The organism is Pseudomonas sp. FP2294 (assembly GCF_030687625.1).
GTDB classification, from domain to species: Bacteria; Pseudomonadota; Gammaproteobacteria; order Pseudomonadales; family Pseudomonadaceae; genus Aquipseudomonas; species Aquipseudomonas shahriarae.
In genome coordinates this window covers 5,650,267-5,705,112 of record NZ_CP117441.1, presented here as the reverse complement: position 1 = coordinate 5,705,112, position 54,846 = coordinate 5,650,267, and the positions used below count along the sequence as shown (strand labels likewise).

Here is a 54,846-nt window from a genome sequence, read left to right as displayed (position 1 = left end):
CTGGCGATCAAGGCCACGGCCGATATCGACCAATACCTGTGGATGGCGCAGATGCTGCGCAACTGCACGGCCAACCGTTATGCCGTGAACAAAGAGCGCATGGTGCGCCTGTCCGAGTACAGCCGCGACTGCCTCGATGAGCTGCGCGCCGAAACCGGCATTGCCTACGAAGGGCGCAGCCTGGGGACTACCCAATTGTTCCGCACCCAGGCGCAACTGGATGGCGCGGCCAAGGATATCGCCGTGCTGAAAGAGTCCGGCGTGCCGTTCGAGCTGCTTGACCGCGCCGGCATTGCCCGCGTCGAGCCGGCCCTGGCCAGCGTCACGGATATCCTCGCCGGTGCCTTGCGCCTGCCCAATGACCAGACCGGCGACTGCCAGATGTTCACCACCCGCCTGGCCGACATGTGCAAGCAGTTGGGGGTGGAATTCCGTTTTGAGCAGGACATTCAACGCCTGGACCACGCCGGTGATCGCATCAACGGCGTGTGGATCGACGGCAAGCTGGAAACCGCCGACCGCTACGTGCTGGCCCTGGGCAGTTACTCGCCGCAGTTGCTCAAGCCACTGGGGATCAAGGCGCCGGTGTATCCGCTCAAGGGTTACTCCCTGACCGTGCCGATCACCAACCCGGCGATGGCCCCGACTTCGACTATTCTCGACGAAACCTACAAGGTTGCGATCACCCGTTTCGACAACCGCATCCGCGTCGGTGGCATGGCTGAAATAGCCGGTTTTGACCTGTCGCTGAACCCGCGCCGGCGCGAAACCCTGGAGATGATCGTCAACGACCTTTATCCTCAGGGCGGTGATTTGAGCGAAGCGACGTTCTGGACCGGCCTGCGCCCGACCACCCCGGACGGTACGCCGATCGTCGGCGCCACGCCTTTCAAAAACCTGTTCTTGAATACTGGCCACGGCACCCTCGGCTGGACCATGGCCTGTGGCTCTGGTCGCCTGCTGGCGGACCTGATGGCGAAGAAAACCCCGCAGATCAGTGCCGCTGGCCTTGATATTTCCCGTTACGGCAACCCTCAGGAGTCCACAAAACATGTCAATCCAGCGCCAGCTCACCAATGAGCGCATGAGCCAGATCGTTGTCCACAGCGGTACCGTGTATCTGGCAGGGCAAGTCGGCGACGACATGAGTGCCGGGATTGAACAGCAGACTCGTGAAACCCTGGCCAATATCGAGCGTTTGCTGGATTTGGCCGGTACCGATAAAACCAAGTTGCTGTCGGTGACGATCTACCTCAAAGACATCGACGCCGACTTTGCCGGCATGAACGCGGTTTGGGACAAGTGGCTGCCAAAAGGCGCGGCCCCGGCCCGTGCCACGGTCGAGTCGAAACTGTGTGAGCCAGAAATCCTGGTCGAGCTGTCTGTCGTGGCCGCTCTGCCTTAAACGATCCCTCTTGCGGTGCCGGCGCTATTGGCCGGTACCGGTTTTTTCTTCCCACCGCCGCCTAGAAGCCTGCCGCCATGCGTCCTGCCCGTGCCCTGATCGACCTACAAGCCCTGCGCCACAACTACCAATTGGCCCGCGAACTGACCGGGGCCAAGGCCCTTGCCGTGATCAAGGCCGACGCCTATGGCCATGGTGCCGTGCGCGTGGCCCAGGCCCTGGAAGACCAGGCCGACGGTTTTGCCGTGGCCTGTATCGAGGAGGCGCTGGAGCTGCGCGCCGCCGCAATTCGTGGGCCGGTGTTGTTGCTCGAAGGGTTCTTCGAGGCCGACGAACTGCCGCTGATCATTGAGCATGACTTGTGGTGCGTGGTGCATTCGCTGTGGCAACTGGAGGCGATTGAACAGGCGCGCCTGAGCAAGCCGCTGACGGTGTGGTTGAAGCTGGATTCGGGCATGCACCGGGTTGGTTTGCATCCCAAGGATTATCACGACGCCTACCAGCGCCTGCTGGCCAGTGGCAAAGTGGCCAAGATCGTGTTGATGAGCCACTTCGCTCGCGCCGATGAACTGGACTGCACAAGCAGCGATGAGCAGGTCGCGGTATTCGATGCGGCGCGCCAGGGCCTGGCGGCCCAGGTCAGCCTGCGCAACTCGCCGTCGGTAATGGGTTGGCCGGGCGTCTCCAGTGATTGGGTGCGGCCCGGCATCATGCTCTACGGCGCAACGCCCTTTGGCGAAGACCAGGCGGTTGCCGCGCGTTTGCAGCCGGTGATGACCCTGGAATCGAAAGTCATCTGCGTGCGCGAACTGCCGGCGGGCGAGCCCGTGGGTTATGGCGCACGGTTCGTGACGCCCAAGCCGATGCGTATCGGCGTGGTTGCCATGGGCTATGCCGATGGTTATCCGCGCCACGCGCCGACCGGTACGCCGGTGCTGGTCGCCGGCCAGCGCAGCCAGTTGCTGGGGCGGGTGTCGATGGACATGCTGTGTGTCGACCTGACCGATGTGCCCGAGGCCGGCCTGGGCTCGACCGTCGAGTTGTGGGGCAAAAACATCCTCGCCAGCGATGTGGCGACCGCCGCTGACACCATTCCCTACCAGATTTTTTGCAACCTGCGCCGAGTGCCACGGCTCTATTCCGGCGCCTAGCTGCCGGACGCCGAAGACGTCCAGCGGGATTCAGACCAAAGTGTTGTAAATACTGAACGCTGTCGCCATGATAACGCTCAATTACAACAAAGCCTGAATCCTAGGAGGCTCCTGCATTGGACGTCGGCGAACGACTGCAATCCATCCGTAAACTGAAAGGTCTTTCCCAGCGTGAACTCGCCAAACGTGCGGGCGTCACCAACAGCACCATTTCGATGATCGAGAAAAACAGTGTCAGCCCTTCCATCAGCTCCTTGCGCAAGGTGCTGGGCGGCATCCCCATGTCGATGGTCGAATTCTTTTCCGAGGAGATCCTCCAGGAAAAACCGACCCAGATCGTCTATAAAGCCAATGAGCTGATCGACATTTCCGATGGTGCGGTGACCATGAAGCTGGTGGGCCGTGCGCATCCCAGCCGGGCGATTGCGTTTCTCAACGAAATCTACCCGCCAGGCGCCGATACGGGCGAGGAAATGCTGACCCATGATGGCGAGGAAACCGGGATTCTGTTGGAAGGTCGTCTGGAATTGGTCGTGGGCGTCGAAACTTTTGTGCTCGAAGCCGGCGATAGCTACTACTTTGAAAGCACCAAGCCGCACCGTTTTCGCAATCCGTTCGATGTGCCGGCGCGACTAATCAGCGCAGCCACACCCGCGAACTTTTAACCGAAGAGGCGCCCTGCCTACCTTGCAGAGGTGCCCGTAGTTGTATTTCGCCATACTGAATCCCCCCTTGGATAATAGGGTTGTTTCAGTGAGGCGGCCTAACCGTTATACTTTCGCCGCCTGCGAAACCGTGGCCGCAGGCGTGAATAGCCACCATGAGGGTGAACGCGTGAACCTAATTATGAAAATGCTGGCTGTACCAGCAACCGTACTGGCCCTTTGGGCTGCCAGCGCTCAAGCTGCGACCAATGATGATATTGCCAAGCGTCTTGAACCCGTCGGGAAGGTCTGTATTCAGGGCGAAGAATGCAAGGGGATGGAAGTCGCTGTGACAGCAGGCGGCGGCGCGAAAACGCCGGACGAGATCATCGCCAAACACTGTACTGCTTGCCACAGCACTGGCCTGTTGGGCGCACCGAAAATCGGTGACACTGCTGCCTGGAAAGAGCGCGCCGACCACCAGGGCGGCCTTGATGGCATCCTGGCCAAGGCCATCACCGGTATCAACGCCATGCCGCCTAAAGGAACCTGCGCCGATTGCTCGGATGCTGACCTCAAGGGTGCGATCGAGAAGATGTCTGGTTTGAAATAAACCGATCTTCGCCAAAAAGCCGCTGACCAGCGGCTTTTTTGTGGGCGCAATTTGGCGGCCAAGGCTGTTCATTGCAGCAAAGACCCGGCAAGCTCGGTCCAACCCCTAATCATGGAATGTCAGGAGGGTCGGATGGTGCAGTTGTGTTCAATCGAGCAAGCGGTCGATGACGTACTGGAGCGCTTGCCTGCGCATATCCACATGGGTATGCCGCTGGGCCTGGGCAAGGCGAATCTGTTTGCCAATGCCTTGTACCGGCGCATCGCCAAGCTGCCTGAGCGGGCGCTGACGATTTACACCGCGCTGAGCCTGGGTCGCCCGCCGTTGGGCGATGGCTTGCAGAAGCGTTTTCTGGAGCCGTTTATCGAGCGGGTGTTCGGCGATTATCCTGAGCTGGACTTCCTCGCCGCCCTGCGCAAGGACAGCCTGCCGGCCAATATTCACGTGCAGCAGTTTTTTATGCAGCCCGGCAGCCTGCTGCATAGCACCTCGGCCCAGCAGGATTACGTCAGCAGCAACTACAGCCATGCCGCCCGCGATATCAACGCTGCCGGCCTGAACCTGATCGCGCAGTTGGTGGCCAGCAGCAGTGAGCACCCGGATCGCCTGAGCCTGAGCTGCAACCCCGATATCACCCTCGACCTGTTACCGATGATCGCCAAGCGCCGCGCGGCAGGCGAGACCATCCTGGTGGTGGGCCAGGTGCATGATGATTTGCCCTACATGCCCGGTGATGCCGAGCTGGGCATGGATCAGTTCGACTTCCTGATCGACGAAAAAGACCGCACCACGCTGTTTTCCACGCCGAACATGCCAGTGGGTTTGCAGGACCACTTCATTGGTTTGCACGCCAGTACCCTGGTACGCGATGGCGGCACCCTGCAGATCGGTATCGGTTCGATGGGCGACGCCCTGACTGCCGCATTGCTGGCGCGTCAGGCCGATAACGAAGGCTACCGGCAGTTGCTCACCGACCTGGATGTGTACCAATGGGCGCCGCTGATCAGCCGCGAGGGCGGGGTCGAGCCGTTTGCCCGGGGCCTCTATGGCTGCAGCGAAATGTTCGTCAATGGCCTGCTGGTGCTGGCCGACGCCGGCATTGTGCGGCGCAAGGTGTACCCCGATGTGGCGACGCAGCAGCAGGCCAATGCGGGTCTGCTGGACGACGCGGCACAACCGGATGGCGTGTCGATCCACGGTGGCTTCTTCCTCGGCCCCCGCAGTTTTTACCAGCGCTTGCAGGAAATGACCCACGCCAAGCGCCTGGAATTCAACATGACCCGCATCAGCTATATCAACGAGCTGTACGGGCAGGAAGAACTCAAGCGTTTACAGCGCCTGGATGCGCGGTTTATCAACAGCGCCATCATGGTCACGTTGCTGGGCGCCGGTGTTGCCGACCAACTGGAAGACGGCCGCGTGCTCAGTGGCGTGGGTGGGCAATACAACTTTGTGGCCCAGGGCCATGCGCTGGAGGGCGCGCGCTCGATCCTGATCCTGCGCAGCTGGCGTGAAGCGGGCGGTGATGTCAGCTCCAATATCGTCTGGGAATATGGCCATTGCACGATTCCCCGGCACCTGCGCGATATTGTCATCACTGAATACGGCATCGCCGACCTGCGTGGCCAGACCGACGCCAAGGTGATCGAGGCGCTGCTCAATATCACCGACTCACGCTTCCAGGCGGGCTTGATCGAGCAGGCGCAAAAAGCCGGCAAGTTGCCCAAGGACTTTCAGCTCGACCCGCGCTTCGCCGACAACACGCCGGAGCGTTTGCAGGCGGTGCAGGCACGGCATTCAAGGCTGTTCCCGGAGTACCCGCTGGGCAGTGACTTCACCGATGAAGAACGGGATTTGTTGCGCGCGTTGAACTGGCTCAAGAGCAAATTCAAGCTGACGGAGATTCTGGAGTTGGGCAAAGCGGCGCTGGATGCGCCTGAGCCTGAGGCGTTTCCCGAGCACTTGGTGCGGATGCGCCTGGATAACCCGGAGGGGTTTAAAGAGGATTTGTATCAGCGCCTATTGCTTGCTGGCCTTAAGGCCACCGCACACTAACGGCCACCACAAACCAAATGTGGGAGCGGGCGTGCTCGCGATAGCAATGGATCAGCCACTCGTGAGTTGACTGACAGACCGCTATCGCGAGCAAGCCCGCTCCCACATTTTTAAGCGTGCCCGCTCAGGATTAATCGATGAAGGTCACGACGCCACCGGCCAGGGACTTGACCCGCGCCAGCGACTCAACCCGGTAACCCTGGGCATCCAGCTCAGCACGCCCACCCTGGAACGACTTCTCGATCACAATCCCCAGGCCCGCCACGGTGGCGCCGGCCTGTTTGATGATCGAAATCAGCGCCTGGGACGCCTTGCCGTTGGCCAGGAAGTCGTCGATCACCAGCACGCGGTCGCTGCTGGTCAGGTGGCGTGGGGAGATTGCCACGGTGCTTTCGACTTTCTTGGTGAAGGAATACACCGTCGCCGACAGCAGGTTTTCCGTCAGGGTCAGGGACTGCTGCTTGCGGGCGAAGATCACCGGTACGCCCAGGTTCAGGCCGGTCATGATCGCTGGCGCGATGCCTGAGGCTTCGATGGTGACGATCTTGGTGATCCCCGAATCCTTGAACAGCGCGGCGAATTCGTCGCCGATCAGTTTCATCAGCGCCGGGTCGATCTGATGGTTCAGAAAGGCGTCGACCTTGAGTACCTGGTCGGAAAGCACGATGCCTTCTTCGCGAATTTTCTTGTGCAGTGCTTCCACAAAAGCTTCCTCTGGTGGCGCAAGGGGCGCCGAAAGTAGATTAAAAAGTAGTCGATTCTAGCGCTTTAGCATCGCGCGTATATCCGCCAGGGCGGTGTTGCCGCGTACCGCCTTGACTTCAGTTGGGGTGTCGTCGTTGCCTTCCCAGGCCAGGTCGTCCGGTGGTAGCTCATCGAGGAACCGGCTTGGGGCGCAGTCGATGATTTCGCCGTATTGCTTGCGCTTGGCCGCAAAGGTGAAGGCCAGGGTCTGACGTGCGCGGGTAATGCCCACGTAGGCCAGGCGCCGTTCTTCCTCGATGGTGTCGGCTTCGATACTGGAGCGGTGTGGGAGGATTTCCTCTTCCATGCCCATGATGAACACGTAGGGGAATTCCAGGCCCTTGGACGCATGCAAGGTCATCATTTGCACACCTTCGGCGCCGTCTTCCTCTTCCTGCTGGCGCTCGAGCATGTCGCGCAGCACCAGCTTGCCGATGGCGTCTTCGACGGTCATTTCGCCGTCTTCGTCTTTTTCCAGGGTGTTCTTCAGCGCCTCGATCAGAAACCAGACGTTGCCCATGCGGTAGTCCGCGGCCTTGTCGCTGGAGCTGTTGGTGCGCAGCCAGTTTTCATAGTCGATATCCATGACCATGCTGCGCAGGGCGCTGATCGGGTCTTCGCCGGCGCATTGCTCGCGCACCCTGTCCATAAAACGCTTGAAGCGCGACAGGCGATCGGTGAAGCGCGTGTCCAGGTGTTCGCCCAGGCCGATTTCGTCGGTGGCGGCGTACATCGAGATCTTGCGTTCGGTGGCGTAGTTACCGAGTTTTTCCAGGGTGGTGGAGCCGATTTCCCGGCGCGGCACGTTGATCACGCGCAGGAAGGCGTTGTCGTCATCCGGGTTCACGATCAGCCGGAAGTAGGCCATCAGATCCTTTACTTCCTGGCGTCCGAAAAAGCTGTTGCCGCCGGACAGACGATACGGCACCTGATGGTGCTGCAACTTCAGCTCGATCAGCTTGGCCTGGTAGTTGCCGCGATAGAGGATCGCAAAGTCGCTGTAGGGCCGGTCGGTGCGCAGGTGCAGGCTGAGGATTTCCACGGCCACGCGTTCGGCTTCGGCGTCTTCGTTGCGGCAGCGGATCACGCGAATCTCATCGCCGTGGCCCATCTCGCTCCACAGCTGTTTTTCGAATTCGTGGGGGTTGTTCGAGATCAGCACGTTGGCGCAACGCAGGATGCGGCTGGTGGAGCGGTAGTTCTGCTCCAGCATCACCACTTTCAGGGACGGGTAGTCGTCCTTGAGCAGCATCAGGTTTTCCGGGCGCGCACCGCGCCAGGCGTAGATCGACTGGTCATCGTCGCCGACCACGGTGAACTGGTTGCGCGTGCCGATCAGCAGTTTCACCAGCAGGTATTGGCTGGCGTTGGTGTCCTGGTATTCGTCCACCAGCAGGTAGCGCACCTTGTTCTGCCACTTTTCGAGGATATCGGCGTGTTCCTGGAACAGCTTCACTGGCAGCAGGATCAGGTCGTCGAAGTCCACCGCGTTGAACGCCTTGAGCGTGCGTTGGTAGTGGGTGTAGACGATGGCGGCAGTCTGTTCCTTGGGGTTGCGCGCGTTTTCCAGGGCCTCGGGCGGCAGGATCAGGTCGTTTTTCCACGAGCCGATCATGTTCTTGATCTCGTCGACCCCGTCGTCGCCCGCGTATTCCTTCTGCATGATGTCGGTCATCAGGGCCTTGACGTCGGTCTCGTCGAAGATCGAGAAGCCCGGCTTGTAGCCCAGCCGCACATGCTCCTTGCGGATGATGTTCAGCCCCAGGTTGTGGAAGGTACACACAGTGAGGCCACGGCCTTCGCCACCCTTGAGCAGGGTGCCGACGCGCTCTTTCATTTCCCGCGCCGCCTTGTTGGTAAAGGTCATGGCGACGATGTACTGGGCACGGATGCCGCAGTTCTGGATCAGGTGCGCGATCTTGCGGGTGATCACGCTGGTCTTGCCGGAGCCAGCACCGGCGAGCACCAATAGAGGGCCGCCGACGTAGTTCACGGCTTCTTGCTGCCGGGGATTGAGTCGGGACATACAGGGTTTTGGGAGTCTTTGAGCGAAAAGGGCGGGCATTTTAACAGGCTGGCAAGATTCTGCCGCCTCTGAACGACAGTGTGACGTACCACTCGATCTAAATTTGCCGGTTTTGTTACTTTGCCGCAGGATGTGCGGTGTTTTTGGGTCTATTGTTCGATCTAGACCTGCACTGCGCGTATTTGATAACCAATATCATTGGTCATTATCAGGCTGCGCGTCATAATGCCCGCCGCCAACGAATTTTTGCAAAGTCTAGGGAGCTAGCTTGTCTACGCCTGTCGAACCCTTGCGTTTGCTGCTACTGGCCGATGAGCCAGCGTGGGCAGCGTTGTTGCGCGAGTGCCTGGCGCCGATGGGCGATGGGGCTGTGCTGGTCAGTGCGCCAAGCTGGGAGTCGGTGAGCAGCCTGTTCGACGACGACCGCACGGCTGTCTTGCTCACCACCCCGGGTCTGCAACCTGGCCCTGGCCGTTGTAACCTGCCCACCGTAATGCTGCTGGAGCAGGAACCGCTGGTTGCACCGTTGGGCGCCAGCGATTGGTTGATCCGTGGCGCGTTTGATGTGGATACGCTGCGCCGCTGCCTGCGCCATGTGCGCGAACGCGGCTTGCTGGAAAACACCCTGCAACGCCTGGCCGCACAAGACCCCTTGACCGGCATCGCCAACCGCCAGGGTTTCCAGACCCTGCTGGCCGCGCGCCTGGCGGAAAACGACGGGCGTGGCCTGGCCCTCGGCCACCTGGACCTGGACAACTTCCGCCATGCCAACGATGCCCTCGGCCATCAGGCGGGCGACCGGCTGATCCTGCAAGTGGTCTCGCGGCTCAAGAGCCAACTGGAGGTCGGCGACCAACTGGCGCGCCTGGGCAGTGATGAATTTGCCTTGTTGATCGACACCCGCCGTGCGCCGCAACGCGCCGAGTGGATGGCCGAGCGCATCACCGAGGCCATGGCCGAACCTTACTGGGTCGATGGCGAGAGCCTGCTGATCGGTTGCAGCCTCGGTGTGGCCCATGCCCGCGCCAAGGCCGGCGCCGACCCGTTGATGTGGCACGCGCATATCGCCATGCAACAGGCCAAGAGCACCCAGGGCTGCACCTTTCATATCTTCAATGAACGCATCAACCGCAATGCCCGTAGCCTCGCCGACCTGGAAAGCGAACTGCGCCGGGCGCTGCGCCGTGACGAACTGGAACTGCATTACCAGCCGCGGCTGGACCTGGACGATGGGCATATCGTCGGCCTCGAAGCCCTGGTGCGCTGGCGCCACGGTGAACGTGGCTTGCTGCCGCCGAGCGAGTTCGTGCCGCTGGCCGAGCAGAGCGGCCTGATCGTGCCGTTGGGCTACTGGGTGATTTCCCGGGCCCTGCGCGATATGCAGGACCTGCGCGAGCGCGGCCTGCCGCCGTTGCACATGGCGGTCAACCTGTCGTTCCGTCAGTTTCAGGACAGCCAGTTGCTCTCGACCCTGAGCCGTTTGATTGCCGAGCGTGGGGTGGAGGCGCAATGGCTCGAATTCGAGCTTACTGAAACCGCCGTGATGCGCCGCAGCGACCTGGTCAAGCAGACCATGGATGCCTTGGGCCGCCTGGGTGTGCGCTTCTCCCTGGATGACTTTGGCACCGGGTTCTCGTCCTTCGTACACCTCAACAGCCTGCCGATTGCCTTGCTCAAGATCGACAAGAGCTTTGTCGGCGGTATGGAAGAGCGCGAAGAAAACCGCAAGCTGGTGCACGCCATGATCAACCTGGCCCACAACCTCAACCTGGAAGTGGTGGCCGAAGGCGTGGAAACCCCGGAGCAGCTGGCGTTGTTGCGCTTGTTCGGCTGCGACCAGGCCCAGGGTTACCTGATCAGCAAGCCGTTGCCGCTGGCGGAATTGGTGGAATACCTGACGTTTGGCAGCAGCCAGCAGGCGTTGTTGGGCGATGTGATCTAGCCCTGTAAACCAATCAAAAAGGTGGGGGCTGGCAAGCCAGCTCCCACACTGACCGAGTACATCCTTCAGTTCGGCTGTGGGACCGCATCGACTTGCGGCTCCTGGGCAATCATCCGCTTCATCTTCGCCTCAAACGCCCAGGTCAGGGTAATCGCCGCACAGGCAAGCCCCAGCGCCAGACCCCACCACACGCCGGTCGGGCCCCAGTCCAAGGTAAACGCCATCAACCAGGCCGCCGGTGCGCCAATCAACCAGTAACAACCCAGGCCGACGAGGAACGTGGTCTTGGCATCCTTGAGCCCTCGGATGCAACCCATGGCGATGGTCTGCACGCCGTCGAACAGCTCGAACCACGCCGCCACGGCCAACAGGCTGACCGCCAGGCTGATCACTTGGGCGAAGGCCGGGTCGTCATGGTCGAGGAACAGGCCGATCAGCGGGTCTGAAAACAGCCAGAACACCATGGCAAACCCCAGCATCACGCTCGCGCCGAAGGCGATACCCACGCGTCCGGCCAGCCGTGCATCGAGCAGTTGCCCGCCGCCATAGTGCAAGCCGATGCGCATGGTGACGGCATAGGACATGCCCGCCGGCACCATGAACGCCACCGAGACGATTTGCAGGGCAATCTGGTGGGCCGCCAACTGCGTACTGCCCATGGTGCCCATGCACAGCGCCGCAAAGGCGAACAAGCCGACTTCCACCGCATAGGTACCGCCAATCGGCAGGCCCAGGCGCCACAGCTCGCGCAAGTAATGCAGGTTGGGCCGCAGCAGGCCCTTGCCCAGGGGGTAGGCCGCGTAGGCGCGGTTGTATTTGATGTACCACAACAGTGCCAGGGCCATGCAGTTGGCGACAATCGCCGTGACCAGGCCAATGCCCATCAGGCCCAGCTTGGGCAGGCCGAACATGCCTTCGATCAACGCATGGTTGAGCAGGTAGTTGAGCACCGTGCCGCACAGGCTGATCACCATCACCGGCGTGGCTTTGCCGATGGCGCTGGTGAAGCCGCGCAGGGCCATGAACGTCAGGTAGCCGGGCAGGGCGAACGGCAGGATCATCAGGAATTGCCCGGCCGACTGCACGTTGGTTTCGGTCTGGCCGAACATCAGCAGCACCGGCTTGAGGTTCCACAGCAGCAGGCCGGCCACCAGGGCCATCAGCCAGGCCAGCCACAGGCCGGCCTGGGTCAGGCGGGTGGCGCCCTCGATGTCGCCGGCGCCCTGGCGAATGGCGACCAGGGTGCCCACGGCGGCAATCACGCCGATGCAAAAGATCGACACAAACGAATAGCTTGCCGCACCCAGCCCGCCGCCGGCCAGGGCTTCGGGGCTGAGGCGGGCCATCATCAGGGTGTCGGTCAGCACCATCAACATGTGCGCCAACTGCGAGGCAATCAACGGCCCTGACAGCCGCAGAATGGCCCAGAGTTCGGTACGCGCCGGATGCTGCATGATCATCACGCTCAATAATTGCACAAGGGGTAGAAGGGTTGATTCTCGGCGCTCTCAGCGCTTTGCACAAAGGGATAAATGCGATCATTCGCATGATTAAAACTCATGCCAGGATGAATCTGGTAGGGTTTCGGAATCGTGCCGTCGGAGTTTTCCTCATGTCTCGTCGCCTGCCTCCGCTTTATGCCTTGCGTGCATTTGAAGCCGCCTCACGGCATAACTCCTTCACCCGTGCGGCCGAAGAACTGTCCATCACCCAAAGTGCAGTCAGCCGGCATATCCGCACCCTGGAGGAGCATTTCGCCTGCCGCCTGTTCCAGCGCAGCGGGCGCACCTTGCAGTTGACCGAGTCGGCGCGCCTGCTGCTGCCTGGGGTGCGCGAGGGCTTCGCCGCCCTGGAGCGCGCCTGCCATACCTTGAATGCCGAAGATGACATCCTGCGCATGAAGGCCCCGTCGACCCTGACCATGCGCTGGTTGCTGGCGCGCCTGAGCCGGTTCCGGCACTTGCAGCCGGGCAACGAGGTGCAGTTGACCAGCGCCTGGATGAGCATCGACGAAGTGGATTTCAATCAGGAACCGTTCGACTGCGCGGTCTTGCTGAGTGACGGGCACTTTCCGGCGGACTGGGAAGCCAGCTACCTGTTTCCCGAACTGTTGATCCCGGTGGGCGCGCCGAACCTGCTCAATGACGGCCCCTGGGATGTGGAGCGCCTGGCCAGCGCTGAACTGCTGCACCCCACGCCGGATCGGCGTGATTGGCGCCGCTGGTTGCAGCGTACGGGGCTGGCGTCCCGCGTCGCCATCAAGGGCGGGCAGGTGTTCGATACGCTGGAGCTGGGGATGATTGCCGCTGCCCGGGGCTATGGCGTGTCCATGGGCGATCTGCTGATGGTCGCCGAGGATGTGGCCCAGGGGCGCTTGAGTTTGCCATGGCCGACTGCGGTGGCCAGCGGCGAAAGCTATTACCTGGTCTGGCCCAAGACCCGCCCCGGTGGTGAGCGCCTGCGCAGGCTGTCGGACTTCCTGCAAAGTGAAGTCCGGGCCATGGCCTTGCCGGCGGTGGAACAGCTCGAGTGAAACGATGCAGCGTCCTACACACGGTGCCTTTGAGTGATGCCCCTGTAATTTGCTCAAGTATTGATTGGGGCCGCCGAAGTAGGTGTGTCGGAGTCGCCATTAGTTGCGGCTCAGCGTGCCCCCAATCCAAGAAATTTGCCGATTAGCGCTATGAGATCAGGACGATCCGGGCCTCGGCCAGGAGCTGTCATGTCTCAACCCCGCGCCCGCATCGCTTCGCAGCTGGGCATTGCCTTGGCGGTCATATTGGCTGTCGTGATCAGCGGCAGCACGGTATTTGCCCTGCGCTCCCTGGACTCGGCCAACCTGCTGACCCGTGAAGAACACCTGGCCAGCGAAGCGCGTTTGCTCGCCGACCAACTCAATACCTTCCACAGCACCCTGCGTGAGAGCACCCAGCGTTTGAGTGGGTTGTTTGAAAAGCGCTTCGGCGCCGGGTTGAGCGTACGTCCCGAGCAGATGGTGAGTGTGGCCGGGGTGCAGACCCCGGGCCTTTACCTGGGCACTGAAGTACTGAACAACAACTTCGACGAGGTCGATGAGTTCAAGCAGATGTCCGGCGGCGTGGCCACGGTGTTCGTGCGCAGCGGCGAAGACTTTGTCCGTATCAGCACCTCCCTGACCAAACAGGACGGCAACCGCGCCATCGGCACCGTGCTGGATCGCCAGGGGCCGGCCTACCAGCGCCTGCTCGCCGGGCAGAGCTACATCGGTCGCGCGGTGCTGTTCGAACGTTCCTACATGACCCAGTACAGCCCGGTACGTGATGCCAGCGGCCAGGTGATTGCGGTGTTGTTCATCGGTTTCGACTACACCGATGCGCAGAACGCCCAATTCGCCAACCTCAAGCGGTTCCGCATTGGCCAGACCGGCTCGCTGGCGCTGCTGGACGAGCAAAAACACTGGCTGGTGCCGCCTGCCGGCGTGCAGGCGTTGGAGCAGGCCGTTCCGGTGATCCTGGAGCTGGCGCAAAAGCCTGGCCAGGGGCGTTTCTGGAGTGACAAGGGCGAAGACTTCTACAGCGTTGCAGTGCCATTTGACGGCGGCCCGTGGTCGGTGGTGGCGAGCATGCCCAAGGCCGAGATCCGCGCGGTGACCTGGGCCGTGGGTATCCGCCTGGTGATCGGCAGCGTGCTGGCGATGCTGTTGGCGGTAGGCGCGGCGGTCTGGTTGCTACGCAGCAAATTGCAGCCCCTGGGCGACCTGGTGCGCCAGGCCGAAGCCCTGGGGGCCGGTGATTTGAGTGCGCGGCTGAATGTGTCCAGCCACGATGAAATCGGACAGCTGGCACGCAGCTTCAACCAGATGGGCGAGGCCTTGTCGACCATGGTCTCCCATATCCGCAAGGCGGCCGAAGAGGTCAACAGCCGCGCCCAGGCGCTGTCAGGTTTGTCGGGAGGCGCTTATGAGGGCATGGAGCAGCAATCCGGCGAGATCACCAGCATGGCCGGCGCGGTGGAAGAGTTCAGCGCCACTTCGCTGAACATTGCCGACAACATGGGCAATACCGAACGCATGGCCCAGGAAAATGCCCAGCAGACCCGCATTGGCCGCAACTCGATGCAGGAGGCGTCGTCGTCCCTGGAGCATATCGCCACGGCACTGAACAGCACGGCCAAGGTGATCAATACCCTGGGCCAACGTTCCCAGGAAATCGGCGGCATCGTCGGCGTGATTACCTCGATCGCCGAACAGACCAACCTGCTGGCACTCAACGCCGCCATCGAGGCGGCGCGGGCCGGGGAGCAGGGGCGTGGATTTGCCGTGGTCGCCGATGAGGTGCGCAACCTGGCCTCGCGTACCCGCCAGGCCACCGATGAGATTTCCGGGATGATCCAGAGCATCCAGCAGGAAACCGGCAATGCCATCAGCACCATGGAACAGGGCAATGTGCTGATGCAGGAAGGCTTGTCGCGCAACGCCGACGTGGCCTCGGCCCTGGCGCGCATCGACGAGCAAAGCCGCTCGGCGGGGCAGCAGTTTGCCGCGATTACCACAGCGACCCAGGAGCAAAGCAGCACCGCGACCTTGCTCAGCAGCAACCTGCAGAGCATTGCCCTGGCCAACAGTGAGCAGCGGGAAGTGGTCTCGAACCTGGCGATTACCGCCAGGGAGCTGGAGACGTTGGCGGCAGGGCTGCGGCAAGAGGTGGATCGGTTTCGGTAAGGCTGATCAATTCCCGAGTCCCGGATCCACCCGTTTGCCGATGTCCTTGAGCCGCGCCAGTTGATCAACCATCCCTGGCGCTTCGTCGAGGCTGCTGGCGAAGGTCCACAGGTACGTCATCACCGCATAGACATGGCCGGCCTTGACCGCTGGCGACAAGGCCAGTTGGCTGATCGCTACGATGAACAGTAGCGCTGCCAGCGCGCCGAGAAACAGGTAGGCGACGGCTTCGCGGTCCGACAGCCAGATACGCAGGCGTGACAGCAGTTGGTAATGGCGTCGCAACGTCTGGGCGCCAACCTTTTCCACCAGGCCAATCTCTTTCTCCAGGCGGTTATTCAACCGTTCGTGCAACTGCTCGTTACGGCGGGCAAAGCGCGGTAGCAGGATGATGCAAAGCAGCAGTGCCGCAAAGCAGGCCAGGCCCACCCAAGGTTCAATCACCAATAACATCGCGGCCGCGCCAACGATGGAGACCAAGGCTGTTGCGATCACCGGCACATGCTTTTCGAAGAAGTCGACAAAGTCCCGCGCCAGCACCACCCGTGCGGCGGCCTTGGACGTGCTGTGATTCTGTAGACGCTGGTTGAGAATCACAGGCACGGCAAGATCGGCGTAGATCCGCGTGAAGGTACGGGTATCCAACGCCCGGCGTGCGGCGCCGACCACCCAGAACGCCATCACCACGGCCGCATAGAACAGCGCACTGCTGGCATCGCCGCGCAGGATCGAGTCCACGGCGAAACCGGCAAACAGGGGATAGGCCAGCAGCAACGCGTTCTCCAGCGCAACCAACGACAGCGTGCAGAACAGCTTGCCGGGATAAGCCTTGGCGATTGCCTTGAGGGTTTGGCTGGCCGATTGCTGGCCGATTTTCTTGCTTTCTTCGATCAGGATCTGTGGCGTTGTGGATGGCATGGGTGCACCAAAGGAGTAATAGGCGCTACTATTGAGCGACTGCTCAAGTATCCTTGAGCAGTCGCTCAAAAAGCAAGCGCCGCTTATCTGACGGCGCCCGTAAGGAATTGCCCATGTCGCGTATCGACCGTAAAGACCAGATCATCGCCGCTGCCCTGGAGCTGTTTCGCAGCAAGGGCTTTGCCGATGTCTCCACCCGCGATCTGGCGGAGCATGCGGGCTTGTCCCGCAGCCACGTGTATCACTACTTCAGCGACTGGAAAGAACTGCGCCGCGAAGCCTTTGTTCGCTTCGCCAATGAGCAGTTGGACGAAGTGCGCGGGCCATTGGCAGATGCGCCGCCGCTTGAGGCCTTGGTGGGTTTCCTCAAGGGTTGCCTGCCGTGTACCGCCGACGCCGGCTGGGCGCTCTGGCTGGATGCCTGGGATGAGGCGATGCATGACGCGGAACTGGCTCAGGCGTATCTGCTGGTCAATGCCCAGTGGCAAGCCATGCTTGCCGATGTGATCGAGCAGGGGATCGCTGCCGGGGTATTCCGCTGTGGCTCATCCAGTCGTGCGGCCCGCCAGATCTTTGCGGTGACGATGGGTTATACCGATGACCTGTTGCTCAAGCCCTCCGTCGAGTCGGCGCAAGTGGTACTGGGTGAGGTGATGGAAGTGGCGGGGCTGCTGCTGGATTTGCCCAGGGATCGCTAAGTCACGGCGGTTGGCCGGTACTGCAACGCTTCGGCCAGATGATGGCGAGCGATGGCGTCTGCCTGTTCCAGGTCGGCCAGGGTGCGCGCGACCTTGAGTAGCCGATGAGCTGCGCGCAACGACAGGGTCAGGCGCTCACAGGCGCTTTCCAGCCAACCCTCATCGGCTTTCGATAGCTCGCAGTGGCGCCGCAAACCCGTCAGGTCGAGGAATGCATTTGCACAGCCCTGGCGTTGTTGTTGGCGATCCCTGGCGCTGGCGACGAGGGTTGAAGCGCTGGCAGTGTCATTGCCGGTTTGTTTGGCTGGGTTCAGCGCGGTGCTTTCCCGGGCAACGGTCAGGTGCAGGTCGATTCGATCCAGCAACGGCCCCGAGAGCTTGTTGCGGTAGCGCTGGATCTGTTCCGGCGTACACCGACAGCGCCCGCTGGGTTCGCCCATATAGCCGCAGGGGCAAGGGTTCATGGCTGCCACCAGTTGAAAACGTGCGGGGAAGCTCACGCGGTCGCGCGCCCGGGAAATCACGATATGCCCGGACTCAAAAGGGTAGTCTTTTCTCACACTTCTAGAAACGGGGTTTCCCGGTTGTTAAACGCCCGGAAAACGGCATGTTTTTAGATCGAGGTGGTTTGGAGTGCTGGGACTTGTACCAGTGCGAGAAATCGCCGGATAACGCGGTGTGTGCGTCCGCTCGGAAGACGTTCGGTGAACCATCGGTGCTAATCTGGACATAAGGAACAGCACGATAAGGGTGAGCGAAAAATGGATGGGCAATTCATTAGCTATAAAAATCTTGAAAGTATTAGCAAGAAAATGGACGAGTACATTGATGGCAATCATCCTGATCTTGAAAAATTCTGCCAACGCCAACATCAAAAAAAATGTGAAACGCCGTTTTTAACGGCTCAGCTCTATTACGTTATAGGGACCGGATATTCGTCTGTCTATTTCGCATCGGTACAAAAGGATTGGTATTCGCCCAGCATTAGCAATGCAGTTTACTTTTTAAGAAAAGCATTGAATGAGCTGAAAAATGAAAAAGATGAGTATCACACCGTAAAAATTGGGAATAAAAAACTGATTTTGAGTTTGTCAGAGCTATTTTCCCGGATTAACATAAATCTGGCGAACTACCTAACCGAGCAGCACAGGCATATTGAGGCTGTTGAATTTTACGATAGAGCTATCGCTGTTAAAAACGCATTCGGTCTTGTGACAAAAGCCCGATGCCTAATAGAATTTAGAAAATACGTTTATGATGAAAACTCAAAATTCTTTTTTTCAAAAGAAATATACAAGCTAACAAAAAAATCATTATCGCCGGATAGTGTCACAATAGAAGGTGACGAAGAGCAATTTGAAAATTTAAAGAAGCGACAAGCGTCTTTCATTGAGTATTTTGAAGATGCTTATCCCGACTATATAGAAAATGACCATTCCGATACACACAAAGAGAACTTCAAAAACCGAAAACATAAAAAATATTTAGATTGGGTTGGGGGAAATAAGCTCTTTCTTAACCTGACTAACATTGTTATTACCAAAGAATACGCCTATGAGGATTGCTTGGGACTTCCTTCGTTTTCCGGCAAGTTAAACCCTCTGTTATTGGTAAGCGAAGAATTAGCATCTCATGCCCATTTTGATGAGCTGAAAGATACCTATTGTTATGCTAGACATGTTTTCTATTCAGCATTACAAATGCCCGAAGAAGCTGAGCATTTGTATAACTCTACGTACAAACAGGTTGATAGCCTAGATTACTCTATCAATAGCATTAAAACCAATAGCTACAAAACGGCACTAAGGTGCCTATATTCGCTATTAGATAAAATAGCGTTTTTTACTTACAAGTTTTACGGAGTTAGCTCCGATGAACTGGAAGAGCATGACGTAAATATCAAGCGGATTTTTGTATCAGGAAAAAAACCATTAGATTGGTTAGAGCAGGTAAAAAATCCCTTCTTGTCGGCTTTGTATTTTTTAAGCAAAGACATAAACGACGTAAGGCATCCGCCTAAAAAAAATAAAAAGCCAAATACAGACGAAGTACTGTATCTGTCCGAAACAACATTCCCCGCCGCGAACCAAATCAACCAAATACGTAATGCAGTTGAACATAAATCTTTGAAAATAGTGGACGGGTTTGGTTACGAGCTTTCTCAAAAGCACTATGACCCTAAAAATACACTGGATGAAGCAATAAAAGCACGAGAAAACTTAGATGAGTTGTCTAGTGAATACCACACACTAAACGAAAATATCGAAGAAAAACTTCGATTAAAGTCGTTCCATTTGGCTGTTTCTGTTGAGCGTATAGAACAGCAGATTTTGGAGCTTATTAAGTTATCCAGAAACGCATTGATGTATCTAGCGTTATCCGTTCAGTACCACGAGAGCAGAAAACCAGACGATGGTGTATCCATCCGATTGGAGCGAGACGTGCCTTACAAGTAAACAGAGCGGCCTTGATTACTGATATGGCGTGCAGTGGCCCGCCTTCTCTGGTGGTCGCTTCGCTTTTTAAAAGAAAGTTAAAAGGCGAAATAAACTGCCAAGGTATCAAGGTTATTCCGCTTATGGATAAAACGGAAAATTGACACAATAAACGAAAAAAGCCCTTTATCGGGCCTTTTTTTTGACTGGCTTTAATATTTAAGCATGTCCACCAAGTCTCTATAATGCTTGATTTTATCATTAAATACGGCCATAAATTCAACGCCGCCGAGTTCAAAGCATGGGTGAAAAAGTGATTGTCTTGTTGCTTTCTTTTCTTGGCTTTCTACTTCTTGATAATCGTAAGCCTTACTACCAGCGGTCAAAGTGAAGTAGCCAATGTTGCATTTTATTTTCTTGAAAACTCGACCGTTTTTCACAAGCGATATTCTTACAACGTATTCTCTTCTAACTTCTTGATATTTGAAAAAGTCAGTTTCAGGCTTATCTAAAAATACCTCCCACACTGCCGGGTCAAAATTGATTTTATTGGTGGCGTTCTTCTCAACATCTGATGCAAGATAATCAGTATATTTTTTTGTTTGAGAGAGCGAAGAAACTGGCTTATATGCTTTTGCAACGCAAAGTTTTATCGCCGCAAAATCGTAATCATATTCGTCAAGGTCAATAATATGAATTTTTTTTGCTCTCGCCTCTGTGTATTCATCCGACTTAAAATAGTCCTTAAATACAGCATTGGCGACATTTATGCCCGTTGAGTAATTACTGATAATGAGATATTTATTTAGTCTATGATTAGAATAGGTTTTGTCTTTACTTAAAACAGCAGCAGAACGGAACGCATCATAAGCTAATTGTCTAACGTCAAATTTTTTTGGTTTAGTGATAATTGTTTTTAACATAAGTCTCCTTTTTTAATTTCTTACTTTTATTAAATCATATTAAAAGACCTTGTCAAATTAAACCGCCAAACTTTTTAGTGTGAAAGATGTTATTGTCAAACCCTATTTTAAAATAAAGTTCGACCATAAATATATTTTCAACATGCTATTGACACGCAGTTAAAGGCTTAATCAAGCCATTAAATGACCGTTGCAAAAATGCAAAAACTCAAAAATATCAAAATTTTCTAAAAATAAATTAGACAAAACTTTGTATAAATTATTTTCACGGAATAAACCGCCAAGGAATTGAAGACATAAAAAAGCCCCGGTGAAGGGGCTTCAAGGTGTCGCTAGTTTTTAGATTTTTTCGGCTTTCAACTTGTCGATCAAATCTTCAAACGTATCAACCTCGTTTTTCTTCATCAAGTCAGCCAAAAACAAAGAATAGGTTTTGAAACCTTTGTCTTTCATAGCTTGACTAGCAATGCCTTGCTTCGACTTCTTCAAGATGAACTCAACGCCATCTATCTCAACTTTATACTTCGTCGTAGGCTCCTTGGGTGCCTTTGGTGCGTTTTCGCTCACGCTCTTGCCGGTTTTAGCTGGGGTTTCTACTTTGTAGTAGGAAAGCACCACACCAACAAAATCAGCCTCGTTATAGCCGTGTTTTTCACGCAAAGCATCCAGCTCTTCAACCAGATCAAGAACCTTAGCTTCGTTGGCGTCAGCTTTTAGGCTTTCAATCTGTGCTTCCAATGATTTTTGCTGTGCGAGTAGGTCAAGCAATTTAGACATTTTCAACGATCCTTGATGGTGTTCGCCGGATCATAATTTCAAAAAAAAATCTTGTCAAAATAAACCGCCAAGGTTTAAGCAATTAAGGTTTTGATTTTAGATCCACCAGATGAGCTTTTGACCTTCGCCTACATCTTCTTAATACATTTACGAAGTAAATACCTTTTCTTTTCCTGAAACGTTCAAATAAAACCGCAAGAATAAGGAAATCTTGAAAATCTCGGTTAACGCTCCTTATAAAAATAAGGGTTTATGGTTAACGCTCCTTATAAATCCACATACAAAAATGCTTTAAAAGCTGAATAAAAATTCAGCACAATAATATAGTTAACGCAAATTATAAAAATTTTCCTGTTCTCTCTTGAAATTATCTTTTTTTATGATTTCATATAAGTATTAACAGGCGAAAAAATAACCATGAAATATTCATTAAAAACAAAAGAGAGAAAAGTTTTTGCATTAAATACGTTTGTATCAGTGCCAAAAGCGTTTCTAGCGTTGCCGCTGTTTAACATAGCAAATCAGTCGGAAGAGTTAGCCGATAAGATAACAATACCAAAATATCAAAACATGCGTGATATTGTCATGAATTCATCATCATTAACTATCTTCAATGATTTTGAGTTCTTTCTTTTTATTCTACGCAAAGTAATAAACAGCAATAGCACTGAAATCGAGTTCGCAACAAAAGAATTGATGGACGATCTAAAAATTGCCAACAACCAACGTCCCAATTATTTGAAAATCTTTCAAGCGTCCATGATTAAGCTTGGACAAATAAACGTATCTTATAAAGAAAAACGCGATGATAAAATTGTTGCTGTTGTATTTTCTTTTATTGAGGGCGAGCTAGAAAAAGACAAATGCACAATCTCTGTTTCAAAAAGATTTATTGAGTTTTTTGGAAGTCTAAAAGAACTTTACGAAATAGATCCTAGAATACTCGGCAAACTAACAAATGAATATCAAAGAATGCTTTATGTTTTGTATGTGTGTAACAGACGTAATGACGTGAATTATTTCAGTGTTGAAATGTTGAAGCAGCGTTTCAGGATCAACAGTGAAAAGATGCCCGATAAAAGGTTCGTATTGAAAATAAGAAAAGCAAATATAGCTCTTCAAGCAATGGGCTTTATAGATGGTTTCACAGAGACAAAAAAAGAACCTGAAAAATTGCGTAGTCAAACAATTAGATTTGATGTGAGTTACAGCTATAAAACTCTTTACAAAAAAAACGATAAAAAGAAGAATGCGGAAGGGTCGAATTCAAACGATTTTGATCGTGAGTTGAGTGAAGATTTTTACGAAGAAATTGAAGAGCCAAAAGCACCTAATAAATTAACAGATGATGGAGACGAAGAATGGATATAAAAGAAATCAAAGAAATAGATTTAAAGCACGTCAGCATTGCCGCTCAGGCGTTGATTACGCACATTGAAAGCATATTGCCAACGATCCCTAGTGATCGAGTGCGTCAGCTCGTAGCGATGAAGCTAGGCACTGCTATCAGTGAAGGCGGAAACGAAGCCATGCTTCGTCAAATTCTGTTGTTGGCTGTTACAGCAATCGAAAGTAGCGAATTGATCGAACATAAAATGACTACTGGCGATCTTGAATACAACCCTTGGACGGGGGAAATACTCAGTGAAATAAATTGTATTCCCGCCGCAATTCCAGTCATAAAAATACTGAAAGAAAATAATGAAAATAAAGCAGCAAAAGCAAAAGCAAAACAAAATGAACAAAACCCGCCAAGTTCAGCGGTTTAACGATCAGGAGAATGATGAACGAAACATTATCAAACTATGAACTTGTGAAATGTATAGCCTGTTTACTTGGGCTTATGGGTTTCATAATAATGTTCAAAATTATAGTTTTAAAAGAAAAGAAATCTGTAATAACGGAACTCTCTGAATTTAGCTTGATATTAGTCTTATTTCTATGCCCTGTTGCTGTTGAATTATATTTTAATGATCCTTGTAAGATTGACGCTTTTAATGATGATGAAAAAGCTTATGAATGTTTTGATTATGAGCTAATTCAGGTTATCCATGAAAATATGAAACATCGATCAGGAGCAAGATGAATGTAAGAAATGTAATCACTTTTTTAACGCTGCTTTTCCTTCCTATCGTCGCATTCGCTGACGGTGATGCAACCGCCGCCCGTGTTGAATTGATTTCATCAAATATCGGACTGATCAAGCTCGTAGTTTTCTTGATCGGATTTGTCTTATTTGTTAACGGTGCATACAAGCTCAAATTGCTTACCGATGAGGGCGGAAAAATGGGTAAAAGTGTTCCGCTTATTTACATCATCATCGGGGCTGTACTCATGAACGTCACGCTAGCCATCGGCGTGTTCGGGAATACCTATTTTAAGGCTGGAGATTTCTGTTTTGTTGTCTCAGATGGTGCAATAAATAACGCCTGCATGAATACCGAAGTTTCGGGGCTTACAGGTGAATTGAAAGCCAGAATTGAAAAGCTTTCGAGCGGAGGCACAGCCGAAAAGTTTTTGGAAAATATCCAAATAATTATTGGGATTTTTCAAATTGTCGGATTGATTTATTTTTCGGTTGGAGCCTATGGAATTGCACAAGTATCAAATGGTTCATCAAAAGAAAGCGGCTACGGTAAACCCATTATAACGATGTTTGCATCGGCGTTGATTGTCGATATACCGCATACCGCTCAAATGGCAATCAATACGTTGCACGATATAGGAATTAACTTTTAAATAAACACAGGGAGAAATTATGAAAAATACGATGTTGCTTTTAACGTTTTTATTCTCAGTCAATGCTTTTGCTGATGACCCTGCGTGGTGGAGCGATAGCAAATGCAGGGAGCAAAGAAATAAGGAATACGCCTCACTAATGTTACACGGTTTTAAATCTCATGATGCTATTAAGAAGATAGATGAACAGTTTAAAGTTTGTATCTGTTCGTCAGGTGATGAAGCAAGGATTGCAGCTCAGTCATTAGCTGAAAATAATGAAATTGAAATGATGAGCAGTAATCGAATTATAACTGTCCCAGTGCAATACGGTCGAGACTTCGGAATGATGTCGTTTAAGGGTAAATGTTATCTTGATGCGGGAAAGCCAGAAATATGTAAAAACGCTGCTTTTATGAGCGAAGCTAGGCAATCATTTGATGTTTATCATACATACGACGAAAAAAACAATGTGTGTGTTTTTGATTTCGACAAACAAAATAAATCAACAGGGGGATAATATGAACGAAGAAAATTGCCAAGCAATGCTTGAACATTTCAGCATTAGAATTTACTCATTACAAAAAGAGTTCGACGCTTACAAGAATGACCAGATGATACCAAGCGATGAAAGAAAAGCCGCAATGTTCGACCGCTATCACCGCATTAGGGCGTTAAAATTAGAGTTGCTTTACTTGAAATTGATTTGAAATAAAGAAGCCCAAAAAAGGGCTTTTTGTTCGTATTTGATTTTTTAATATTATTATATATAATAATATTAACAACATTTTTTAATGAAATGAAAACATCGCAAATAGTAATTTTAATTTTAGGTATAGCAGTAGCCGCATTTTTTACTTCGATTTATTTTGCAGTAGCGGCAAATTTCTACAACATTCAATTTTTCTTATTGATCGCCATTCAGGGCCTTGGCATTTACGCATTGCTAGGTTTGAAAGGTGAAGCACAAAGGAGAGAAAACAAAACAAACAACAATAACGGGGTATCACAATGATCAAGTTTTCACTATTAACAATCGCATTATTTGCTTCAATGTCAGCTAATGCGTCTTTCACTTACATGACAACAATTGACGCGAATATCGTTTTCGTCAAACCACAAACTGACGAAAGTATGTGTCAGGCTTCATCAAGATATATCAAAGATTATGCCCAAGGGTTGGGCGTGAATATTGATGTGGGTGCGGGGTATTCGGATAATGTGTGCAACGTAGATATTTACAATATTAGTTCTTTTGCAAACGTCAGTCAGCTAGCGAACGTTGGAAACTACGTTAAATCCTTAAAAGCTGAAAACTACACAATGTCGAGTATTGTCTACGGTCTTAATGATGGAACCGGCCAACCGCTCCTATGGGATGACAAAGTCTACGCAGATATGCTATGGACTTTGAGATAAAAGAAAACGCCGTGAAGGCGTTTTTTATTGCGGCATAAGTTTAATGCCCACAGGCTTTCTTTTTTTCTCTTCTTTTCGTTCGCTTTCGTCTATCAAATCCTTCATCATATTCAAAGCGGCAAGCTGGTCTGTCGCACTTCCATCACTCATATCAGTAAGCTTATTTAAAGCACCTTCAAGCACGCCAGCAGCAACATCTACAACTTTCCCTGCGGCGGCCATTCCAACAGTTTTAACACCGTCCGCAACTTCGGCTCCGGTTGGTTTTTCTGAGGTTTTATCAGTTGGTAAAGCCTTAATATTGTTTTCTTCAATCGGCTTCTTAAAAGCGGGATTTTCAAGCTTCAATTTTTCAAGCTCTGCTTTATCGTTTGCGGTTGGTGTGAAACCTTTGAGCGAGTAACCTTTTTGATCCAGACCCATCATGTGAAATTCTAGCCATGCGTTACGCTTAAAATCGTCATTACCATTGAGGTACAGGGTTTGAGGTTTGCCTTTCTCAGTGAGCTTTTGAAACCCCGCTTTAATCGCCATACGGCTGTTAGTGTTGAAAGTAGCTTTGCCGTTGCTGTATTCAAAAGCTTTCTTATTCGTCCCTTTGTAAAAAAAATCATGACCATCAGGCGTATCGAACCGGGTATCTAGCACACGATTAGATTTCTTGATCCTCTTTTCTGTGATGCTTGATTGCTCATCATGAAAATCGCCGCCAATGCTTCCATAATCACGCACAGGAGCCGCTTTCACTCCCAGACGTGCAAGCGTGTCGGAGAACTGGGGATCGTCGCCAAAACGGGCTTTTAAGAGCTTGTAGGACGCTCCAACCTCAGAGGCTTTGAAGGTTTGCCCGTCTTTCTCCAGGGAGTACCCATGACTGCCATTGAGGATCAACGTGTAACCATCGTTATCAAGAAATTCAAGAAACTCCCCTGCTGTCATAGCCATTTCAGTCACAGCATTTACAGCCTCTTTAAATTTTTTCTTCTCAGATTTAATGCCGCGATTTTCAAGCCTGTATTCGTTGGATGGCTTAGGACTGGTAGGCATTCCGGGATTTAAAGACTTTCTGTTTTCAACGACTTTTAAACCGTATTCTTCTTCAATTTCCTGACAGGCTTTTTCAAAGAAAGCATAATCATTATGCTGATTGTAAAGATTTCCTTTGTTGTCTCTTTTGTTCCATACAAGATGAACGTGAATTTCATCGGTGTCCGTGTGAACGGCCCAACGGTGTTTTCGATTGTCTAAATCAAGAACGTTACGCCAAACGGTTAAAGCCAAATCACGGGCCATTTCAGGCGAAACTTTATCATCAGTATGAAAGCTGATGATTTCATGTACTGCTTCTATTTCCTGAGTTCGGCCAGTTTTAGATTGGTACTTGTTGTTAACCTGTCTGAATTTCTTCGCCCCGAATTCAGCATATTCTTCCATGCTAGTGTTATCAAATTTTGCTTCACTACCGCCAACCCACTCAGCTTTTTCTAAAATGTAATTCATTGTGCGAGTGGTGGCGGCATTATCAGGGAGTTTGCTTTTTACGTCCCTGATCATTTTGAACCTCTTTTTTTGATTACTGCTTTTTTCGTTTTAGTTGCAACGAAGTCATAGAGCTTTTCAAAGCGGTCAGATACTTGTTCAAGTGTTTTACTGTCTTGCTCTGTGAACCTGCCGCCAGCGTTCACTTTCCTCGCCATCTGGTTAACATTGTTCCCAATGCTTTCGAGCATTTTTTCGATTTTTGAAAAAGAAGCGAGAAGATCGTCGTTTGTGATTTCGATTGTTTGAGCAAAGCCATCGTTAACGATTTTTTTGATTACTGCTGTTTTAGTCATTGAAAGACTAGAAGCGAGGGTGTTGAATTTTGCCATGTCTTCTTTCGAAATTCTTATTGATACTTTATCTTGTGCCATGTTTCTCCTGATCGAAATTTAATTTGGTGAACAAAGGCCGGGGCCTGTTGTTCATAGACAATCAACTAAAATTGAAAGTCATTATGATTTCTAGATATTCTATAAATGTTTTGGCAAAGCCACAGTCTTCTTCGTATAAATATATCCCATCATGATAATTATCGGCGTGATTGATTTCTTTCAAAAGCTCCAAGATTATTGACGCTATTTGTCTATAATCTTTTTCTAAAATAATGCGTTCGATGAGTTCAAGGCTTGCGATGCTTTTTTGCTTATAGTGAAAATAACTATATACAGTTGTTAAAATCTCATTTCTCATAATTTCCTTGCGGTGGTTAATTTGGTGAACAAAGGCCGTGGCCTGTTGTTCGTATTTTCAAACTATTTGCTTTCTCATCTCATCAAAACCTTCTTTAACTTCATGTTTCACATCACCAACCAACTTGTCAAACATTTGCTTTGCTTCTTGCGAAAAAACTTCAATTAGATATTCTTCAAACTTCGCCAAATAATAATGTTTAACGTGTATAGACATTTTTTTACGCTCGACGATGTGGCGGCAAACCTTTTTAACTATAAAGTCTGTTTTTCCGTCGTGGCCAGCATTTGCAAATTCATTTTGAATAATAGCGTTGCTGAATTTTTGGGTACTTTTTGTATAGTCCCTAAATGATAGAAGGGTGCGGACTATTTGCTGATCTACGTCGTTGAGGTTGGTGCAGTCAATCTTTCTAATCCATATTGGTTTAGGTGCTGGGCTACCGAAATCAAAATCATCAAAATCAAAATCATCATTCAAGTGTTTAGGGTCGACTAAGGGTTCTTCGTTGTTGAAATCCTTACTTAATACAGGATCACTGAAATCGAAATCATCATCGTCATTTTTCGGGTTTTGTTTGTCTGTCATAATTTTCCTCATGTTTACGTTTATTTTGTTGTAATGTCCGAAGGCATTACAGGGACTTGCTTTTGCCTTACCATTTTCAAACGAAGTGCGAAAATCAAGAAGGAAACGGAATGAAAAAGCACGAAGTGTTTTTCATGCCCGACAAATTTAACGAAGTTAAATGTCGGACGTTTCCATTGCTTGCCTGTTCTTTTAGAGCTCCTTATAAAAGTTGTATCATATATTTTAATGTTTTCAATAGTGTCCGACAAATCTGTGTGACAAAAAAAGTGTCCGACAAATTTTAAAAGTGTCCGACATAATACGTTTGATGATCAGACTATTTATGTACTCTTTTGCCGTTTGATTTTTAGACCACATAAAAAAAGGCCATCTATAAATAGACAACCTCAATTTAATACGTTTGACGGTTAGATTTTTACAACGGCGTTCATATGTTCGTTTAGATTATCAATGCCGAATTCTTTCAATGGATTGTGAAGCGTGAATTTTTTGCCTACCCGATAAATCTCTGCATCTTTTTTATCCCGAACGACCATGAATACTGTGCGGGTTTTGGCTTCATAGTTAAAAACAAATTTGAGGCCGTTCGATTTAAAGAAGTGATTAAGCTTCAAGCGGCCTTCATCAGTGCTGTATAGCTCGATAATATCGCGATACGAATAGATTTCTAAGCTGCTTTCAGCGTTGTCTATTTGAGCACTTAACGCATCTATATTGGCCTTTGCATTCTCGTATGCTAGTTCTGCATCTGCCATCTGTTGAATGAAGAACGAAGGAATGCGACCATCTTTATACTGTGAAAATGAGGCGGTCATATTTTCATATAGCGATTTAGATTTAGCGAGTTCATTTTCTGCTTCATAGAACTCGGTTTTAATCGCTTCTGTTGCAGTTGATTTGCTAAATAATGACAAAAATTGATTTTCAAAGTTTTCGATATCAATTTCATCACCGTCCATGGTGCTATCGTAATCGGCTGGCATTTCATTCGCCCATGGGTGAACGTCAAAGTCGTCATCTTCACAAGTTAATTGCCTGACTAATTGCAGTAGAGTGCCGAAAGCAAAATCAAACCGAAAACGTGGAACATCGCAATGGCTCAATGTTTCTTTTCGTGTGTAGCAATGAAAATAGCCGTATTTAACACCTTTTTGATTTATTGATTTTTCAAACATAAGGCTTTGACCACATGCGGCACATTTCACGCAATGCTTGAAAATGTTCAAATAGCCTTCGGTATTTCGTCCGTAGTCCTTTACCTTTCCTCGTAGCTTCATCGCTTGCAATGCGTCTTGAAATTCCTTGTGTGACAGGATCGCGGGATAGTAGTTTTCGATATAGCGTTCAAAAACCTTCTTTTTCCCGTCTCTTTTTTGTGACATTAGAGTTCCGATGGGATAGCGACTAGTAAGCATTAAATGGACGGTTTTACGTGACCATTTACGTTTTGATGTGAGATTTACCTTTTTAAGAGTGTTCGACACGCCTTCATATTTCAAGCCTTCAAAAATTTCCTTAATTTCTTGGGCTTCTTCTTCTACGATTTCAAAGCTATTTGTTTCGAGGTTATGACGTAGACCATAAGGGAGGTTATGAGCATTAAAAGGCACGCCGTCCGTTGCCTTAGTCTTTGCTTTACTCCAAGCAGAACGCCGACGCTTTGACTTGATTTCGCTTTCTTCGTTTGCACGTTTAGCGATCAGACTGATCATCAAAAGATTTTCAAAGTCTTTGTCAGGGTCTTCATACGAATAAATTTTGTTGTCGGTGGTGGTGTAGAGCTTCACACCTTTTTTCAAGATCCCGTCTTGTATCAGTGCGACGCCATCAAGCACACGCATTCGGGTAATCCGGTCGATACTTTCTACGACCAAAAAATCTCCCTTTCTGATTTCCCCGGACTCGATACGGTCAAGAATGCCTTTGAGTTTCCCTTTTTTTGAGTTTTCCCCGGTGAACGCTGACTGACCGGGATCGATGATGGTTTCAACGACCGGGACACCTGTGGACGATGTGAAGAACTCCAACGGGCTTGTCTGTCGGTCATAGCTGTCCTTGTCGTCACCACCCTGCACGGTGCTAGACCAACGGACGTAGGCGATTGCCAGAGGCTTAGATCGGTCGATTTTCAGGGTTTCCATGTGTCCTAGTCCTGATGTTCAAAAGTGCATGATACGTCTATCCGTTCTCCAATGGCTCGCGCAGCACCTCCAGCACCTTGCGATCAAATTCCGGCAGTTCATCGAGAAACAACACGCCGTGATGGGCCAGGGTGATTTCCCCAGGTTGTGGCTTCGAGCCGCCGCCCACCAGCGCCGGCCCGGACGCCGAATGGTGCGGCTGACGGAATGGCCGGTGGGGCCAGTGGCTCAACGGTGCGAGGCTGACCACCGACTGAATGGCCGCCACTTCCAGGGCTTCCTGTTCGCTCAAGGGCGGCAGCAGGCCGGGCAGGCGGCTGGCGAGCAAGGTCTTGCCGGTGCCGGGTGGCCCGCTGAACAGCAGGTTGTGGGCACCCGCTGCGGCAATCAGCAATGCGCGCTTGGCGGCAAGTTGGCCCTGCACCTCGCTCAGGTCCGGGTAAGGCTTGTTCAGGTACAGCAGCCCGTCGGACTTGTATGGCTCGATCGGCACCCGTCCATTCAGGTGCGCCACCACTTGCAGCAGATGATCCACAGCAATCACCTTCAACCCGGAGGCCAGGCACGCCTCCTCGGCATTGGCCCTGGGCACGATCACGCTGCGCCCGGCCTTGCGTGCCGCCAGCGCGGCCGGCAACACCCCTTTGACGGCCCGCACTTCGCCAGACAGGGCCAGTTCGCCAAGGCATTCAACGTCATCCAACTCCAGCGCCGGTACCTGCACGCTGGCCGCGAGAATCCCCAGGGCAATCGCCAGATCAAAACGCCCGCCGTCCTTGGGCAGGTCGGCGGGCGCCAGGTTGAGGGTGATACGGCGTGCGGGGTATTGCAGCGCGCTGTTGAGAATGGCGCTGCGCACCCGGTCCTTGCTCTCCTTGACCGCGGTCTCCGGCAGGCCCACCAGGGTCAGGGACGGCAAGCCATTGGCCATATGCACTTCGACAGTGACGGCGGGGGCTTCGACGCCGATCTGGGCGCGGCTGTGGACGATGGCGAGGGACATGCTCGTTCCTTGAAAGGGAGGGCCGCGTGCTGCGGTTTTTCAAGGGTAGACGAGGGAGGGTGAGGCGCTGTGTGCAGGTTTTACAGAACGTATCCAGGCGCTGTCATTGCAGGAGCCGGCAAGCCGGCTCCAAGAGGGGACGCGGTGGTTATTCCTGAGGTGGATTCAGCCGCGCTTCCAACTCCGCCACCTTCGCCTCCAGGCTCTCCAGCCGCGCACGGGTGCGGGCCAGGACTACCATCTGGCTGTCGAACTCCTCACGGCTGACCAGGTCCAGCTTGCTGAACCCGCTTTGCAGCAGCGCCTTGAACTGGCTTTCGATTTCATTGCGGGGCAGCGGGGTTTCGCCGCTGAACAGGCGAGAGGCGTGGCCGCTCAGGGCGTCGAGGAGGTCTTTGGGCGCGAGCATGGGAAACATTCCGGAAAACAGTTGGCCGGCAGTGTATCACGCAGCGCCTATAGTCTTTTCAGCGTGGTCTGCGCACGCTTTTCGCGCACTGGGCTGAATGCGGATGCACTGTTTTTGTGCGTATCCAGGCTGCTGCACCGGCCCATTGGTGGGCGTAGACGGGCAACGGATTGATTTCAGTGAGTTTTACGGAGCTGGCAAGGTTTCTGCTTAGACGATCATGACCCATGCACTGATGCAGTCGCTGTGACGAATGCAGTGCGCTGACGGACCAGGGTACATGTTTCGTCACCAACGGTTAGCTGGCGTCGCAAAGGCATTTGCCGAGGCGACGATGCGTTACAAAGCCAGGCACTGCGCTTAGACTTGAGACGGGTTTGTTTTCCTGGGGCAAGTCCACCAATTCGGGAGAGAGTTTTCATGAAGCTAGTCACTGCCATCATCAAGCCGTTCAAGTTGGACGATGTACGCGAGTCACTGTCCGAGATCGGCGTGCAGGGCATTACCGTCACTGAGGTCAAAGGCTTCGGTCGGCAGAAGGGTCATACCGAGCTGTATCGCGGCGCGGAATACGTAGTCGATTTCCTGCCGAAGGTGAAGATTGATGTCGCCATTGACGACAAGGATCTTGATCGGGTTATCGAGGCGATAACCAAGGCGGCCAACACTGGCAAGATCGGTGACGGCAAGATCTTCGTGGTCAATCTGGAACAGGCTATTCGCATCCGTACCGGCGAAACCGATACCGACGCAATCTAAGCCGCCAAACCCCAACGCCCCAGGAGAAAACAATATGACTCTGCGTAAATTCGCAGGGCTAGGAGCCCTGTTGTCCATCGTAATGCCCAGCCTGGCCATGGCGGCAGACGAAGTGGCGGCTCCAGTCCTCAATTCCGGCGACACTGCCTGGATGCTGACAGCCACCGCACTCGTGCTGTTCATGACCATCCCTGGCCTGGCGCTGTTCTACGGCGGCATGGTCCGCTCCAAAAACATTCTTTCTGTGATGATGCAGTGCTTCGCCATTACTGGTCTGATCAGCATCCTGTGGGTCGTCTACGGCTACAGCATCGCGTTCGACACCACGGGCATGGAACAGGGCGTCGTCAACTTCAACTCGTTCTTCGGCGGCATGGGCAAGGCGTTCCTGGCGGGTGTCACACCGTCCAGCATCACTGGGCCTGCGGCGCTGTTCCCGGAAGCGGTGTTCATCACCTTCCAGATGACCTTCGCGATCATCACCCCGGCGCTGATTGTCGGTGCGTTCGCCGAGCGCATGAAGTTCTCCGCCATGCTGCTGTTCATGGCCATCTGGTTCACCCTGGTCTATGCGCCGATCGCGCACATGGTCTGGAGCGGCAACGGCGGCCTGATGTGGGACTGGGGCGTGCTGGACTTCGCTGGCGGCACCGTGGTGCACATCAACGCCGGTGTGGCTGGCCTGGTGGCGTGCATCGTGCTCGGCAAGCGTAAAGGCTACCCGACCACCCCAATGGCCCCGCACAACCTGGGCTACACCCTGATCGGCGCGGCGATGCTGTGGATCGGCTGGTTCGGCTTCAACGCCGGCTCCGCTGCTGCGGCCAACGGCACGGCCGGCATGGCGATGCTGGTGACTCAGATCGCCACTGCTGCTGCGGCACTGGGCTGGATGTTCGCCGAGTGGATCACCCACGGCAAGCCAAGCGCCCTGGGCATTGCCTCGGGTGTGGTAGCCGGCCTGGTGGCCGTTACCCCGGCCGCCGGTACCGTGGGCCCGATGGGCGCCCTGGTGATCGGCCTGGCGTCTGGCGTGATCTGCTTCTTCTGCGCCACCAGCCTCAAGCGCAAGCTGGGCTACGATGACTCCCTGGATGCCTTCGGTGTGCACGGTGTGGGCGGGATTGTCGGGGCGATTCTCACCGGCGTATTCGCGGCGCCGATCCTGGGTGGCTTCGGCACCGTGACCGACATTGCCGCACAGGTCTGGATCCAGGCCAAGGGCGTAGGCTTTACCGTGATCTACACCGGTATCGTGACCTACGTGATTCTCAAGGTGCTGGACTTGACCATCGGCCTGCGTGTGACCGAAGAGGAAGAGGCCGTTGGCCTGGACCTGGCGGAGCACAACGAACGTGGCTACAACTTGTAAGAACGTATGAAAAAAAACATGCCCGGCTTGCCGGGCATTTTTTTGTCTGGTATTTGCCTGTGGTGAAGGCGCGTGAGCATTTTTGTGCCGAGTTTGTGATTGGATCCACACGGTACTTTTCAGTGTGCGAATGTCTTACAGGCATGTAGGCGTATTCGGCACTTTGTTTTTTCCCAGAGCGCGCTAGAATGCGCGCCGATGGGCGCAGAACTGTATATGGCGACAGACCCTGATTACCCAGCGGGCCAAGCCCCGGGTCATTTCAAGGGCAGCCTATCGGGTCGCCAACTGAGTTTGCCGGTCAAGGCCGGCCACTTGGCAATGGGCACATGGCAACGCGTTTATCTGGACGAGCACCCTGATCATGGCGGTGCTCGTAAAGTCCTCGCCACCTGCACGGTGATGGGGCATAAGCCACTGGTTATCCGGTGGACGTTGATTTTTTTCCGGCAGCCTTCGACAGATGGTGAAGCTGGGCTATAACTAATCTGCTTTTCGCAAGTCATGAGGTAGAACATGAGCGACGATGATCTGGAAAACGACGAACTGGAAGTAGGTGACGAAGACGACACCGAAGAAGGCCTTGAAGCGGTAGCGGAAGACGTTGCTGACGATGACGGTGGCGATGATGCACCTGTTCCGGCCGCCAAAGGCAAGGCCAAGGCTGCTGTTTCGGTAGACGAACTGCCGAGCGTCGAGGCCAAGAACAAAGAGCGCGATGCGCTGGCCCGTGCGATGGAAGAGTTCCTCGCCAAAGGCGGTAAAGTGCAGGAAGTCGAGGCCAACGTGGTGGCAGATCCACCGAAGAAGCCGGATAACAAGTACGGCAGTCGGCCTATCTGAGGCCGGTTACTTGCTTGCTGAAAAAGCCCGCCGTCGCTGCGGGTTTTTTCATGCCTGGAATAAACTCCAGCAGGCTCCCACCTTGGATTTCCAGTGGTATCGCAGCCGCGTTATTTCCAGCTGTGGAGCAGCTCCGGTAGCTCGGTCAGGCTGCGAATCTGCGCATCCGGCAATGCCTCACCTTCCCAAACCTTGCCGGTCGGGTTGAACCACACGGCTCGCAACCCCGCCTGCTGTGCCCCGGCGATGTCATCGCCAGGGTGATCGCCAATATGCACCGCCGCACTGGCATCCACCCCGCCCCGCTGCAACGCCTCTTGAAACAAGCGCGCATCCGGCTTGGCGATGCCGATATCCTCGGCCCTCAGGGCAAAGTGGAAGTAATCCGCCAGGCCTACGCGCTGCACATCGGCATTGCCATTGGTGATCACCCCCAGCAGAAAGTGCTGGCGCAGGGCTTGCAGCATCGGCTCGGCTTCGGGGAAGACGGTGAGCTGGTGCCGCGCATGAATGAACGCTTCAAAACACACATCGGCCATCTCCGTGGCTTGCGGCTGTGGATAACCGGCCTCTTCAAAGGCGTGCATCAGCACCCGCTGGCGCAGCACACTGATCCGGTGTTTGAGCTCGGGATGACGTTGCAGCACCTGCTGGCGCAGGCTGGCGAAATGCTCCAGGGGCAGGTCGCCGACCTTGGACGCATGGGTCGCCAGCCATTCGCGCATCGACGCTTCGGCGCTGATGATGACGGGGACGTTGTCCCACAGGGTGTCGTCCAGGTCGAAGGTGATTAGCTTGATGCTCATGAGTCGCCGCCTTTAACACGTTTGGCCCTGGGATGGGCGCTGTCGTACACCGTTGCCAGGTGCTGGAAGTCCAGGTGGGTGTAGATCTGGGTGGTCTTGATATCCGAGTGGCCGAGCAGTTCCTGCACGGCGCGCAAGTCTTGTGACGATTCCAGCAGGTGGCTGGCAAAGGAGTGCCGGAGCATGTGCGGATGCAGGTTCTGCCCCAGCTCCCGCTCGCCGGCGGCCTTGACCCGCAACTGAATGGCCCGTGGCCCGAGGCGTCGGCCTTGCTGGCTGACAAACACCGCGTCGTCCGGCGGATTGCTCAGGGCTCGCAGGGGCAGCCACACCAGCAGGGCGTCGCGGGCCTTTTTGCCGATGGGCAGCACGCGGGTCTTGCTGCCTTTGCCATGCACTTGCACCAGGCCGTCGGCCAGGTCCAGTTGCTCGAGGTTGAGGCTGGTCAGCTCCGACAGGCGCAGGCCCGAGGAATAGAACAGCTCCAGGATCGCCTGGTCGCGGTGCGCCAGGAAGTCATCTTCGACCGCGCCATCGAGCAATTGCAGGGTGCGGTCGGCATCCAGGGTCTTGGGCAGGCGGCGCTCACCCTTGGGCGGCGCCAGGCCGTTGGCCGGGTCGTGATCGCACAGGCCTTCGCGGTTGAGGTAGTGATACAGACCACGTACCGCCGACAGCAGGCGCGCCAGGCTGCGGGAGGATTGGCCCTGCTGGTGCAGGCGTGCAATCAGGCTGCGCAGGCCCTGGATATCAAGGGCCTTCCAGCTGCTGATCTGGTGTTTCTGGCAGAACTCCAGGACCTTGTTCAAGTCCCGTCGGTAGGCTTCCAGCGTATGGGGAGACACCTGGCGCTCGCTGCGCAGGTGAGCGCAGTAGGCGTCCAGTTGCCGTTCCATGGCTAGCGCACCGCGCGCAGGGCAGTGGTAAAGCGCGGCAGGCTGCGGCTCAACACTTCAGCAATGTAGGTCAAAAACAGCGTGCCTACCGTGCTCTTGTAGTGCTGCGGATCACGGCTGGCAATGGCCAGGACGCCATGCAGGCCTTGATGGTTGAGGGCGACCACGGCAGTCGAGCCGATCTGCACGCGCTGGTCCTCGCCAAACAGGAAGTCCAGTTCATGCTCGCGCAGGGTGCCGCTGATGGTCTTGCCTTCCGACAACAGGCCGCCAATGGCGGTCTGCGCTTCGCTGCCCTTGACCCAGCGCCCGACCGGCATCGGGTTGTCACTGAACAGGATCAGGCTGACAAACGGCACCTGGAAGTCCTGGCGCAGGCTGTCTTCGACGGCAATGGTCAGGTCTTCCAGGCTGGCGGCATCCAGCAGTGCCAGGATCAGGCGGCGGGTCTTGTCGAACAGGCGGTCGTTGTCGCGGGCCACGTCCATCAACTGTGAGAGCCGATGGCGCATTTCGATATTGCGCTCGCGCAGGATCTTCATCTGCCGCTCCACCAGCGACACGGTATCGCCGCGCTGGTGAGGGATGCGCAGGGCCGGCAGCAGTTCGTCGTGTTCGACGAAGAAGTCCGGGTTAGCCTCCAGGTAAGCGGCGACGGCCGCTGCCTCCAGGCTTTCGCAAGGGGATCCTTCGGGCTGCTTGGCGGGTGCCTGGGGCTTATCGGTCATTGGCGAGTCGCTCTCATAGACGGACCTGTCCTTCGTATACACGGGATGCCGGGCCGGTCATCTTCACCGGTTGGCCTGGGCCTGCCCATTCGATGGACAGGCGTCCGCCGGGCAGGTCGATCAACAGGGGCGAATCCATCCAGCCCTGGCTGATCGCAGCCACGGCGGCGGCGCAAGCGCCGGTGCCACAAGCCTGGGTTTCCCCGGCGCCGCGTTCCCACACGCGCAATTGCGCACGGGAGCGGTCGATGACCTGCAGGAAGCCGACGTTGACCCGCGCCGGAAAGCGCGGGTGATGTTCGATCTTCGGTCCCAGTTCATGCACCGGCGCATTGTTGATGTCGTTGACCCGCAGCACCGCATGGGGGTTGCCCATGGACACAGCGGCCACCTCGACCACAGTGCCGTCGACATCCAGTGGATAACTCAAGGCCTGGGCCTCAGCCTGGAACGGAATATCGGCCGGCACCAGGCGCGGGGCGCCCATGTCGACGCTGATCTGGCCGTCGCTGCGGATATCCAGCTCGATAATGCCGCTTTTGGTCTCGACGCGAATCTGCCGTTTGGCGGTCAGGCGCTTGTCCAGCACGAACCGGGCGAAGCAGCGCGCACCGTTGCCGCACTGTTCCACTTCGGAACCGTCGGAGTTGAAGATCCGGTAACGGAAATCCACCTCCGGATTGCTTGGCGCCTCGACGATCAGCAACTGATCGAAGCCGATGCCGGTATGGCGGTCGCCCCACAGCTTGGCGTGCTTGGGCAGGATATGCGCGTGCTGGCTGACCAGGTCAAGGACCATAAAGTCATTGCCCAGGCCGTGCATCTTGGTAAAACGCAGCAGCATGGCTTACTCCGGCAGCAGGCTTTCGCCAGCAAACAACTCGGCTACCGTCTCGCGGCGACGCACTTCAAACGCTTGATCACCGTCCACCAACACTTCGGCGGTACGCCCGCGGGTGTTGTAGTTGGAGCTCATGACAAACCCGTAGGCACCGGCCGAATGCACGGCCAGCAGATCGCCTTCTGCCAGGGCCAGTTCACGGTCCTTGGCCAGGAAGTCGCTGGTTTCACAAATCGGGCCGACGATGTCATAGGTGCGCGGGGCGCTGTCGCGCGGGCGCACGGCGCTGACATCCATCCAGGCCTGGTACAGCGCCGGGCGGATCAGGTCGTTCATCGCCGCATCGACGATGGCGAAATCCTTGTGTTCGGTGTGCTTGAGGTACTCGACCTGGGTCAGCAGTACGCCTGCATTGGCAACGATGTAGCGGCCCGGCTCGAATATCAGCTTCAGGTCGCGGCCTTCGGTGCGCTCGCGTACGGCCTTGACGTAGTCGGCCACCAGCGGCGGCTCTTCGTCGCGATAACGCACGCCCACGCCACCGCCCAGATCAATGTGGTGCAGGTAGATGCCGCACTCGCCGAGGCGGTCGATCAGCGCCAGTAGGCGGTCGAGGGCATCGAGGAAGGGGGGCAGACTGGTCAGTTGCGAACCGATATGGCAGTCCACACCCAGTACTTCCAGGTTTGGCAGTTGGGCGGCGCGGATATACACGTCTTCGGCGTCGGCAATCGCGATGCCGAACTTGTTCTCTTTGAGACCGGTGGAAATGTACGGGTGGGTACCGGCATCGACATCCGGGTTGACGCGCAGGGAGATCGGCGCACGCACGCCCATCTCGGCGGCCACCACTTGCAGGCGCTCCAGCTCGTCGGTGGACTCGACGTTGAAGCAATGCACGCCGATTTCCAGGGCGCGGCGCATGTCTTCGCGGGTCTTGCCGACCCCGGAGAACACGATTTTGTCAGCCTTGCCGCCTGCGGCCAGTACACGCTCCAGCTCGCCACGGGACACGATGTCAAAACCAGCGCCCAGGCGCGCCAGGACATTGAGTACACCCAGGTTGGAGTTGGCTTTTACTGCATAGCACACCAGGCTTGGCGTGCCCTCCAGTGCATCGGCAAAGGTGCGGTATTGCGCTTCGATATGCGCTCGCGAGTACACATAGGTCGGGGTGCCGAAGCGTTCGGCAATCGCGGACAGCGCCACGCCTTCCGCGAACAGCTCGCCGTTCCGGTAGTTAAAAGCGTCCATGAAATTCCCTTAGTAGGTGTCGTGCTTGTGCGCTTTGGATTGCGACGTTTGCGCCTGTTCATTCGGGTCTTTGCTGTCATCGGGCAGGTACAATGGGCCTTTTTGACCACAGGCACTGACGAGGCAAGCGACCGCGACGAGCGCAGCAAGGGAAGAGATCAGGCGCTTCATGGCTAAATCCTTGAATATGCATTAATTGCGCCCGAGTATACCGACCACCCGCCAGCTTGCCTATGTGCCGGGACACCCGTCCGGCGGGGCTTTGCCGAGTATGTCGTGAAGTGGCCTACATTAATTTGGGATATTTCTCGCGGCTGATGGGAACGAAATCGGTATTCTTTGCAATCATGATGGCGCCTCCGTATCGTGCGGCGCTTGAGCGTGAGTAGACACTTTTTGAGGTTCCCACCATGAGTTTGACCGAAGCCCGCTTTCACGACCTGGTCGATGCGACCCAGCAAGCGCTGGAGGATATTTTCGACGAGAGTGGCCTGGATGTGGATCTGGAAAATTCTGCCGGCGTGCTGACCGTCAAGTTCGAGAACGGCAGCCAATTGATCTTCAGCCGCCAGGAGCCGCTGCGTCAGTTGTGGCTGGCGGCACGTTCCGGAGGTTTTCACTTCGACTATGACGAAGAAGAAAAACGCTGGTCCCACGACACCAGCGATGAGCTGCTGAGCGAAATGCTTGCACGCATCACTCAGGAACAGGCCGGCGTCGAGCTGGATTTCGACGAGATTTGATCGTGACCCAGCCCACACCCGCCCGTCCGCCCAAGCCGCTGTTCAGCAATGTCAGCCCGGCAGTGCCGTCACCTTGTATCAGTTTGTGTCGGCTGGATGAGCAGAAAGTCTGCCTTGGCTGCTTCCGACACGTGGAAGACATCCGGGAATGGCGTTCCGCCGACGATCAGCGGCGCCGCGTGATCGTCGCACAGGCCGAGCAACGCAAGGCCGGTGCCTGACCTTCAGACCAGCCCATCTTGTTTATTTGGTGTGCTGTGGTAGTGTCCGGGTACACCTCAACTCATCGAGGTCCGTGAGAACCCCGCCGTTTATTGGCGGGGTTTTGCTTTTTTGTGCAGAAAAAAAGGAGTCTGCCGCAATCATGACTGCACCTTCCATCATCCTCACCCGTCTCGATGTGCAACGTCTTGAGCAACTGATCGACCGTATGGACGATAAACTGCCAGGCGTCATCGCCCTGCAAGCCGAACTTGACCGCGCTGAAGACGTGGTTGGTCACGATGAAGTGCCTGCCGGTGTCGTGACCATGAACTCCAGCGTGCATTGCCGCGAGCAAAGCAGCGGCAAGGACTATCACCTGACCCTGGTCTACCCCAAGGACGCGAATGCCGACGAAGGCAAGATCTCGATCCTCGCCCCTGTGGGCAGTGCGCTGCTGGGCCTGCAGGTTGGCCAGCACATCGACTGGCCCGCTCCAGGTGGCAAGACCCTCAAGCTTGAGCTGCTGAGTGTCGAAGGCCAGCCTAAAGACGGCGGCGCATTCACGCTCTAGACCTGATTCAAGGCCTGGTTGAGCGCCTGCTCCAACTCGGCCTTGTAGCGCAGGTAGAGATTGCTTGGGCTTTGAACATCACCGAGTAGCCCGGACAGGTCCAGGTCGGTGATGTAGCAACGATAGCGCTCGGTTTCCCGACGCTGCCCGACGATCTCCTGGGCGACCACTGCAAACAGCTGGTCGCCAAATTCCAGTTCACAAAACTCCCGCTGATTGCAGTACAGGGTAATCCCCACCTGGCCTGGCGCGCCCTTGCCGATAATCGCCTGCACGTCGTAGAACGGTTTGTTGGCCTGGACCTGGGGTGCCGGTCGTGGCTCGACCCGACGGGCCCGACCGCTTGCCGATGGCAACAGCTGGTAATACAGCGTTTGCACGGCCCCCAGTGGCTGCTGCGGGTCCAGCGGTGACAGCGCGTCCCGACGATAGATGACCGACTGCAGGAAGCGCTGCAAAGGGGCGAGCAAGCTTTGCTCATCATGAAACGGCAGGCGCTGTTGCCAGAGGGCGTTGAATTCGTCGAGCACGTACAGCTCGGCAAAACCGTCATTGATGCGGTAGAACACCTGCACACAATCCGCCTGGCCCATCGGTAGCAGCGCCGCCAGATCGTGGTCTTCCAGGGCCATGGCATCCAGGTGCAACGGGCTGTAGCTGGCCAGTTCTTCGCTGAGGTATTCCACCAGCGCCTGCTCGCTGGCCAGGGACACATGATTGGCCTGCCCCGGCGCCAGTTCCATGACGTGATAGTGCTGCTGCACCTGGATCAGATAGCGGTGGTTGAGCTGGCTGAGCATCAGGTTTTGCGCGGTATCGAAAATCTCTTCCACACGCTGGGCAATGAACTGCGCACGGTTATGGCAGAAACAGCGCACCCGCAGCCGTGGCAGTTGGTCGTGTGGTAACTGATTCAGGTAATCGCGCAGGCAATCGAGCAGGGCGTGAGGGCCCTCGTAACGGCTGACCATTACCTCGTTCCAGCTGTTGAGTGTCACCTGGTCCAGGGTCAACACCAGGTTTTCCCTGACGCCGGCGTAACTCAGGGAGTCGGTGCGCTCGGTGGTCATCAGGATATTCAAGTCACGGTGGTGCTTGAGCGGGTCGACGCCGACGTTGACCAGCAACAGCACCTCCTCGGGTATCGCCGTACGCAGCAGGCGTTCCTCATCCACCGTGGCCAGGGGCAGGGCGACGGTCTGTTGCAGGCTGCCCAGCAGATTGAACAGCTCGAATTCGCTCAAATCGCTGGTGCCCGGATGCAGGGCCAGGCGCGTGCTGCTGTCGATCACGCCGTTGCGATGGCACCAGGTGAGCATCTCCAGCAGGTCGCGGCTGCGTTTGATCGGCGCAAAGTGCTCCCATTCCAGGGCGGTCAGGCTGCCGTTGTACAGGCCCCAATGGTACTGGCCCGGCTCCTTGCGATTGGGCGAGTGGACCAGGGTGAGGGTGTCTTCGGCCAGGTCCGGGGCAATCCCCGGGTTGATGAACTCGACCTTGCCGGCCTTGCGTTCAAAGGCGGCGTACAGGCGCCGGCCCAGCACATTGAGGTCGCGCTTGTTGATCAGGCTCACGGTCTGTTCGGTGCGGGCGAATTGGGTCAGGAAGCGATAGCTGTAATTGAGCTCATTGACCAGGGCGCGGCGTTCGGACGCGACCTGTCGCACTTTCCACTGGCTGCGGCTGTCGAGCAGGGCCAGTTGCCGCTGGTCCCAGCCCCATTCGTGGGCCAGGCGCTCCAGCAGCGCGCGTTGCCAGCTGGTGGTGCGCTTGCGGTTGACCTTCAGGTACAGGCTGCGCCGCACCAGTTCCAGGCGCTCGGGTTCGTTGCGTCCGCGCAGGTATTCCTCGATGCGACGGTAGACCACGATATACGGGTCCAGCTCATCCAGGTCCAGTTGGTTGGCGAACACCGCGCGTTTGAAACGCAGGCTCAGGCACTGCACCTTGGGGTGCTCGCTGGCATACACCTCGGTGAGCAACAGCTTGAGCACCGACTTGTAGGGTGACTCGATACCCTTGAACAACTGCCACAGGCCGGCGCCGATAAATTCTCCCGGCGGGATATGGGCCAGGTGCCCGAGGTCGAGGGTTTCGTCGGCGCGGATAAAACGTTTGGAAATCAGCGCGTGGGTAAATTCGGCGTAGCGCGCTTCTTCGTAGACTGGCACCAGCCACCAGATTGGCGTGCGCCCGGCCAGCCAGATGGCGGTGCGGTAGAACTCATCGAGCAACAGATAGTGCTGGCTGGTGCCGCAGTCATCTGAGCTGAGCTGGGTATCGCGACCGCCCTGAGCAAAACGGCTGGGTTCGATCAGGAAAAAATGCGCCTCGGCGCCCATGCTCAGGGCCCAGGCCTCCAGCAACTGGCACTTTTTGCGCAATTCGACCAGCTCGGCCTCGTTTACCTCGGCGGCGTGGCAGACCCACACGTCCATATCACTCTGGTCGGCCTGGGCCAGTGTGCCAAGGCTGCCCATCAGGAACAGACCGTGGATCGGAGTGGGCGGGTTGCCGTGGCGTGGCTTGTAGGAAAACGAGCGGGTCAGGCGCTGGGCTTCGGCCAGGACCTGGGCATCCGGTTCAAAATTCGACAAACCGGCCGGCGTACTGCCCGAGACATAGCCAGGCAACAAGGGGTGATTGACATGGAAAAACAGCGGCAGCAGTGCCAGCACGCTTTGCTGGCGCGGCGTCAGGCCTTCGACAGCCCGGGCCATGCGGCCGGCATTGAGGGTGAGGAAACGCGAGCGCAGTTGGGCCAGTACCTTGCGGTCAATGCCTTCATCCAAGTCAGGGCGGATTTCATGGGTACTGGTCATGTCGAACTCAACGGCTCGCAGGCCCGGCGTGGGCGGCCGTGTAGGAGTTTACAGACAGAATCGTAGGAGGTTTAAGGGGAATTTGTTTTTGGCGCCAGAATTTTATCGTCGGCGCAGAAGTGCCCGCGGAATCCGTGAACAGAGGATTCCGTGGGCGATACGGTGGGTCAGGCGGCTTCTTTGGTGGTAGCGGTGGTCAGGATCGTCAGCAGTGTTTGCGCTTGTTCTGCTGCGTCGCGGCCCAGACTGGTCAGGTAGCCGCCATCTGGCTGGTCGATCAGTTTTTTCTCGAACAGGCGTTTGGCCGCAGCAATGGCAGTGGGAGCAGCGGTCTGATGGACTTTCAGACCTTCCTGGGAACTGCCCAGGTTGAAAAGTGCAAGGATTTCCAGTTCGGCAACCAACTCAGGGGTATACGACATAAGGACTCCAGACGTTCTAGGAATTGTCAGGCGCTAGCAGCCCCTAAGGTGAACGTACTTGGGCGAACTGTCCAGTCTGGAGGAGCGAGCTTGCTCGCGAAAAGCGTTAACGTTGACCCGGGGCAGTTGGAGAAACGCGGCGCGCTCAGGTTTTTCGCGAGCAAGGGCAGGGTTACTGGTTTTCCGGCGGCAGCTCTGGCAGGGCGCGCAGGGCGGTTTCATACCAGTCGGTGTTGAACGGCCGGTCTTCTTCCAGCATCGCGTCGATTTCCACGGCCAGCACGTGAGCCATCAGGTTCAGGATGTCTTCGCGCTCGTAGCCCACCAGGGTCAGCTTGTTGAATGTGGCCTTGGCCGCCGGCGGGTTATCGCTTTCGATCTGGTTTTCGATCGCTTGGGTCAAGGTGGATTCGGCGAACTCTTCGTCGTCGTTGTCGATATCGGTTGGCTCGCTCATGGCTGCCTCCTGTCAGGAAAGGGCGTCAGTCTACCTCCATTCAGCCCGGTGATGCTGCTGGTCAGGTGGCGCGTCACGTTCTATAACCTAACCAGCCAACCCCTGCACGGCCTGGAGGCTTTGTGATGCTCAAGCTCTACGGATTTTCGGTCAGTAACTACTACAACATGGTCAAGCTGGCGCTCCTGGAAAAGGGCCTGCCCTTCGAGGAAGTGGCGTTTTATGCCGGGCAAACCCCTGAAGCCCTGGCGGTGAGCCCGCGCGGCAAGGTGCCGGTGCTGAGGGTGGAAAACGGCTTTATCAACGAAACCAGCGTGATTCTCGAGTACCTCGAACAGACGCAATCGGGCCCGGCCCTGCTGCCAGGCGATGCGTTCCAGCGTGCCCAGGTGTTGGCGTTGTGCAGGGAAATCGAGTTGTACATCGAACTGCCGGCCCGGGCTTGCTATGGCGAGGCGTTCTTTGGCATGCCGGTACCGCAGGCGATCAAGGACAAGGCCAAGGCCGAGTTGCTGTTAGGGGTTGCTTCGCTGGGGCGGCACGGCAAGTTTGCGCCGTATGTGGCAGGGGAGCGTTTTACGCTTGCTGATGTGTACTTCATGTACAGCGTGGACTTGGCGTGCGCGGTCGGTGGGAAGCTGTTCGGCCTGGATCTGCTGGCTGAGTTGCCGAAGGCCAAGGCTTTGTTGAAGGCGCTGCAAGACCTGCCCAACGCCCAGCGAGTGGCGGCGGACAAGGACGCGGCGATGCCGGCCTTTATGGCGATGATCGCGGCGAAGAAGTAATAAATGTGGGAGCGGGCTTGTGTGGGAGCTGGGTTTGCCCGCGATGCAGGCACCTCGGTGTGTCAGTGACACTAAGGTGATGCTATCGCAGGCAAGCCAGCTCCCACACAAGCCAGCTCCCACAGTTGACCGAGGTGATTGAAGGCCACGGTCAAAGGTGGGAGCTGGCTTGCCTGCGATGCTTTTAGCGGCTGGCGAGCAGGGCCTGGCCGCGCACCACGGCTGCCTTGACCTGGGCTGGAGCCGTGCCGCCGATATGGTTGCGAGCATTGACCGAGCCTTCCAGGGTCAGTACCGCAAACACGTCTTGCTCGATCTGGTCGCTGAACTGGCGTAGCTCTTCCAGGCTCATTTCCGCCAGATCCTTGCCAGTATCCACGCCGTATTTCACCGCATGGCCAACGATTTCATGGCAGTCACGGAATGGCAGGCCACGGCGCACCAGGTAGTCCGCCAGGTCCGTGGCGGTAGAGAAACCGCGCAGGGCCGCCTCGCGCATGATGGCGTGCTTGGGCTTGATCGCCGGGATCATGTCGGCAAACGCGCGCAGCGAGTCGCGCAGGGTGTCGGCAGCGTCGAACAGCGGTTCCTTGTCTTCCTGGTTGTCCTTGTTGTAGGCCAGAGGCTGGCCTTTCATCAGGGTCAGCAGGCCCATCAGTGCGCCGAATACACGGCCGCTCTTGCCCCGCACCAGCTCTGGCACGTCGGGGTTTTTCTTTTGCGGCATGATCGAACTACCGGTGCAGAAACGATCCGGCAAGTCGATGAACTGGAACTGCGCGCTGGTCCACAACACCAGCTCTTCGGAGAATCGCGACAAGTGCATCATCGCGATGCTGGCGGCGGCGCAGAACTCGATGGCGAAGTCGCGATCCGATACGCCGTCCAGGGAGTTGCCGCCCACGGCGTCGAAACCCAGCAGTTGCGCGGTGTATTCGCGGTCGATCGGGTAGGTGGTGCCGGCCAGCGCGGCGCTGCCCAGGGGCATGCGGTTGGCGCGTTTGCGGCAATCGACCAGGCGCTCGTAGTCGCGGCTGAGCATTTCGAACCAGGCCAGCAGATGGTGGCCAAAGGTCACAGGCTGCGCGGTTTGCAGGTGGGTGAAGCCGGGCATGATGGTGTCCGATTCACGCTCTGCCTGCTCCAGCAGACCTGTTTGCAGGCGGGTGATTTCGGCCAGGATCAAGTCGATTTCATCGCGCAGCCATAGGCGGATATCGGTGGCCACCTGGTCGTTGCGGCTACGCCCGGTGTGCAGTTTTTTGCCGGTCACGCCGATGCGGTCGGTCAGGCGCGCCTCGATATTCATGTGCACGTCTTCAAGGTCCACGCGCCAGTCGAAGGTACCGGCCTCGATTTCGCCACGGATCGTGGTCAGGCCGTCAATGATGCTGTCGCGCTCGGCATCGGTCAGCACGCCGACCTTGGCCAGCATGGTGGCGTGGGCGATGGAGCCCATGATGTCGTGGCGATAGAGGCGCTGGTCGAAATTGACGGAGGCGGTGAAGCGCGCGACGAAGGCGTCGACGGGCTCACTGAAGCGGCCGCCCCAGGACTGGTTGGTCTTGTCGGTGCTCATGGATTCGCTCGTGATCTGCTTAAAAGAGGCATGAAAGTGTGCCGCCGATAATAACAGGGTTGCTGATGGAGGCGTTGATACGCCGCGTCGGCATTTTTATTTGTTTGCTGGATGGCAAAGTGCCTTGCCGTCTGCCGCGTCCGGGATGAGACTGGAGGTGGGAGTGACGCGGGGGTTTAACCCGGCCGGTTCCTGAGGTAAACAAAGGATGTTTATTGAAACGATATTTGACGATTGAGCAATGTCGTCTTCATGAGCGTCTACAGTTGCACTGACAGGGGTGCACTGCACCAATGCCAGGCAATGAGGTCGAACTCCAGGCTAACCTTAAAGTAGAGGGGGTGTTCATATTGTGTATCAGCAAACCCTATGACGATGCCCTGCGGTATCGGGTTATGGGCGGTATTGAACAGGTCCGGGTAAATATTGGTGTCGCTCTCGGGGCACTTTTTGCCGCTCGCGCTAGTCTTAGCGTGGATCGCCGTGACGGAAGTCACCGCACCTGTCTACGCTATCCTTGTGCGAGACTCACGCAGGAATCCAGCGCAATATGAATGTCCTGATCGTTGATGACGAACCCCAAGCCCGCGAGCGACTGAGCCGTATGGTCAGTGAGCTTGAGGGATACAGTGTCCTTGAACCCAGCGCTTGCAGTGGCGACGAGGCATTGGCCTTGATCGAAAGCCTGAAGCCGGATGTGGTGCTGCTCGATATCGCCATGCCGGGCCTTGATGGCCTGCAGGTAGCTGCCCGCTTGAGCGAGCGCGAGTCGCCGCCGGCATTGGTGCTTTGTGCCAGTGAAGAGGAGTTTCCCTCCCAGGCCCTGGAGGCCAGCGGTGTCAGCTTCCTGGTCAAGCCAGTGGCTGCCGATGCGGTACTCAAGGCCTTGAAGAAGGCTGAGCGACCCAATCGCGCCCAACTCGGCGCCTTGACCCAGCCCGCAGCGCAAAGTGGCAACGGCCCGCGTAGCCATATCAGCGCGCGGACCCGCAAGGGCATCGAGCTGATTCCCGTGGACCAGGTGATTTATTTTATCGCCGACCACAAGTACGTGACCTTGCGCCACGAGGTCGGCGAAGTGCTGCTCGATGAGCCGCTCAAGGCCTTGGAAGACGAATTTGGCGAGCGCTTTGTGCGCATCCATCGCAATGCGCTGGTGGCCCGCGAGCGTATCGAGCGCCTGCAACGCACGCCCCTGGGGCATTTCCAGTTGTTCCTCAAAGGGCTCAACGGCGATGCGTTGATCGTCAGCCGACGCCATGTCGCAGGCGTGCGCAAAATGATGCAGCAGCTTTAGCCCGAGGGCTTGAGCGACCTGCATGCCCCGAATCCCGGAGTGACGCGGCCAGGGAGGCCCCGCACTTGCTGATTCAAATCAAGGCGGTTCTGCCTGAGCTGTTATTATCTGCCGTATCTATTCAGTACGGATTGATCCATGTCCTCTCGCGAAATCCGCATCGCCACCCGTAAAAGTGCCCTGGCCTTGTGGCAGGCCGAATACGTCAAAGCCCGCCTTGAGCAAGCCCATCCGGGCCTTACGGTGTCCCTGGTGCCCATGGTCAGTCGCGGCGACAAGCTGCTCGACTCGCCACTGTCGAAAATCGGCGGCAAGGGTCTGTTCGTCAAGGAGCTGGAAACCGCGCTCTTGGAGAATGAGGCCGACATCGCCGTGCACTCGATGAAAGACGTACCGATGGACTTTCCCGAGGGCCTGGGCCTGTATTGCATCTGCGAGCGTGAAGACCCGCGCGATGCCTTCGTGTCCAACACCTACGCCTCCCTTGATGAGTTGCCCCTGGGCAGCATCGTCGGCACATCCAGTCTGCGTCGCCAGGCCCAGTTGCTGACCCGTCGCCCGGACCTGCAGATCCGCTTCCTGCGGGGCAACGTCAATACCCGCCTGGCCAAGCTGGATGCCGGCGAGTACGACGCGATCATCCTGGCGGCGGCGGGCCTGATTCGCCTGGGCTTTGAAGACCGCATCACGTCGGCCATCAGTGTCGAAGACAGCTTGCCAGCCGGTGGGCAGGGGGCCGTCGGTATCGAATGCCGTACCGCAGACCGTGAAATCCAGGCGCTGCTCAAGCCTCTCGATCATCAGCAAACCGAAATTCGCGTCACCGCCGAACGCGCCCTGAACAAGCACCTCAACGGTGGCTGCCAGGTACCGATCGCCTGTTACGCGGTCCTTGAGGGTGACAACCTCTGGCTGCGCGGCCTGGTGGGCGATCCCGACGGTGGTTTACTGCTCACCGCTGAAATCCGCGGGCCACAAGCCGAGGCCGCCAGCCTGGGTGTGAAGGTTGCCGAAGAATTGCTGGCCAAAGGCGCCGGCGCCATTCTGCAAAAAGTCTATGGCGAGGCCGGTCCGCAGTGACCGGTTGGCGTGTGCTGCTGACGCGGCCTGCCGAGGAATCGGCAGCCCTGGCGGCCTCGTTGTCCGAAGCCGGTATCTTCAGCAGCTGCTTGCCGTTGCTGGAAACCGAACCCTTGCCCATCACTCCTGAGCATCAGGCGGTTTTCCAGGGCCTGGATCGCTACTGCGCGGTGATCGTGGTAAGCAAGCCGGCCGCGCGCGTGGCGCTGCAATTGCTCGATCAGTACGCGCCAGCGGTGCCGGCGTTGCCGTGGTTCAGCGTCGGCGCAGCAACGGCCCAGGTTCTGGCTGACCAAGGCCTGGATGTGAGCTACCCCGAGGTTGGGGATGACAGCGAAGCCTTGCTTGAAGTGCCCCGGTTGCGCGAGGCTGTCGCCATTGCCGATGCCCGGGTATTGATCCTGCGCGGGCAGGGTGGGCGAGAGTTGCTGGCTGAGCGTTTACGCGGCCAAGGTGCTAGTGTCGATTATCTGGAGTTGTATCGTCGGTTTCTGCCAGCCTACGACCCGGATGTGCTCGCCCAGCGCATTGCTGTGGAACGCTTGAACGGCCTGGTGGTCAGCAGTGGGCAGGGTTTTTTGCATTTGCAAAGCCTTGCCGGCGCCCATTGGCCACGCGTGGCACAGTTGCCGTTGTTCGTGCCCAGCCCACGCGTCGCCGAAATGGCGCGGGCGGCGGGCGCGGAAAAAGTTGTGGATTGCCGCGGTGCCAGTGCCGCGGCTTTGCTAGTGGCGTTACGGAGCCAGCCCGTTCCCACTCTCTAATAACGCAAAGGATGGACACGTGAGCGAAACAGCCTTGCCTAAAGATGAAGCTCAGCCCGCGCTTGATGCGCCTGTTGAGACCCCGGTCACTGCGCCGCGCCGTGGCAACGGCCTGGCGGTCTTCGCCTTGCTGCTCGGTGCCGCCGGTGTTGCGGCCGGCGGCTGGGGGCTCTGGCAGGTCCGGGCCCTGCAAGCGAGCAGTCAGCAACAGTTGGGGCAGGTGCGTACCCTGGATGAACAATCCCAGGGTATTGAGCAGGCACAACAGCAGTTGGCCGCGCGCCTGGCGCAATTGCCGGGTGCTGATGAGCTGGAAGAACGCCGTCGATTGGTGGCGCAATTGCAGGGCGACCAGCAACGCCTGAATCAGCGTCTGGAAACCGTCCTGGGCGCTAGCCGCAAGGATTGGCGCCTGGCCGAGGCCGAGCATCTGCTGCGTCTGGCCAGCCTGCGCCTGTCGGCCTTGCAGGATATCAACAGTGCCCAGGCGCTGGTGCAGGGCGCCGATGAGATCCTGCGCGAGCAGAGCGATCCCGGTTCCTACGCCGCCCGTGAGCAGTTGGCCAAGAGTTTGGCGGCCTTGCGCAGCGTCGAGCAGCCAGACCGTACCGGGCTGTACCTGCAACTGGCGGCGCTGCGGGACCAGGTGGTGCAACTGGCCGCCGTGTCCCCGGAATATCAGCTGCAAGAGAGCCCACAGGGCCGTCCGAGTACCGACACGGACAGTCGCTGGAGCCAGTGGTGGGAACAGATCTCCCGCTACTTCCGGATCGACTTCAACCCCGACGATAACATCCGCCCGCTGCTGGCAGGCCAAGGCTTGAACCAGGTGCGACTGGCCCTGAGCCTGGCGCTGGAGCAGGCGCAATGGGCGGCGCTCAATGGCGAGCCGGCGGTGTACGCCCGTGCGTTGGGCGAGGCGCGCAGCGTCTTGCAAGACAACTTCAACCAGGACAACCCGCAAAGCCAGGCCATGCTGGCGCGTATCACCGAGCTTGAGCCCAAGGCCGTCTCGGTGGTGACCCCGGACCTCGCCGCGAGCTTGTCTGCGGTGCAGGCTTACCTTGAACGCCGCCATCTGTCTGCCGATGAAGCCAAGGCTTCCGCCGGTAAGCCGGCGACCCAGGAGTAAAGCCGATGAAGCGTTTCTATGTGATCCTGGTGCTGGCGATTGCCCTCGCCCTGGCGCTGGCGGTAGGCATCTCGAAACACACCGGCTATGTGCTGATCACCTATCCCCATGTGCTGCATTACGAGTCTGGCCTGTGGTCGACCCTGGTGGCGGTGTTTGTCGTCGGCCTGGCGATCTATCTGCTGCGGGTGCTGCTGGGGCTGGTGACAACCTCTGGTGGCGTGGTCAATCCCTGGTCGCGCCGCAATCGCAGCCGACGCGTGCAGGTCGCCATCGAGCAAGGGCAGATGGACCTGGCGGAAGGCCGCTGGGCCAGCGCCGAGCGACACCTGCACCGTGCTGCAGAAGCCGAGCGTCAGCCGCTGCTGTATTACCTTGGCGCGGCCCGGGCCGCCAACGAGCAGGGGCGTTATGAAGAGTCCGACGGCCTGCTTGAGCGCGCCCTGGAGCGTCAGCCCCAGGCCGAATTGGCCATCGCCTTGAGCCACGCGCAGTTGCAGATGGACCGTGGCGACACCGACGCCGCCCTGGTGACGCTGCAGGCCATGCATGAACGCCATCCGCACAACGCCCAGGTATTGCGTCAACTCCAGCGCTTGCACCAGCAGCGCGGTGACTGGTCTTCGGTGATCCGCCTGTTGCCAGAACTGCGCAAGGACAAAGTGCTGCCTGCCGCCGAACTGGCAGATCTGGAGCGCCGGGCCTGGGGTGAAAACCTGAGCCTGGCGGTCCAGCGTGAAGAGCACGGTGAAGCCGGCCTGCAATCCCTTGAGCGGGCCTGGCAGCAGTTGACCTCGGCCCAGCGCCAGGAGCCCCAACTGGTGCTGGCCTATGCCGAGCAGTTGCGTCAGCTGGGCGCCGATGCCAAGGCCGAAGAGGCGTTGCGTGTGGCGCTCAAGCGCGGTTATGACAGCCACCTGATCCGGTTGTATGGCCTGTTGCGCGGCAGCGATCCGGCACGCCAGCTGAAATTCGCCGAAGGTTGGCTCAAGGATCATCCGGGGGATGCCAGTCTGTTGCTGACCTTGGGTCGGCTCTGCCTGCAAAACAGTTTGTGGGGCAAGGCGCGGGATTATCTGGAAAGCAGCCTGCAAGTGCAGCGCAACCCCGAGGCCTGCGCCGAGTTGGCGCGGTTGCTGGCGCAGTTGGGTGATACCGAGCGCAGTAATCAACTGTTCCAGGAAGGCCTTGGGCTGCTGGACAGCCGTCTGCTGGCTTCACCGCTGCCGGTGCCTGCACGGGTTTGACGTAGGATTTTTTGAAGGGTTGGCTGGGAAACATCTGGCAGCCAGCCCTTCAAATCCCCTTGGTTAGGGGCGTTTCAGGGGCTGAGGTGGTTTCCCACACTGAGCCACGCAAAGTTACCTACCTTCTGACGGTATATCCCTGCGATCTCACGGAAGCGTCTGCTCCAGCGCGTATTGAAAGGGGTAAGGTCTTTCCTCTACCGTAACTACCTATCTCTTGCGTTGCGGATAAACAATGTCTTTGGCCCCCTCACGCTCCTTGTTCTTCCTGGCGTTCATGGCCGGTGTGCTGACGTTGGGCGCGTCTTTTTATCTGGAATATGGGGCATTGCTGCGACCTTGTTTCCTGTGCCTGATCCAGCGCAGCCTGCTGGCGGTGTTCACCCTGATCAACCTGATAGCGACGCTCCATGGCCCCAGGCGTGTGGGCATTTACCTGTATTGGGCGGCGAGCATGGGCTGTGCATTGCTCGGCGCAGTGACAGCGGTGCGCCAGGTGCTGTTGCAGAATATCCCGCCTGACCAGATGCCCAACTGCTGGCCAAGCCTGGAATACATGATCGAAAACCTGACGCTGGGGCAAGCCCTGCAACTGGCATTCAAGGGCACCGTCGACTGTGTGGAAATCAACTGGACGTTGTTCGACTTGAGCATCCCGGAATGGAGCCTGCTGTTCTTCATTGCCATGCTCATCCTGGGAGGGACGCAGTTTTCACGCCTGTTGTCCGGTCAGGGTTTGCGGTTTGTGAAGCACTGATTGGGGTTGTTGGCTCGTAGGATGGGATTAAACACTTGTATGAACTTTCTGGTCTGCGTACCTTGAAGCCATAGTCATGCGGGCATAATCTGGCCCGCACGCGTTATTGAAACAGTTTGTTCGATGCGGCGTTGTCCGGTGCCGCTTTATCCTCGAAGTGTTGCGCGGGCAAAAGCGGCACCGCCCATAAGGGAAGAGATCATCATGTTGGAAAGTTGTCAGAATGCTCAGGAACGCTGGGGTGGTGTGCATAAGCTGATCGACAGCTGGTTGAAGGCACGTCACGAATTGGTTCGAGCCTTTGATGCTCTCGGTGAGAAGCCCGAAGCGCTGGCTGAGAACCGTGGATCTCTGCAGGACTTCTGTGGTGTCTTGGTGGATTACGTCTCGGCAGGTCACTTCGGGGTCTATGAGCAATTGACCAAGGAGGCCGAGGCCTTCGACGACCAGCGTGGCCTGGACTTGGCCGAGACTATTTACCCGCGCATTGATGTCATCACCGAAAAACTCCTGGCCTTTAACGACCTTTGCGACAAAGGCAAGTGCGTTGCCGAAAAATTCAAAGAGCTGGGCGGCCTGCTCCATGAGCGCTTCGAACTGGAAGACTGCCTGATCGAAGTGCTGCACAACGCCCACAAGGAAGAGCCTGCAACCCAGGCTTGAGCCTCAGCGGCAAGACAAAAAACGGTGCGCATGGCGCACCGTTTTTCGTTGGGTTCAGCTACCGATTGCGAGCAGCTCAATCTCGAAAACCAGTGGCGTGTAAGGCGCGATCAGCTCACCCGCACCGTCTGCGCCATAAGCTTGGGCCGATGGAATGACCAGGCGCCACTTCGCGCCAACCGGCATCTGTTGCAATGCGCTTTGCCAGCCGCTGATCACGCTGTCCAGGCGAAACCATTGGGGCTGGGCACTCTGGTCGAAAATCGTCCCATCGGGCAATCGCCCCACGTACTTCACTTGAACCCTGTCACGGGCGCCCGGCTTTTTCCCGCTGCCGGCGGCCAACTCTGTGAGCAAGATACCGTCGGCCAATTCGCGCACGCCGGCCCGGGCTTTTTCCGTGGACATGAATTGTTGCTCGGCGGCGAGGGCCTTTTCGCTTTGCGGCACTTGGGCCTCGGCGCTGGCCTGTGCTTCGTGCTGGGCAAGAATTTGTGTGATACGCGCGTCATCCAGGGCCAGGGGCTTGCCTTGATAGGCCTGCTTGAGGCCTTCGAGCAAGGCCTGGATCTGCAAGTCGGGGACTTCCTGGCGCAGGCGTTCGCCTAGGCTGGCGCCCAGGCTGTAGGCCAGATCGTGGCTGTCTTTGGACGCCGTCGGCTCACTTGCGTTGGCCACTGAAAGCGACAAACCCAGGATGAAAAAAAGGTAACGCGACATGGGTGTTCTCCAGCCGAAAGTGCGGTGGATTATGCCAGTGTGGATGGGCAAAAACCGGAGCGGTTTTTCGTTATATCAATAAGAATTTTTGTGCGGTGCAACGCAACGCATTCGATACTGTCAACATGCCCTAGCGGCGGTAAGAGCAGAGGGCTAGTATGAGCCGCACCCACGTCAGCCAGGAGGTAAACCATGTCGGCCAAACAGAAGCCTGTTAATACCCCGTTGCACTTGCTCCAACAACTCTCGGGCAGCCTGCTCGAACATTTGGAAAGTGCTTGCTCCCAAGCCTTGGCTGATGCAGAGAAATTGCTCGCCAAGCTGGAAAAACAACGCGGCAAGGCTCAAGAAAAACTGCACAAATCCCGCACTAAACTGCAAGACGCCGCGACCGCCGGCAAAGCCAAGGCGCAAACCAAAGCCAAGGGCGCCGTCAAAGAACTTGAGGACTTGCTCGATGCCCTCAAGGATCGTCAATCCGAAACCCGCACCTACATCCTTCAACTCAAGCGCGATGCCCAAGAGAGCCTGAAACTGGCGCAGGGCGTGGGTCGTGTGAAA

The 54,846-nt window shown here is 55.9% G+C and carries 57 protein-coding genes and 3 pseudogenes (2 of these 60 cut by a window edge); 35 read left to right on the top strand and 25 right to left on the bottom strand.

The window, feature by feature from the left end; genetic code table 11:
• From dadA to PSH73_RS25840, 6 genes are all read left to right on the top strand, one after another.
• Positions 1-1,080 carry the 3' portion of a D-amino acid dehydrogenase gene (gene dadA / locus PSH73_RS25865; RefSeq protein WP_029289774.1) on the top strand. It extends 222 nt beyond the left edge of the window, so 1,080 of the gene's 1,302 nt are visible here — the last part of the coding sequence; its start codon lies beyond the left edge, outside the window; the stop codon is at positions 1,078-1,080.
• On the top strand, positions 1,052-1,405 hold the full coding sequence (locus PSH73_RS25860) for a RidA family protein (RefSeq protein ID WP_057960992.1): 354 nt from the start codon (positions 1,052-1,054) through the stop codon (positions 1,403-1,405). Before dadA ends, PSH73_RS25860 begins: the two co-directional genes overlap by 29 nt.
• 77 nt (positions 1,406-1,482) lie before the next feature.
• Positions 1,483-2,556 carry an alanine racemase gene (gene alr / locus PSH73_RS25855; protein WP_057440500.1) on the top strand — a complete coding sequence of 358 codons (1,074 nt, stop codon included), beginning with the start codon at positions 1,483-1,485 and terminating at the stop codon, positions 2,554-2,556.
• 116 nt (positions 2,557-2,672) lie between these two features.
• Positions 2,673-3,221: a cupin domain-containing protein gene (locus PSH73_RS25850; RefSeq protein ID WP_029289768.1), complete on the top strand. Its 549-nt coding sequence runs from the start codon at positions 2,673-2,675 to the stop codon at positions 3,219-3,221.
• Between the two features lie 181 nt (positions 3,222-3,402).
• Entirely contained in the window at positions 3,403-3,813 is a 411-nt protein-coding gene (locus tag PSH73_RS25845) for a cytochrome c5 family protein (RefSeq protein ID WP_057960990.1), read from the top strand.
• Positions 3,814-3,945: 132 nt separating this feature from the next.
• Entirely contained in the window at positions 3,946-5,868 is a 1,923-nt protein-coding gene (locus PSH73_RS25840) for an acetyl-CoA hydrolase/transferase C-terminal domain-containing protein (RefSeq protein WP_057960989.1), read from the top strand.
• Between the two features lie 130 nt (positions 5,869-5,998).
• Here PSH73_RS25840 and PSH73_RS25835 read toward each other — a convergent pair whose 3' ends face one another.
• Together PSH73_RS25835 and rep are read right to left on the bottom strand one after the other, a co-directional pair.
• The gene (locus PSH73_RS25835; RefSeq protein WP_029289761.1) at positions 5,999-6,571 is read right to left on the bottom strand and encodes a xanthine phosphoribosyltransferase; all 573 of its coding nucleotides are present in this window, start codon (positions 6,569-6,571) and stop codon (positions 5,999-6,001) included.
• Positions 6,572-6,628: 57 nt separating this feature from the next.
• Complete coding sequence (gene rep, locus PSH73_RS25830) at positions 6,629-8,638, bottom strand: DNA helicase Rep (RefSeq protein ID WP_057440498.1); 2,010 nt, start codon at positions 8,636-8,638, stop codon at positions 6,629-6,631.
• A gap of 268 nt (positions 8,639-8,906) precedes the next feature.
• Here rep and PSH73_RS25825 point away from each other — a divergent pair, with 268 nt between their 5' ends.
• The gene (locus PSH73_RS25825; protein ID WP_057960988.1) at positions 8,907-10,580 is read left to right on the top strand and encodes a bifunctional diguanylate cyclase/phosphodiesterase; all 1,674 of its coding nucleotides are present in this window, start codon (positions 8,907-8,909) and stop codon (positions 10,578-10,580) included.
• Between the two features lie 65 nt (positions 10,581-10,645).
• On the opposite strand, the gene PSH73_RS25820 is transcribed toward PSH73_RS25825, so the two are convergent.
• On the bottom strand, positions 10,646-12,040 hold the full coding sequence (locus PSH73_RS25820; RefSeq protein WP_057440496.1) for a NorM family multidrug efflux MATE transporter: 1,395 nt from the start codon (positions 12,038-12,040) through the stop codon (positions 10,646-10,648).
• Positions 12,041-12,192: 152 nt separating this feature from the next.
• On the opposite strand from PSH73_RS25820, the gene PSH73_RS25815 reads away from it, so the two are divergent.
• Both PSH73_RS25815 and PSH73_RS25810 read left to right on the top strand, forming a co-directional pair.
• Positions 12,193-13,113, top strand: a complete 921-nt coding sequence (locus tag PSH73_RS25815; RefSeq protein ID WP_057960987.1) for a LysR substrate-binding domain-containing protein — start codon at positions 12,193-12,195, stop codon at positions 13,111-13,113.
• Positions 13,114-13,302: 189 nt separating this feature from the next.
• On the top strand, positions 13,303-15,279 hold the full coding sequence (locus tag PSH73_RS25810; protein ID WP_057960986.1) for a methyl-accepting chemotaxis protein: 1,977 nt from the start codon (positions 13,303-13,305) through the stop codon (positions 15,277-15,279).
• 6 nt (positions 15,280-15,285) lie between these two features.
• Here PSH73_RS25810 and PSH73_RS25805 read toward each other — a convergent pair whose 3' ends face one another.
• Positions 15,286-16,197: an ABC transporter six-transmembrane domain-containing protein gene (locus PSH73_RS25805; protein ID WP_057960985.1), complete on the bottom strand. Its 912-nt coding sequence runs from the start codon at positions 16,195-16,197 to the stop codon at positions 15,286-15,288.
• Between the two features lie 113 nt (positions 16,198-16,310).
• On the opposite strand from PSH73_RS25805, the gene PSH73_RS25800 reads away from it, so the two are divergent.
• Positions 16,311-16,895, top strand: a complete 585-nt coding sequence (locus PSH73_RS25800; RefSeq protein ID WP_057960984.1) for a TetR/AcrR family transcriptional regulator — start codon at positions 16,311-16,313, stop codon at positions 16,893-16,895.
• Here the strand turns inward: PSH73_RS25800 and PSH73_RS25795 are convergent.
• Positions 16,892-17,440: pseudogene (locus PSH73_RS25795) on the bottom strand (ATP-binding protein); the annotation flags it as partial. The gene PSH73_RS25800 and the pseudogene PSH73_RS25795 sit on opposite strands and share 4 nt — an antisense overlap.
• A 216-nt stretch (positions 17,441-17,656) precedes the next feature.
• On the opposite strand from PSH73_RS25795, the gene PSH73_RS25790 reads away from it, so the two are divergent.
• A complete protein-coding gene (locus PSH73_RS25790; protein ID WP_305461614.1) occupies positions 17,657-19,351 on the top strand; it encodes an LA2681 family HEPN domain-containing protein in 1,695 nt (564 codons plus the stop codon).
• A 191-nt stretch (positions 19,352-19,542) separates the two neighbouring features.
• Here PSH73_RS25790 and PSH73_RS25785 read toward each other — a convergent pair whose 3' ends face one another.
• Positions 19,543-20,253: a hypothetical protein gene (locus tag PSH73_RS25785; RefSeq protein WP_305461613.1), complete on the bottom strand. Its 711-nt coding sequence runs from the start codon at positions 20,251-20,253 to the stop codon at positions 19,543-19,545.
• A gap of 339 nt (positions 20,254-20,592) precedes the next feature.
• Positions 20,593-21,030, bottom strand: coding sequence for a hypothetical protein (locus PSH73_RS25780; RefSeq protein ID WP_305461612.1), 438 nt, complete (start codon positions 21,028-21,030; stop codon positions 20,593-20,595).
• A gap of 417 nt (positions 21,031-21,447) precedes the next feature.
• Here PSH73_RS25780 and PSH73_RS25775 point away from each other — a divergent pair, with 417 nt between their 5' ends.
• The 8 genes from PSH73_RS25775 to PSH73_RS25740 all read left to right on the top strand — a co-directional run bounded on the left by PSH73_RS25775 (position 21,448) and on the right by PSH73_RS25740 (position 25,167).
• Positions 21,448-22,401, top strand: coding sequence for a hypothetical protein (locus tag PSH73_RS25775; RefSeq protein WP_305461611.1), 954 nt, complete (start codon positions 21,448-21,450; stop codon positions 22,399-22,401).
• The gene (locus tag PSH73_RS25770; RefSeq protein WP_305461610.1) at positions 22,392-22,799 is read left to right on the top strand and encodes a hypothetical protein; all 408 of its coding nucleotides are present in this window, start codon (positions 22,392-22,394) and stop codon (positions 22,797-22,799) included. Before PSH73_RS25775 ends, PSH73_RS25770 begins: the two co-directional genes overlap by 10 nt.
• A gap of 14 nt (positions 22,800-22,813) precedes the next feature.
• Entirely contained in the window at positions 22,814-23,116 is a 303-nt protein-coding gene (locus tag PSH73_RS25765; RefSeq protein ID WP_305461609.1) for a hypothetical protein, read from the top strand.
• Positions 23,113-23,769, top strand: a complete 657-nt coding sequence (locus PSH73_RS25760; protein WP_305461608.1) for a hypothetical protein — start codon at positions 23,113-23,115, stop codon at positions 23,767-23,769. Before PSH73_RS25765 ends, PSH73_RS25760 begins: the two co-directional genes overlap by 4 nt.
• Before the next feature lie 19 nt (positions 23,770-23,788).
• Positions 23,789-24,268: a hypothetical protein gene (locus tag PSH73_RS25755; RefSeq protein WP_305461607.1), complete on the top strand. Its 480-nt coding sequence runs from the start codon at positions 23,789-23,791 to the stop codon at positions 24,266-24,268.
• Between the two features lies 1 nt (position 24,269).
• Positions 24,270-24,458 carry a hypothetical protein gene (locus PSH73_RS25750; protein ID WP_019828241.1) on the top strand — a complete coding sequence of 63 codons (189 nt, stop codon included), beginning with the start codon at positions 24,270-24,272 and terminating at the stop codon, positions 24,456-24,458.
• 89 nt (positions 24,459-24,547) lie between these two features.
• The gene (locus PSH73_RS25745; RefSeq protein WP_305461606.1) at positions 24,548-24,763 is read left to right on the top strand and encodes a hypothetical protein; all 216 of its coding nucleotides are present in this window, start codon (positions 24,548-24,550) and stop codon (positions 24,761-24,763) included.
• A complete protein-coding gene (locus PSH73_RS25740; RefSeq protein WP_305461605.1) occupies positions 24,760-25,167 on the top strand; it encodes a hypothetical protein in 408 nt (135 codons plus the stop codon). The genes PSH73_RS25745 and PSH73_RS25740 overlap by 4 nt, the downstream gene beginning before the upstream one ends.
• Before the next feature lie 24 nt (positions 25,168-25,191).
• Here the strand turns inward: PSH73_RS25740 and PSH73_RS25735 are convergent, their stop codons facing one another.
• From PSH73_RS25735 to PSH73_RS25705, 7 genes and pseudogenes are all read right to left on the bottom strand, one after another.
• Positions 25,192-26,721 (bottom strand): relaxase/mobilization nuclease domain-containing protein, encoded by a 1,530-nt coding sequence (locus PSH73_RS25735; RefSeq protein WP_305461604.1) that lies wholly within the window; start codon positions 26,719-26,721, stop codon positions 25,192-25,194.
• Positions 26,718-27,080 carry a plasmid mobilization relaxosome protein MobC gene (gene mobC, locus PSH73_RS25730; RefSeq protein ID WP_266065459.1) on the bottom strand — a complete coding sequence of 121 codons (363 nt, stop codon included), beginning with the start codon at positions 27,078-27,080 and terminating at the stop codon, positions 26,718-26,720. The genes PSH73_RS25735 and mobC overlap by 4 nt, the downstream gene beginning before the upstream one ends.
• A 61-nt stretch (positions 27,081-27,141) precedes the next feature.
• The gene (locus PSH73_RS25725) at positions 27,142-27,399 is read right to left on the bottom strand and encodes a hypothetical protein (protein WP_305461603.1); all 258 of its coding nucleotides are present in this window, start codon (positions 27,397-27,399) and stop codon (positions 27,142-27,144) included.
• 57 nt (positions 27,400-27,456) lie between these two features.
• On the bottom strand, positions 27,457-27,987 hold the full coding sequence (locus PSH73_RS25720; RefSeq protein WP_305461602.1) for a hypothetical protein: 531 nt from the start codon (positions 27,985-27,987) through the stop codon (positions 27,457-27,459).
• 410 nt (positions 27,988-28,397) lie between these two features.
• On the bottom strand, positions 28,398-30,131 hold the full coding sequence (locus PSH73_RS25715) for a recombinase family protein (protein ID WP_177030986.1): 1,734 nt from the start codon (positions 30,129-30,131) through the stop codon (positions 28,398-28,400).
• A gap of 40 nt (positions 30,132-30,171) precedes the next feature.
• Positions 30,172-31,134: pseudogene (locus PSH73_RS25710) on the bottom strand (YifB family Mg chelatase-like AAA ATPase); the annotation flags it as partial.
• 148 nt (positions 31,135-31,282) lie between these two features.
• Positions 31,283-31,543 (bottom strand): accessory factor UbiK family protein, encoded by a 261-nt coding sequence (locus PSH73_RS25705; protein WP_057444205.1) that lies wholly within the window; start codon positions 31,541-31,543, stop codon positions 31,283-31,285.
• A 420-nt stretch (positions 31,544-31,963) separates the two neighbouring features.
• Here PSH73_RS25705 and glnK point away from each other — a divergent pair, with 420 nt between their 5' ends.
• The 4 genes and pseudogenes from glnK (at position 31,964) to sutA (ending at position 34,517) form a co-directional block, all read left to right on the top strand.
• Entirely contained in the window at positions 31,964-32,302 is a 339-nt protein-coding gene (gene glnK, locus PSH73_RS25700; protein WP_002555808.1) for a P-II family nitrogen regulator, read from the top strand.
• A 34-nt stretch (positions 32,303-32,336) separates the two neighbouring features.
• Positions 32,337-33,674, top strand: coding sequence for an ammonium transporter (locus PSH73_RS25695; protein ID WP_169989468.1), 1,338 nt, complete (start codon positions 32,337-32,339; stop codon positions 33,672-33,674).
• Positions 33,675-33,926: 252 nt separating this feature from the next.
• Positions 33,927-34,087 (top strand): annotated as a pseudogene (locus PSH73_RS25690) (YjbQ family protein); the annotation flags it as partial.
• Positions 34,088-34,190: 103 nt separating this feature from the next.
• Positions 34,191-34,517 (top strand): transcriptional regulator SutA, encoded by a 327-nt coding sequence (gene sutA, locus PSH73_RS25685; protein ID WP_057440491.1) that lies wholly within the window; start codon positions 34,191-34,193, stop codon positions 34,515-34,517.
• Between the two features lie 110 nt (positions 34,518-34,627).
• Here sutA and PSH73_RS25680 read toward each other — a convergent pair whose 3' ends face one another.
• Genes PSH73_RS25680 through PSH73_RS25655 form a run of 6 tightly spaced genes read right to left on the bottom strand, consistent with a single transcriptional unit; the run spans position 34,628 to position 39,213 of the window.
• Complete coding sequence (locus tag PSH73_RS25680; RefSeq protein ID WP_057440490.1) at positions 34,628-35,323, bottom strand: HAD family hydrolase; 696 nt, start codon at positions 35,321-35,323, stop codon at positions 34,628-34,630.
• Positions 35,320-36,219, bottom strand: a complete 900-nt coding sequence (xerC, locus tag PSH73_RS25675) for a tyrosine recombinase XerC (protein WP_305461601.1) — start codon at positions 36,217-36,219, stop codon at positions 35,320-35,322. The genes PSH73_RS25680 and xerC overlap by 4 nt, the downstream gene beginning before the upstream one ends.
• 2 nt (positions 36,220-36,221) lie before the next feature.
• The gene (locus PSH73_RS25670; RefSeq protein ID WP_057440488.1) at positions 36,222-36,947 is read right to left on the bottom strand and encodes a DUF484 family protein; all 726 of its coding nucleotides are present in this window, start codon (positions 36,945-36,947) and stop codon (positions 36,222-36,224) included.
• A 13-nt stretch (positions 36,948-36,960) separates the two neighbouring features.
• On the bottom strand, positions 36,961-37,791 hold the full coding sequence (dapF, locus tag PSH73_RS25665; protein WP_057440487.1) for a diaminopimelate epimerase: 831 nt from the start codon (positions 37,789-37,791) through the stop codon (positions 36,961-36,963).
• 3 nt (positions 37,792-37,794) lie between these two features.
• Positions 37,795-39,042: a diaminopimelate decarboxylase gene (gene lysA, locus PSH73_RS25660; protein ID WP_057440486.1), complete on the bottom strand. Its 1,248-nt coding sequence runs from the start codon at positions 39,040-39,042 to the stop codon at positions 37,795-37,797.
• A gap of 9 nt (positions 39,043-39,051) precedes the next feature.
• Positions 39,052-39,213 carry a lipoprotein gene (locus tag PSH73_RS25655; protein ID WP_038444426.1) on the bottom strand — a complete coding sequence of 54 codons (162 nt, stop codon included), beginning with the start codon at positions 39,211-39,213 and terminating at the stop codon, positions 39,052-39,054.
• A gap of 239 nt (positions 39,214-39,452) precedes the next feature.
• On the opposite strand from PSH73_RS25655, the gene cyaY reads away from it, so the two are divergent.
• The 3 genes from cyaY to rnk all read left to right on the top strand — a co-directional run bounded on the left by cyaY (position 39,453) and on the right by rnk (position 40,560).
• On the top strand, positions 39,453-39,785 hold the full coding sequence (gene cyaY, locus PSH73_RS25650) for an iron donor protein CyaY (protein ID WP_057440485.1): 333 nt from the start codon (positions 39,453-39,455) through the stop codon (positions 39,783-39,785).
• 2 nt (positions 39,786-39,787) lie between these two features.
• Positions 39,788-40,006 carry a DUF1289 domain-containing protein gene (locus PSH73_RS25645; RefSeq protein WP_057440618.1) on the top strand — a complete coding sequence of 73 codons (219 nt, stop codon included), beginning with the start codon at positions 39,788-39,790 and terminating at the stop codon, positions 40,004-40,006.
• Between the two features lie 143 nt (positions 40,007-40,149).
• A complete protein-coding gene (rnk, locus tag PSH73_RS25640) occupies positions 40,150-40,560 on the top strand; it encodes a nucleoside diphosphate kinase regulator (protein WP_057444204.1) in 411 nt (136 codons plus the stop codon).
• Here the strand turns inward: rnk and PSH73_RS25635 are convergent.
• From PSH73_RS25635 to PSH73_RS25625, 3 genes are all read right to left on the bottom strand, one after another.
• Positions 40,557-43,382: a class I adenylate cyclase gene (locus PSH73_RS25635; RefSeq protein ID WP_186625823.1), complete on the bottom strand. Its 2,826-nt coding sequence runs from the start codon at positions 43,380-43,382 to the stop codon at positions 40,557-40,559. The two genes, rnk and PSH73_RS25635, sit on opposite strands and share 4 nt — an antisense overlap.
• Before the next feature lie 167 nt (positions 43,383-43,549).
• Positions 43,550-43,804: a TIGR02647 family protein gene (locus PSH73_RS25630; RefSeq protein ID WP_057440483.1), complete on the bottom strand. Its 255-nt coding sequence runs from the start codon at positions 43,802-43,804 to the stop codon at positions 43,550-43,552.
• Positions 43,805-43,976: 172 nt separating this feature from the next.
• The gene (locus tag PSH73_RS25625) at positions 43,977-44,261 is read right to left on the bottom strand and encodes a hypothetical protein (RefSeq protein WP_057440482.1); all 285 of its coding nucleotides are present in this window, start codon (positions 44,259-44,261) and stop codon (positions 43,977-43,979) included.
• A gap of 125 nt (positions 44,262-44,386) precedes the next feature.
• On the opposite strand from PSH73_RS25625, the gene PSH73_RS25620 reads away from it, so the two are divergent.
• On the top strand, positions 44,387-45,046 hold the full coding sequence (locus PSH73_RS25620) for a glutathione S-transferase family protein (RefSeq protein ID WP_198799490.1): 660 nt from the start codon (positions 44,387-44,389) through the stop codon (positions 45,044-45,046).
• Between the two features lie 184 nt (positions 45,047-45,230).
• Here PSH73_RS25620 and argH read toward each other — a convergent pair whose 3' ends face one another.
• Complete coding sequence (argH, locus tag PSH73_RS25615; RefSeq protein ID WP_057440480.1) at positions 45,231-46,625, bottom strand: argininosuccinate lyase; 1,395 nt, start codon at positions 46,623-46,625, stop codon at positions 45,231-45,233.
• Between the two features lie 550 nt (positions 46,626-47,175).
• Between argH and PSH73_RS25610 the strand changes: the two genes are divergently transcribed.
• The 7 genes from PSH73_RS25610 to PSH73_RS25580 all read left to right on the top strand — a co-directional run bounded on the left by PSH73_RS25610 (position 47,176) and on the right by PSH73_RS25580 (position 53,565).
• Entirely contained in the window at positions 47,176-47,922 is a 747-nt protein-coding gene (locus tag PSH73_RS25610; protein ID WP_057440478.1) for a LytTR family DNA-binding domain-containing protein, read from the top strand.
• 138 nt (positions 47,923-48,060) lie between these two features.
• Positions 48,061-49,002 (top strand): hydroxymethylbilane synthase, encoded by a 942-nt coding sequence (hemC, locus tag PSH73_RS25605; protein WP_057440477.1) that lies wholly within the window; start codon positions 48,061-48,063, stop codon positions 49,000-49,002.
• Positions 48,999-49,766, top strand: coding sequence for a uroporphyrinogen-III synthase (locus PSH73_RS25600; protein WP_057960979.1), 768 nt, complete (start codon positions 48,999-49,001; stop codon positions 49,764-49,766). The genes hemC and PSH73_RS25600 overlap by 4 nt, the downstream gene beginning before the upstream one ends.
• Before the next feature lie 19 nt (positions 49,767-49,785).
• Complete coding sequence (locus PSH73_RS25595) at positions 49,786-50,898, top strand: uroporphyrinogen-III C-methyltransferase (RefSeq protein ID WP_057960978.1); 1,113 nt, start codon at positions 49,786-49,788, stop codon at positions 50,896-50,898.
• 5 nt (positions 50,899-50,903) lie between these two features.
• Positions 50,904-52,145: a heme biosynthesis protein HemY gene (locus tag PSH73_RS25590; protein ID WP_057440474.1), complete on the top strand. Its 1,242-nt coding sequence runs from the start codon at positions 50,904-50,906 to the stop codon at positions 52,143-52,145.
• A 235-nt stretch (positions 52,146-52,380) separates the two neighbouring features.
• Positions 52,381-52,902, top strand: coding sequence for a disulfide bond formation protein B (locus tag PSH73_RS25585; RefSeq protein ID WP_057440473.1), 522 nt, complete (start codon positions 52,381-52,383; stop codon positions 52,900-52,902).
• Between the two features lie 204 nt (positions 52,903-53,106).
• A complete protein-coding gene (locus PSH73_RS25580; RefSeq protein WP_057440472.1) occupies positions 53,107-53,565 on the top strand; it encodes an Rsd/AlgQ family anti-sigma factor in 459 nt (152 codons plus the stop codon).
• A 54-nt stretch (positions 53,566-53,619) separates the two neighbouring features.
• On the opposite strand, the gene PSH73_RS25575 is transcribed toward PSH73_RS25580, so the two are convergent.
• Positions 53,620-54,285: an FKBP-type peptidyl-prolyl cis-trans isomerase gene (locus PSH73_RS25575; RefSeq protein ID WP_057960977.1), complete on the bottom strand. Its 666-nt coding sequence runs from the start codon at positions 54,283-54,285 to the stop codon at positions 53,620-53,622.
• A 192-nt stretch (positions 54,286-54,477) separates the two neighbouring features.
• Here PSH73_RS25575 and PSH73_RS25570 point away from each other — a divergent pair, with 192 nt between their 5' ends.
• Positions 54,478-54,846, top strand: the 5' portion of a protein-coding gene (locus tag PSH73_RS25570) for an AlgP family protein (RefSeq protein ID WP_305461600.1). 711 nt of this gene lie beyond the right edge of the window; only the first 369 of its 1,080 coding nucleotides appear in the window; its start codon is at positions 54,478-54,480; the stop codon falls past the right edge of the window.

What these genes read in the sequence shown, in the direction of transcription:
- PSH73_RS25680 (WP_057440490.1), bottom strand. Translation starts at nt 35,323, where the DNA reads ATGAGCATCAAGCTAATCACCTTCGACCTGGACGACACCCTGTGGGAC.
- alr (WP_057440500.1), top strand. Translation starts at nt 1,483, where the DNA reads ATGCGTCCTGCCCGTGCCCTGATCGACCTACAAGCCCTGCGCCACAAC.
- PSH73_RS25575 (WP_057960977.1), bottom strand. Translation starts at nt 54,285, where the DNA reads ATGTCGCGTTACCTTTTTTTCATCCTGGGTTTGTCGCTTTCAGTGGCC.
- PSH73_RS25625 (WP_057440482.1), bottom strand. Translation starts at nt 44,261, where the DNA reads ATGAGCGAGCCAACCGATATCGACAACGACGACGAAGAGTTCGCCGAA.
- PSH73_RS25715 (WP_177030986.1), bottom strand. Translation starts at nt 30,131, where the DNA reads ATGGAAACCCTGAAAATCGACCGATCTAAGCCTCTGGCAATCGCCTAC.
- PSH73_RS25775 (WP_305461611.1), top strand. Translation starts at nt 21,448, where the DNA reads ATGAAATATTCATTAAAAACAAAAGAGAGAAAAGTTTTTGCATTAAAT.
- PSH73_RS25845 (WP_057960990.1), top strand. Translation starts at nt 3,403, where the DNA reads ATGAAAATGCTGGCTGTACCAGCAACCGTACTGGCCCTTTGGGCTGCC.
- PSH73_RS25805 (WP_057960985.1), bottom strand. Translation starts at nt 16,197, where the DNA reads ATGCCATCCACAACGCCACAGATCCTGATCGAAGAAAGCAAGAAAATC.
- PSH73_RS25720 (WP_305461602.1), bottom strand. Translation starts at nt 27,987, where the DNA reads ATGACAGACAAACAAAACCCGAAAAATGACGATGATGATTTCGATTTC.
- PSH73_RS25655 (WP_038444426.1), bottom strand. Translation starts at nt 39,213, where the DNA reads ATGAAGCGCCTGATCTCTTCCCTTGCTGCGCTCGTCGCGGTCGCTTGC.
- PSH73_RS25620 (WP_198799490.1), top strand. Translation starts at nt 44,387, where the DNA reads ATGCTCAAGCTCTACGGATTTTCGGTCAGTAACTACTACAACATGGTC.
- PSH73_RS25630 (WP_057440483.1), bottom strand. Translation starts at nt 43,804, where the DNA reads ATGTCGTATACCCCTGAGTTGGTTGCCGAACTGGAAATCCTTGCACTT.
- PSH73_RS25580 (WP_057440472.1), top strand. Translation starts at nt 53,107, where the DNA reads ATGTTGGAAAGTTGTCAGAATGCTCAGGAACGCTGGGGTGGTGTGCAT.
- PSH73_RS25815 (WP_057960987.1), top strand. Translation starts at nt 12,193, where the DNA reads ATGTCTCGTCGCCTGCCTCCGCTTTATGCCTTGCGTGCATTTGAAGCC.
- lysA (WP_057440486.1), bottom strand. Translation starts at nt 39,042, where the DNA reads ATGGACGCTTTTAACTACCGGAACGGCGAGCTGTTCGCGGAAGGCGTG.
- PSH73_RS25820 (WP_057440496.1), bottom strand. Translation starts at nt 12,040, where the DNA reads ATGATCATGCAGCATCCGGCGCGTACCGAACTCTGGGCCATTCTGCGG.
- PSH73_RS25840 (WP_057960989.1), top strand. Translation starts at nt 3,946, where the DNA reads ATGGTGCAGTTGTGTTCAATCGAGCAAGCGGTCGATGACGTACTGGAG.
- PSH73_RS25635 (WP_186625823.1), bottom strand. Translation starts at nt 43,382, where the DNA reads ATGACCAGTACCCATGAAATCCGCCCTGACTTGGATGAAGGCATTGAC.
- PSH73_RS25590 (WP_057440474.1), top strand. Translation starts at nt 50,904, where the DNA reads ATGAAGCGTTTCTATGTGATCCTGGTGCTGGCGATTGCCCTCGCCCTG.
- PSH73_RS25800 (WP_057960984.1), top strand. Translation starts at nt 16,311, where the DNA reads ATGTCGCGTATCGACCGTAAAGACCAGATCATCGCCGCTGCCCTGGAG.
- PSH73_RS25735 (WP_305461604.1), bottom strand. Translation starts at nt 26,721, where the DNA reads ATGATCAGGGACGTAAAAAGCAAACTCCCTGATAATGCCGCCACCACT.
- hemC (WP_057440477.1), top strand. Translation starts at nt 48,061, where the DNA reads ATGTCCTCTCGCGAAATCCGCATCGCCACCCGTAAAAGTGCCCTGGCC.
- PSH73_RS25670 (WP_057440488.1), bottom strand. Translation starts at nt 36,947, where the DNA reads ATGACCGATAAGCCCCAGGCACCCGCCAAGCAGCCCGAAGGATCCCCT.
- PSH73_RS25760 (WP_305461608.1), top strand. Translation starts at nt 23,113, where the DNA reads ATGAATGTAAGAAATGTAATCACTTTTTTAACGCTGCTTTTCCTTCCT.
- rep (WP_057440498.1), bottom strand. Translation starts at nt 8,638, where the DNA reads ATGTCCCGACTCAATCCCCGGCAGCAAGAAGCCGTGAACTACGTCGGC.
- PSH73_RS25780 (WP_305461612.1), bottom strand. Translation starts at nt 21,030, where the DNA reads ATGTCTAAATTGCTTGACCTACTCGCACAGCAAAAATCATTGGAAGCA.
- PSH73_RS25585 (WP_057440473.1), top strand. Translation starts at nt 52,381, where the DNA reads ATGTCTTTGGCCCCCTCACGCTCCTTGTTCTTCCTGGCGTTCATGGCC.
- PSH73_RS25740 (WP_305461605.1), top strand. Translation starts at nt 24,760, where the DNA reads ATGATCAAGTTTTCACTATTAACAATCGCATTATTTGCTTCAATGTCA.
- cyaY (WP_057440485.1), top strand. Translation starts at nt 39,453, where the DNA reads ATGAGTTTGACCGAAGCCCGCTTTCACGACCTGGTCGATGCGACCCAG.
- PSH73_RS25790 (WP_305461614.1), top strand. Translation starts at nt 17,657, where the DNA reads ATGGATGGGCAATTCATTAGCTATAAAAATCTTGAAAGTATTAGCAAG.
- glnK (WP_002555808.1), top strand. Translation starts at nt 31,964, where the DNA reads ATGAAGCTAGTCACTGCCATCATCAAGCCGTTCAAGTTGGACGATGTA.
- PSH73_RS25810 (WP_057960986.1), top strand. Translation starts at nt 13,303, where the DNA reads ATGTCTCAACCCCGCGCCCGCATCGCTTCGCAGCTGGGCATTGCCTTG.
- PSH73_RS25770 (WP_305461610.1), top strand. Translation starts at nt 22,392, where the DNA reads ATGGATATAAAAGAAATCAAAGAAATAGATTTAAAGCACGTCAGCATT.
- PSH73_RS25860 (WP_057960992.1), top strand. Translation starts at nt 1,052, where the DNA reads ATGTCAATCCAGCGCCAGCTCACCAATGAGCGCATGAGCCAGATCGTT.
- PSH73_RS25745 (WP_305461606.1), top strand. Translation starts at nt 24,548, where the DNA reads ATGAAAACATCGCAAATAGTAATTTTAATTTTAGGTATAGCAGTAGCC.
- PSH73_RS25695 (WP_169989468.1), top strand. Translation starts at nt 32,337, where the DNA reads ATGACTCTGCGTAAATTCGCAGGGCTAGGAGCCCTGTTGTCCATCGTA.
- PSH73_RS25765 (WP_305461609.1), top strand. Translation starts at nt 22,814, where the DNA reads ATGAACGAAACATTATCAAACTATGAACTTGTGAAATGTATAGCCTGT.
- PSH73_RS25785 (WP_305461613.1), bottom strand. Translation starts at nt 20,253, where the DNA reads ATGTTAAAAACAATTATCACTAAACCAAAAAAATTTGACGTTAGACAA.
- PSH73_RS25705 (WP_057444205.1), bottom strand. Translation starts at nt 31,543, where the DNA reads ATGCTCGCGCCCAAAGACCTCCTCGACGCCCTGAGCGGCCACGCCTCT.
- PSH73_RS25755 (WP_305461607.1), top strand. Translation starts at nt 23,789, where the DNA reads ATGAAAAATACGATGTTGCTTTTAACGTTTTTATTCTCAGTCAATGCT.
- PSH73_RS25725 (WP_305461603.1), bottom strand. Translation starts at nt 27,399, where the DNA reads ATGAGAAATGAGATTTTAACAACTGTATATAGTTATTTTCACTATAAG.
- sutA (WP_057440491.1), top strand. Translation starts at nt 34,191, where the DNA reads ATGAGCGACGATGATCTGGAAAACGACGAACTGGAAGTAGGTGACGAA.
- xerC (WP_305461601.1), bottom strand. Translation starts at nt 36,219, where the DNA reads ATGGAACGGCAACTGGACGCCTACTGCGCTCACCTGCGCAGCGAGCGC.
- dapF (WP_057440487.1), bottom strand. Translation starts at nt 37,791, where the DNA reads ATGCTGCTGCGTTTTACCAAGATGCACGGCCTGGGCAATGACTTTATG.
- rnk (WP_057444204.1), top strand. Translation starts at nt 40,150, where the DNA reads ATGACTGCACCTTCCATCATCCTCACCCGTCTCGATGTGCAACGTCTT.
- mobC (WP_266065459.1), bottom strand. Translation starts at nt 27,080, where the DNA reads ATGGCACAAGATAAAGTATCAATAAGAATTTCGAAAGAAGACATGGCA.
- argH (WP_057440480.1), bottom strand. Translation starts at nt 46,625, where the DNA reads ATGAGCACCGACAAGACCAACCAGTCCTGGGGCGGCCGCTTCAGTGAG.
- PSH73_RS25750 (WP_019828241.1), top strand. Translation starts at nt 24,270, where the DNA reads ATGAACGAAGAAAATTGCCAAGCAATGCTTGAACATTTCAGCATTAGA.
- PSH73_RS25610 (WP_057440478.1), top strand. Translation starts at nt 47,176, where the DNA reads ATGAATGTCCTGATCGTTGATGACGAACCCCAAGCCCGCGAGCGACTG.